Source organism: Ignatzschineria sp. PL_is040 (assembly GCF_055813795.1).
Genome location: NZ_JBVPGU010000002.1, coordinates 230,686 through 287,032, shown reverse-complemented (window position 1 = coordinate 287,032; position 56,347 = coordinate 230,686). Strand labels below are relative to the sequence as shown.

63 protein-coding genes (2 of these 63 running past the window's edge) are annotated in these 56,347 nt (G+C 41.3%); 48 read left to right on the top strand and 15 right to left on the bottom strand.

Features of this window, described 5'->3' with window-relative positions:
• The 7 genes from AC0SAP_RS04955 to AC0SAP_RS04925 all read left to right on the top strand — a co-directional run.
• Positions 1-613 carry the end of a VENN motif pre-toxin domain-containing protein gene (locus AC0SAP_RS04955; RefSeq protein ID WP_473383200.1) on the top strand. The gene continues 839 nt to the left of window position 1, outside the view, so the window shows 613 of its 1,452 coding nt (coding positions 840-1,452); its start codon lies off the left edge, out of view; the stop codon is at positions 611-613.
• 4 nt (positions 614-617) lie between these two features.
• Positions 618-1,049 (top strand): hypothetical protein, encoded by a 432-nt coding sequence (locus AC0SAP_RS04950; protein WP_286483459.1) that lies wholly within the window; start codon positions 618-620, stop codon positions 1,047-1,049.
• A gap of 24 nt (positions 1,050-1,073) precedes the next feature.
• Positions 1,074-2,354, top strand: a complete 1,281-nt coding sequence (locus AC0SAP_RS04945; RefSeq protein ID WP_473383245.1) for a hemagglutinin repeat-containing protein — start codon at positions 1,074-1,076, stop codon at positions 2,352-2,354.
• A gap of 253 nt (positions 2,355-2,607) precedes the next feature.
• Positions 2,608-3,000, top strand: coding sequence for a cupin domain-containing protein (locus AC0SAP_RS04940; RefSeq protein WP_473383197.1), 393 nt, complete (start codon positions 2,608-2,610; stop codon positions 2,998-3,000).
• Between the two features lie 48 nt (positions 3,001-3,048).
• A complete protein-coding gene (gene mqo, locus AC0SAP_RS04935; RefSeq protein WP_286481369.1) occupies positions 3,049-4,545 on the top strand; it encodes a malate dehydrogenase (quinone) in 1,497 nt (498 codons plus the stop codon).
• A 54-nt stretch (positions 4,546-4,599) separates the two neighbouring features.
• Positions 4,600-5,523: an AEC family transporter gene (locus AC0SAP_RS04930; protein ID WP_286481368.1), complete on the top strand. Its 924-nt coding sequence runs from the start codon at positions 4,600-4,602 to the stop codon at positions 5,521-5,523.
• 405 nt (positions 5,524-5,928) lie between these two features.
• On the top strand, positions 5,929-6,168 hold the full coding sequence (locus AC0SAP_RS04925) for an RNA-binding S4 domain-containing protein (RefSeq protein ID WP_473383195.1): 240 nt from the start codon (positions 5,929-5,931) through the stop codon (positions 6,166-6,168).
• A gap of 129 nt (positions 6,169-6,297) precedes the next feature.
• On the opposite strand, the gene AC0SAP_RS04920 is transcribed toward AC0SAP_RS04925, so the two are convergent.
• The 5 genes from AC0SAP_RS04920 to AC0SAP_RS04900 all read right to left on the bottom strand — a co-directional run bounded on the left by AC0SAP_RS04920 (position 6,298) and on the right by AC0SAP_RS04900 (position 12,015).
• Positions 6,298-7,683, bottom strand: coding sequence for an esterase-like activity of phytase family protein (locus AC0SAP_RS04920; protein WP_473383194.1), 1,386 nt, complete (start codon positions 7,681-7,683; stop codon positions 6,298-6,300).
• Between the two features lie 188 nt (positions 7,684-7,871).
• Positions 7,872-8,447: a HugZ family pyridoxamine 5'-phosphate oxidase gene (locus tag AC0SAP_RS04915; protein ID WP_473383243.1), complete on the bottom strand. Its 576-nt coding sequence runs from the start codon at positions 8,445-8,447 to the stop codon at positions 7,872-7,874.
• Positions 8,448-8,791: 344 nt separating this feature from the next.
• A complete protein-coding gene (locus AC0SAP_RS04910) occupies positions 8,792-9,367 on the bottom strand; it encodes a LemA family protein (RefSeq protein ID WP_473383192.1) in 576 nt (191 codons plus the stop codon).
• Between the two features lie 141 nt (positions 9,368-9,508).
• Positions 9,509-10,507, bottom strand: a complete 999-nt coding sequence (locus tag AC0SAP_RS04905; protein WP_473383190.1) for a hypothetical protein — start codon at positions 10,505-10,507, stop codon at positions 9,509-9,511.
• 26 nt (positions 10,508-10,533) lie between these two features.
• On the bottom strand, positions 10,534-12,015 hold the full coding sequence (locus AC0SAP_RS04900; protein WP_473383188.1) for a DUF4139 domain-containing protein: 1,482 nt from the start codon (positions 12,013-12,015) through the stop codon (positions 10,534-10,536).
• Between the two features lie 472 nt (positions 12,016-12,487).
• Here AC0SAP_RS04900 and rplM point away from each other — a divergent pair, with 472 nt between their 5' ends.
• From rplM to pcnB, 3 genes are all read left to right on the top strand, one after another.
• Positions 12,488-12,916, top strand: a complete 429-nt coding sequence (gene rplM, locus AC0SAP_RS04895) for a 50S ribosomal protein L13 (protein ID WP_094566687.1) — start codon at positions 12,488-12,490, stop codon at positions 12,914-12,916.
• A 22-nt stretch (positions 12,917-12,938) separates the two neighbouring features.
• Entirely contained in the window at positions 12,939-13,331 is a 393-nt protein-coding gene (rpsI, locus tag AC0SAP_RS04890) for a 30S ribosomal protein S9 (RefSeq protein ID WP_286481361.1), read from the top strand.
• 92 nt (positions 13,332-13,423) lie between these two features.
• Positions 13,424-14,806: a polynucleotide adenylyltransferase PcnB gene (gene pcnB, locus AC0SAP_RS04885; protein WP_473383187.1), complete on the top strand. Its 1,383-nt coding sequence runs from the start codon at positions 13,424-13,426 to the stop codon at positions 14,804-14,806.
• Between the two features lie 357 nt (positions 14,807-15,163).
• On the opposite strand, the gene AC0SAP_RS04880 is transcribed toward pcnB, so the two are convergent.
• Positions 15,164-15,856, bottom strand: coding sequence for a peptidoglycan DD-metalloendopeptidase family protein (locus tag AC0SAP_RS04880; RefSeq protein ID WP_094566691.1), 693 nt, complete (start codon positions 15,854-15,856; stop codon positions 15,164-15,166).
• Between the two features lie 141 nt (positions 15,857-15,997).
• A complete protein-coding gene (locus AC0SAP_RS04875; protein ID WP_473383185.1) occupies positions 15,998-18,325 on the bottom strand; it encodes an NADP-dependent malic enzyme in 2,328 nt (775 codons plus the stop codon).
• A gap of 636 nt (positions 18,326-18,961) precedes the next feature.
• On the opposite strand from AC0SAP_RS04875, the gene rpoH reads away from it, so the two are divergent.
• The 6 genes from rpoH (at position 18,962) to AC0SAP_RS04845 (ending at position 24,882) form a co-directional block, all read left to right on the top strand.
• Positions 18,962-19,840 carry an RNA polymerase sigma factor RpoH gene (rpoH, locus tag AC0SAP_RS04870; protein ID WP_286481358.1) on the top strand — a complete coding sequence of 293 codons (879 nt, stop codon included), beginning with the start codon at positions 18,962-18,964 and terminating at the stop codon, positions 19,838-19,840.
• 70 nt (positions 19,841-19,910) lie between these two features.
• Positions 19,911-20,480 (top strand): D-sedoheptulose-7-phosphate isomerase, encoded by a 570-nt coding sequence (locus tag AC0SAP_RS04865; protein ID WP_094566694.1) that lies wholly within the window; start codon positions 19,911-19,913, stop codon positions 20,478-20,480.
• A 179-nt stretch (positions 20,481-20,659) separates the two neighbouring features.
• Positions 20,660-21,259: a BON domain-containing protein gene (locus tag AC0SAP_RS04860; protein ID WP_286481357.1), complete on the top strand. Its 600-nt coding sequence runs from the start codon at positions 20,660-20,662 to the stop codon at positions 21,257-21,259.
• Positions 21,260-21,458: 199 nt separating this feature from the next.
• The gene (gene gorA, locus AC0SAP_RS04855) at positions 21,459-22,814 is read left to right on the top strand and encodes a glutathione-disulfide reductase (protein WP_286481356.1); all 1,356 of its coding nucleotides are present in this window, start codon (positions 21,459-21,461) and stop codon (positions 22,812-22,814) included.
• 36 nt (positions 22,815-22,850) lie between these two features.
• Positions 22,851-24,320, top strand: a complete 1,470-nt coding sequence (locus AC0SAP_RS04850) for an inorganic phosphate transporter (protein WP_109236040.1) — start codon at positions 22,851-22,853, stop codon at positions 24,318-24,320.
• 1 nt (position 24,321) lies between these two features.
• Positions 24,322-24,882, top strand: coding sequence for an L-threonylcarbamoyladenylate synthase (locus AC0SAP_RS04845; RefSeq protein ID WP_473383183.1), 561 nt, complete (start codon positions 24,322-24,324; stop codon positions 24,880-24,882).
• Between the two features lie 214 nt (positions 24,883-25,096).
• On the opposite strand, the gene rpsT is transcribed toward AC0SAP_RS04845, so the two are convergent.
• The 5 genes from rpsT to AC0SAP_RS04820 all read right to left on the bottom strand — a co-directional run bounded on the left by rpsT (position 25,097) and on the right by AC0SAP_RS04820 (position 29,565).
• Positions 25,097-25,363, bottom strand: coding sequence for a 30S ribosomal protein S20 (gene rpsT / locus AC0SAP_RS04840; RefSeq protein WP_094566699.1), 267 nt, complete (start codon positions 25,361-25,363; stop codon positions 25,097-25,099).
• Positions 25,364-25,555: 192 nt separating this feature from the next.
• Positions 25,556-26,335 carry a MetQ/NlpA family ABC transporter substrate-binding protein gene (locus tag AC0SAP_RS04835; RefSeq protein ID WP_473383182.1) on the bottom strand — a complete coding sequence of 260 codons (780 nt, stop codon included), beginning with the start codon at positions 26,333-26,335 and terminating at the stop codon, positions 25,556-25,558.
• A 330-nt stretch (positions 26,336-26,665) separates the two neighbouring features.
• Positions 26,666-27,559 (bottom strand): diaminopimelate dehydrogenase, encoded by an 894-nt coding sequence (locus tag AC0SAP_RS04830; protein WP_473383181.1) that lies wholly within the window; start codon positions 27,557-27,559, stop codon positions 26,666-26,668.
• 267 nt (positions 27,560-27,826) lie between these two features.
• A complete protein-coding gene (locus tag AC0SAP_RS04825) occupies positions 27,827-28,504 on the bottom strand; it encodes a methionine ABC transporter permease (RefSeq protein ID WP_286481352.1) in 678 nt (225 codons plus the stop codon).
• Positions 28,504-29,565: a methionine ABC transporter ATP-binding protein gene (locus AC0SAP_RS04820; RefSeq protein WP_109236036.1), complete on the bottom strand. Its 1,062-nt coding sequence runs from the start codon at positions 29,563-29,565 to the stop codon at positions 28,504-28,506. Before AC0SAP_RS04820 ends, AC0SAP_RS04825 begins: the two co-directional genes overlap by 1 nt.
• A 755-nt stretch (positions 29,566-30,320) precedes the next feature.
• Between AC0SAP_RS04820 and aceE the strand changes: the two genes are divergently transcribed.
• From aceE to lpdA, 3 genes are all read left to right on the top strand, one after another.
• Complete coding sequence (gene aceE, locus AC0SAP_RS04815; RefSeq protein WP_094566704.1) at positions 30,321-32,990, top strand: pyruvate dehydrogenase (acetyl-transferring), homodimeric type; 2,670 nt, start codon at positions 30,321-30,323, stop codon at positions 32,988-32,990.
• Positions 32,991-33,121: 131 nt separating this feature from the next.
• Positions 33,122-34,819 carry a dihydrolipoyllysine-residue acetyltransferase gene (aceF, locus tag AC0SAP_RS04810; RefSeq protein WP_473383242.1) on the top strand — a complete coding sequence of 566 codons (1,698 nt, stop codon included), beginning with the start codon at positions 33,122-33,124 and terminating at the stop codon, positions 34,817-34,819.
• A 9-nt stretch (positions 34,820-34,828) separates the two neighbouring features.
• Entirely contained in the window at positions 34,829-36,589 is a 1,761-nt protein-coding gene (lpdA, locus tag AC0SAP_RS04805; RefSeq protein ID WP_473383179.1) for a dihydrolipoyl dehydrogenase, read from the top strand.
• Positions 36,590-36,913: 324 nt separating this feature from the next.
• Here lpdA and cgtA read toward each other — a convergent pair whose 3' ends face one another.
• From cgtA to rplU, 3 genes are all read right to left on the bottom strand, one after another.
• On the bottom strand, positions 36,914-38,041 hold the full coding sequence (gene cgtA, locus AC0SAP_RS04800) for an Obg family GTPase CgtA (protein WP_473383178.1): 1,128 nt from the start codon (positions 38,039-38,041) through the stop codon (positions 36,914-36,916).
• A gap of 95 nt (positions 38,042-38,136) precedes the next feature.
• The gene (gene rpmA / locus AC0SAP_RS04795) at positions 38,137-38,397 is read right to left on the bottom strand and encodes a 50S ribosomal protein L27 (RefSeq protein ID WP_094566708.1); all 261 of its coding nucleotides are present in this window, start codon (positions 38,395-38,397) and stop codon (positions 38,137-38,139) included.
• A gap of 25 nt (positions 38,398-38,422) precedes the next feature.
• The gene (rplU, locus tag AC0SAP_RS04790) at positions 38,423-38,737 is read right to left on the bottom strand and encodes a 50S ribosomal protein L21 (protein ID WP_094566709.1); all 315 of its coding nucleotides are present in this window, start codon (positions 38,735-38,737) and stop codon (positions 38,423-38,425) included.
• A gap of 508 nt (positions 38,738-39,245) precedes the next feature.
• Here rplU and AC0SAP_RS04785 point away from each other — a divergent pair.
• The 29 genes from AC0SAP_RS04785 to rplO form a co-directional block, all read left to right on the top strand.
• Entirely contained in the window at positions 39,246-39,395 is a 150-nt protein-coding gene (locus AC0SAP_RS04785) for a hypothetical protein (protein WP_286481347.1), read from the top strand.
• Complete coding sequence (locus tag AC0SAP_RS04780; RefSeq protein ID WP_286481346.1) at positions 39,385-40,380, top strand: hypothetical protein; 996 nt, start codon at positions 39,385-39,387, stop codon at positions 40,378-40,380. Before AC0SAP_RS04785 ends, AC0SAP_RS04780 begins: the two co-directional genes overlap by 11 nt.
• 1 nt (position 40,381) lies before the next feature.
• Positions 40,382-41,500, top strand: coding sequence for a hypothetical protein (locus tag AC0SAP_RS04775; protein ID WP_286481345.1), 1,119 nt, complete (start codon positions 40,382-40,384; stop codon positions 41,498-41,500).
• Between the two features lie 518 nt (positions 41,501-42,018).
• On the top strand, positions 42,019-42,816 hold the full coding sequence (gene fdhD / locus AC0SAP_RS04770) for a formate dehydrogenase accessory sulfurtransferase FdhD (RefSeq protein WP_286481344.1): 798 nt from the start codon (positions 42,019-42,021) through the stop codon (positions 42,814-42,816).
• Between the two features lie 101 nt (positions 42,817-42,917).
• On the top strand, positions 42,918-43,292 hold the full coding sequence (rpsL, locus tag AC0SAP_RS04765; RefSeq protein WP_026879366.1) for a 30S ribosomal protein S12: 375 nt from the start codon (positions 42,918-42,920) through the stop codon (positions 43,290-43,292).
• A 53-nt stretch (positions 43,293-43,345) separates the two neighbouring features.
• Positions 43,346-43,816, top strand: coding sequence for a 30S ribosomal protein S7 (rpsG, locus tag AC0SAP_RS04760; protein WP_094566713.1), 471 nt, complete (start codon positions 43,346-43,348; stop codon positions 43,814-43,816).
• Between the two features lie 105 nt (positions 43,817-43,921).
• Positions 43,922-46,021, top strand: a complete 2,100-nt coding sequence (fusA, locus tag AC0SAP_RS04755) for an elongation factor G (RefSeq protein WP_286481343.1) — start codon at positions 43,922-43,924, stop codon at positions 46,019-46,021.
• A 97-nt stretch (positions 46,022-46,118) separates the two neighbouring features.
• Positions 46,119-47,309 (top strand): elongation factor Tu, encoded by a 1,191-nt coding sequence (gene tuf, locus AC0SAP_RS04750; protein ID WP_286481342.1) that lies wholly within the window; start codon positions 46,119-46,121, stop codon positions 47,307-47,309.
• Between the two features lie 56 nt (positions 47,310-47,365).
• On the top strand, positions 47,366-47,677 hold the full coding sequence (rpsJ, locus tag AC0SAP_RS04745; protein WP_094566716.1) for a 30S ribosomal protein S10: 312 nt from the start codon (positions 47,366-47,368) through the stop codon (positions 47,675-47,677).
• A 71-nt stretch (positions 47,678-47,748) separates the two neighbouring features.
• Positions 47,749-48,396: a 50S ribosomal protein L3 gene (gene rplC / locus AC0SAP_RS04740; protein ID WP_094566717.1), complete on the top strand. Its 648-nt coding sequence runs from the start codon at positions 47,749-47,751 to the stop codon at positions 48,394-48,396.
• Entirely contained in the window at positions 48,396-49,004 is a 609-nt protein-coding gene (gene rplD, locus AC0SAP_RS04735) for a 50S ribosomal protein L4 (protein ID WP_094566718.1), read from the top strand. Before rplC ends, rplD begins: the two co-directional genes overlap by 1 nt.
• On the top strand, positions 49,001-49,309 hold the full coding sequence (gene rplW / locus AC0SAP_RS04730; RefSeq protein WP_094566719.1) for a 50S ribosomal protein L23: 309 nt from the start codon (positions 49,001-49,003) through the stop codon (positions 49,307-49,309). Before rplD ends, rplW begins: the two co-directional genes overlap by 4 nt.
• Positions 49,309-50,133 carry a 50S ribosomal protein L2 gene (gene rplB, locus AC0SAP_RS04725; protein WP_109200823.1) on the top strand — a complete coding sequence of 275 codons (825 nt, stop codon included), beginning with the start codon at positions 49,309-49,311 and terminating at the stop codon, positions 50,131-50,133. The genes rplW and rplB overlap by 1 nt, the downstream gene beginning before the upstream one ends.
• Positions 50,134-50,156: 23 nt before the next feature.
• Complete coding sequence (gene rpsS / locus AC0SAP_RS04720; protein WP_094566721.1) at positions 50,157-50,429, top strand: 30S ribosomal protein S19; 273 nt, start codon at positions 50,157-50,159, stop codon at positions 50,427-50,429.
• Positions 50,430-50,443: 14 nt separating this feature from the next.
• Positions 50,444-50,776: a 50S ribosomal protein L22 gene (gene rplV, locus AC0SAP_RS04715; RefSeq protein WP_286481336.1), complete on the top strand. Its 333-nt coding sequence runs from the start codon at positions 50,444-50,446 to the stop codon at positions 50,774-50,776.
• Positions 50,777-50,792: 16 nt separating this feature from the next.
• Positions 50,793-51,485 (top strand): 30S ribosomal protein S3, encoded by a 693-nt coding sequence (gene rpsC / locus AC0SAP_RS04710; RefSeq protein ID WP_094566723.1) that lies wholly within the window; start codon positions 50,793-50,795, stop codon positions 51,483-51,485.
• Positions 51,486-51,487: 2 nt separating this feature from the next.
• Entirely contained in the window at positions 51,488-51,901 is a 414-nt protein-coding gene (gene rplP, locus AC0SAP_RS04705; protein ID WP_286481335.1) for a 50S ribosomal protein L16, read from the top strand.
• Between the two features lie 13 nt (positions 51,902-51,914).
• Positions 51,915-52,124, top strand: a complete 210-nt coding sequence (gene rpmC, locus AC0SAP_RS04700; protein WP_109236028.1) for a 50S ribosomal protein L29 — start codon at positions 51,915-51,917, stop codon at positions 52,122-52,124.
• Complete coding sequence (gene rpsQ / locus AC0SAP_RS04695) at positions 52,124-52,393, top strand: 30S ribosomal protein S17 (protein WP_109200820.1); 270 nt, start codon at positions 52,124-52,126, stop codon at positions 52,391-52,393. Before rpmC ends, rpsQ begins: the two co-directional genes overlap by 1 nt.
• 2 nt (positions 52,394-52,395) lie before the next feature.
• On the top strand, positions 52,396-52,764 hold the full coding sequence (rplN, locus tag AC0SAP_RS04690) for a 50S ribosomal protein L14 (protein WP_094566726.1): 369 nt from the start codon (positions 52,396-52,398) through the stop codon (positions 52,762-52,764).
• A gap of 18 nt (positions 52,765-52,782) precedes the next feature.
• Positions 52,783-53,118, top strand: coding sequence for a 50S ribosomal protein L24 (gene rplX, locus AC0SAP_RS04685; protein WP_109236027.1), 336 nt, complete (start codon positions 52,783-52,785; stop codon positions 53,116-53,118).
• Positions 53,119-53,223: 105 nt separating this feature from the next.
• Positions 53,224-53,766, top strand: coding sequence for a 50S ribosomal protein L5 (gene rplE / locus AC0SAP_RS04680; RefSeq protein WP_286481377.1), 543 nt, complete (start codon positions 53,224-53,226; stop codon positions 53,764-53,766).
• Positions 53,767-53,783: 17 nt separating this feature from the next.
• A complete protein-coding gene (rpsN, locus tag AC0SAP_RS04675; protein WP_109236026.1) occupies positions 53,784-54,089 on the top strand; it encodes a 30S ribosomal protein S14 in 306 nt (101 codons plus the stop codon).
• Positions 54,090-54,101: 12 nt separating this feature from the next.
• Positions 54,102-54,500 carry a 30S ribosomal protein S8 gene (rpsH, locus tag AC0SAP_RS04670; RefSeq protein ID WP_094566730.1) on the top strand — a complete coding sequence of 133 codons (399 nt, stop codon included), beginning with the start codon at positions 54,102-54,104 and terminating at the stop codon, positions 54,498-54,500.
• Between the two features lie 13 nt (positions 54,501-54,513).
• The gene (gene rplF / locus AC0SAP_RS04665) at positions 54,514-55,050 is read left to right on the top strand and encodes a 50S ribosomal protein L6 (RefSeq protein ID WP_094566731.1); all 537 of its coding nucleotides are present in this window, start codon (positions 54,514-54,516) and stop codon (positions 55,048-55,050) included.
• A gap of 9 nt (positions 55,051-55,059) precedes the next feature.
• Positions 55,060-55,413, top strand: coding sequence for a 50S ribosomal protein L18 (gene rplR / locus AC0SAP_RS04660; RefSeq protein ID WP_094566732.1), 354 nt, complete (start codon positions 55,060-55,062; stop codon positions 55,411-55,413).
• Positions 55,414-55,429: 16 nt separating this feature from the next.
• Complete coding sequence (rpsE, locus tag AC0SAP_RS04655; protein WP_109236024.1) at positions 55,430-55,948, top strand: 30S ribosomal protein S5; 519 nt, start codon at positions 55,430-55,432, stop codon at positions 55,946-55,948.
• Positions 55,949-55,951: 3 nt separating this feature from the next.
• The gene (gene rpmD / locus AC0SAP_RS04650; RefSeq protein WP_094566734.1) at positions 55,952-56,131 is read left to right on the top strand and encodes a 50S ribosomal protein L30; all 180 of its coding nucleotides are present in this window, start codon (positions 55,952-55,954) and stop codon (positions 56,129-56,131) included.
• Between the two features lie 18 nt (positions 56,132-56,149).
• A protein-coding gene (gene rplO, locus AC0SAP_RS04645) for a 50S ribosomal protein L15 (RefSeq protein WP_094566735.1) crosses the window boundary here: on the top strand, positions 56,150-56,347 show its start. 237 nt of this gene lie beyond the right edge of the window; the window shows 198 of its 435 coding nt (coding positions 1-198); its start codon is at positions 56,150-56,152; its stop codon lies beyond the right edge, outside the window.

The window sequence follows — 56,347 nt, the reverse complement described above, 5'->3', positions numbered from 1 at the left end:
CGCTGGCGATTGGATTAACCGAGGTGATAAGGTTGTCTTATCAGATGATGGTCAAACGTGGGATGTTTATACAGAGGATGGATATTTTTTATCTTCTCTCGATATAAACGGGACGAAGAGTCGCTATATAACAGGTCTGAAAAAAGGGAGTAAATTAGTATTTAATCCTGCAACCTCTGAAGATTTTGGAAATACTTTAGTGACAATTCCGCCTAAAGTGGATAATCCCCAAGAAGGATATATAAGACCTGAAGTTAATATTCCCAATCATACTGGGGATATGAGCGGATCAGGTAAAGTAGACACTGGCGTGATTGTTGGTGGAGGAAGTCAGGCTGTTGATCTTAATGATCTGGGCGGGAATATTCTTGAGAGTGAGAAATTAACGAACAAAGAAAGAGCTGAAGCTGCTAATGGTTTGGGATATAAGCAAAGAATACCACCACAAAAATTACCGTTTAATTCTCATGGGCAGCCTGGTTATTGGAATGGGAAAAATTATATAACTCCCGATATTGATGGGCATAACGTAACAAATGGTTGGAAAGTTTTTGACAGAAGGGGTAAGAGAATCGGAACCTATGATGCAGATTTAAATTTTATTAAGGATTAATAGTATGTTTGATATAAAAATAGAAGATGAGAAGAAAATTTTATACGAAGAGGAAGGTTTTTTTGGGGAAATTATAATAAATTCTTTTAGGGAGTCTTTTTTCTTGCCAACTTCCTATTGGACAGTAGAGCAATATAAAGAATCTTGGAAAAGAGCGATAGATTTAGGGGTGTTAAATAATAACCCTACTGTTCTTGCTGTTTCTATGAGAGACCCTGAATTTATGAACTTTATTTTTACGTGGGTACTTTATCCGGAGAATAGTAGGGTATTTATTCAAAATACTATTTTATTTAAAGAGGAAATTAAGGATTTTCAGGTTGAGAATATTAATAGTTATATTGGAACTCGAGAGACTATAAATGAGGATGGAGATAAAATTTCAGAGTGGGAGGCCTCTAAAGAAGATGTTTTGAAATTTAGAGATAGACTATAAAGTTTGATTAATTTATAGATTTAGATATCCAAAAATAAAGCTGAAATAACGAAGGATCTATTTATTGGTGCAGGCGAAGATTCCAACATCACGATCGAAGGCTCTTATGTTGGTGGCGGAAAATCTACGAATCTCACTGCTGATAATGATATTAATATTCTTGCTGGTGAAAATAAATCTACAGAAGATAGTAGAAACAGCAGCTCAGGCTGGAATGCCGGCGTTGTGGCTTCGATCGGGAAAGAGACAGGTTTTGGTGTCACAGCCGGCGCGAATAAAGGCAAGGGAAAAAGTGAAGGGAACGAGACCTACTATACTAATAGCGTTGTAGGTACAGATACCGGAAAAACGACCATTGTTAGTGGTGGCAATACCAATATTATTGGCGGTGAAGTCTATGGAAAAGGCGTCGAGCTCGATGTCGGCGGAGACCTCACAATTGCTAGCGTCCAAGATCGCTCCGATTATCATAGTGATCAGAAAGATGCTTCGATTCAAGGCACTTGGATGTTTGGAACAGGCGGATCTGTCTCAGGCAGTTTTAATCAATCCAAAATCGATGCCAATCATCAATCGGTTGCAGATCAGAGCGGCATTTTTGCCGGCGATGATGGTTTCCAAGTGAAAGTGGATGGCAATACGTATCTTTCAGGCGGTGTTGTTGTGGCTAATGAAAAAGCAAAGTTAGAAGGTCTTAACAGCTTTGAAACCGGCACTATCACCTCAAACGATCTTGTGAATCAATCAGAATATGATGGTGAAGGTTTTGGCATTAGCGGTGGTTATGGTTATCAAAATGATGGGCCAAACAATCCGAAAGGAACCAATCCAACACAGACAGAAACGGTCACTCTTCCGGATGGCTCGCATAGCATTAATAAAAATGTGGGTTACGGTAAGGATAAAGAGTCTGAATCGAGCGTCACACAATCGGGAATTGGTACCGGCAACATTAAAGTGACGGATAACGAGAAGCAAAAAGAACTCACAGGACAAACTGCCGAAGAAGCAGCAAAAGGGATTGAGAGCAATCTCACCACAGAAACCGTGGCTGATAATAGCAGTGCTTTAGAGAATATCTTTGATAAAGAGAAAGTCCAAGCAGAGATCGATCTACAAGTTAAAGTCCGTCAGCAGTTTGACCGAACGCGTCAAACTTTGATATTCATAGCAAAATTTTCTGCTACATCAAGCCTAAACCTAGGCAGGTTTTTAGTGGGGATTATAAAAACTTCGTTAAAGAGAGCGATCTATATCAGAAGATGTTCAAATAAAGATATATTAAATAATGTTATGTTTCTGTAAATTGTTATAAAAAAGAAATATAATATTGTTATAGATAGAGATAAGAGATTAAAATTTCTTAGATAAGATCATTCGTTAAATTTTTGAATCTAGAAACGATTTGATTTTGATTTTAAATAGAGAACTCTAGTGTTAGTAATTTAAGGTTTAATTTAAGGTTTAATTTAAGGTTTAATTTAAGATTTAATTTAAGATTTAATTTAAGGTTTTATATTTTTAAGCTTTTAATTGTCTTTTTTAAAGGAGATAGCAGATGATCCGTTGTGTACGTATGTGGACAGGTGAAGATGGGAATTCCCATTTTGAAGAGGGAACATTGGTGATGAAAGAGGGGGAACGCGGTGATTTTATTGGGCTTCCTATTGCGGTGAATCAACTCTCATTTCGTGAAACAACCTCAGGTGGATCATTTGATTGGCATAAAGATCCTGTTCCTCGCTTTGTGATTACCCTCTCAGGAACATTAGAGTTTGAGATGGCTTCAGGAGAGACATTTCAGATTAAACCCGGCGATATTCTATTAGCACAAGATAATACCGGTACCGGTCATAAGTGGCGTTTAGTGGATGATGAACCATGGCGTCGTGCTTATGTTGTCTATGATGAAAAGAGTGATTTAACTTTTAAACCATTAAGTAATCAATAAGAGAAGTAATCAATAAGAGAAGTAATCAATAAGATAAGGAGTCGATTGATGAAGAAAAATGTGAGTGAGAAGACAGATATTGTCTTAATTGGTGCCGGGATTATGAGTGCAACTTTAGGGACTTTTCTTAAAGAACTTGATCCTGCGCTCAATATTACGCTCTTTGAACGCCTTGATGATTGTGCCAAAGAGAGCTCCTACTCATGGAACAATGCAGGTACAGGTCATGCTGCAAACTGTGAGATGAATTACACACCACAACGAGCAGATGGGACTGTCGATATCAGTGAAGCGTTAGAGGTAAATACCGAATTTGATATTTCGCGTCAATTTTGGAGCTATCTTGTCAATAAAGGCAAGATTAAAGATCCTGGTGAATTTATCCACTCATGTCCTCATATGAGTTTTGTGCAAGGTGCTGAAAGTGTCAAATATCTTAAGCAACGTTTCGATGAGATGTCTGCACATCACTGCTATCACGGGATGGAATACTCCGATGATTTTGATCAGATTGCAAAGTGGACCCCTCTCATTACAGAAGGAAGAGATCGTAATCAGCCGATCGCAATGACACGGATGATCACCGGTGCCGATGTCGATTATGGTGCATTAACACATATTCTTATCTCCGAGCTTGAGCAACAATCGGGATTTACATTGCATTACAAGCATGAAGTTAAAGATCTAAAACGTGATAGTAATGGCGAGTGGTTGGTGACGGTTAAAGATCTCGATACCCATGAGAAGCGCGTGATCTCTGCGAAGTTTGTCTTTATTGGTGCTGGCGGCCGTGCTATTGAGTTACTACAAAAATCAGAGATTCCAGAAGGGAAAGGTTATGGTGGTTTTCCTGTTGGGGGAATTTGGCTTCGTTGTGATGTACCGGATGTGGTCGAACAACATCATGCAAAGGTCTATAGTAAAGCGGCGAAAGGGTCGCCACCGATGTCTGTTCCACACCTTGATACGCGCATTATTGGTGGAAAAAAATCGTTGTTATTTGGTCCTTATGCCGGTTTTTCCACAAAATTCCTCAAACATGGCTCCTATGCGGATCTCTTTAAATCTGTTCGTCCGGGTAATATTCTGCCGATGCTTGATGTTGCAAAGGATAATATGGGCTTGGTGGAGTATCTTATCGGACAAGTGTTACAGACCCATCACCATCAGTTCGGTGAGCTTCAGGCATTCTATCCCTTAGCAAAACCGCATGATTGGGTTGAGGTCATTGCCGGACAACGTGTTCAGATCATTAAACCAGATAAACCAGAGAAAGAGGGAATCTTACAATTTGGTACTGAGCTTGTGAGTAGTGAGGATGAGAGCTTAGTTGCACTTTTAGGTGCTTCCCCCGGAGCATCAACCGCAGCTTTTATTGCACTCAATGTTCTTAAGAAGTGCTTTAGTCAGCAATTAGCAGATGGTTGGCAGAAGAAGCTTGAAGAGATCATTCCAACCTTTGGTATCGATCTAAAAGTAGATGCTGATGCCTGTCGTGAGACACGTCAAAGAACAGCAAAAATCCTCAATTTAGAGTTTATTTAATGCTTGTCTTGCCATCAATCTAAAAATTATCAATAGAGATAAAGGTTCAAGACCATGATATTACATACAATATTAGCGGCTCTCGGGCCGATTGTTTTGGGTTTATTAGTCGGCTGGGGTTCGGGTAAGACTGGATTTGTGAAACGAGAGTATACTCAAGCTTTTGCAGACTTTGTTGTAAAGATTGCCCTTCCATTTGCCCTCTTTTTAGCGGCGATTCAATCCTCTCCAAAGGTTTTGTTGGATGTGGATTATATGCTCGCTTTAGCGGTGGGATTAGTGGTGACTTATGTTGTGGGCTTTGCTGCCGGGAAGCTTTTTTTTAAACATAACAAAAAAGATGCCGCAATGCAGGCACTCTGCGTCTCCTTTCCTGATATGGCGTACTGTGGGCCACCGGTTCTTCTTGCGACCGTTGGATCATCGGGTCTGATTGCAATGGTGATGGGAAATTTGATCTATACGGTCTTTATTATTCCTTTCACATTGATGATGATCAGTACAAATAGTAATAAAGGGGGCATGTTGAAGAGTATTTGGCATGCTGTATCACAACCGCTTGTTTTCCTTCCTATTTTAGGGGCAATATTAGCGATTATGGGAGTTAAACTTCCGGAAATTGCACAAAATTCCGTTAATGAACTTGGTAAAACATCGGGTGGGGTAGCGCTCTTCTTCTTAGGCTTATTGATCTCCGGTATCAAGTTGCGTGCTAATGTGGAGATTATCTTCAACGTCTTTGTGAAAAACTTTGTTCAAGGGGCATTGATTTTAGGAACAGGGTTACTTCTCGGCTTAGAGGGGGAGTTATTAAAATCAGCTTTCTTAATCGGTGTATTGCCCACAGCAACAGCAGTACCGGCATTAGCGGTGGGAAATCAGGCGTATCAAGATACTTCTGCCGGGACGGTATTATTGAGTACGTTAATGGCATTAGTCTCTATTATCATTGGTGTAACCATTGTCGATCTTATTTAAAGAATCTGAAAAGCATCTGATTTTTCTGAGATTGCGCCATATCCATGTTTATTAGTTGAGTGAGCGATATCAGCTCATTAGTAAAACCCCAATATCATTTGAGATTGGGGTTTTATTTTGGATGATACCTAAATGGTACATGGATGGTATGGGGATAGTAGAGGGATTATGTATTGAGAGGAATGGCGGATAGTGAGATCTCTATATGGGATTGATAAGATGTTAATAGACGTTTAATAGACGTTTAATAGATGTTCAATGTGTGACTAATAAGCTCTGATTATGATGATTAATAGTGCTGACGCCTATTAAGGTATAAAATAGAGCGGAGCCGATGTTGGTATCGCCCCATATCGATTGTAGGTACATATCGATTGTATATTAGAAAGGAATAGAGAAAAGATTATGAGCAACATTGTAAAAGAAGTTTTTTATTTAGAGGGACATCCCCATATTACCCTCAATAATCTTCTGAAAATGACAGGAGTTGCCGAAACTGGTGGTCGGGCAAAATTGATGGTCAGTGATGGATTAGTAAGTGTCAACGGAGAGCTCGAACTGCGTAAGACAGCAAAAATATTGGCCGATAGTTGCGTCACGGGAGAAGGTTTTGAGATTACCGTTCTTGCTGGGGATGGGGTTTAATTCGACGTGTTCAACACAATGAATAATTTGGATAAATGATCCGAATAAATAATTTAGATGGGTGAATCAACTAGATTAAAGGAGAAGAGGAGCCATTATACAAGGCTCCTCTTTATCATTTTATACAGATTATAGATTTGATGATTTTGTTTTTAAGGGCGCATCTAATAGTGCTTTAACATTAAGAATAATAAGCTCATTATCATCAGCGGTATTAGGAAGGCGACTGCTTGAAAATGGCAGATTATTATCATTTCCTACAATAATCTCTTCATCATTGACGATATCTACATTTTCAATTGTGAAGAAAGGGAAAACAAAGTGTCCATTACTGAGCGGTTTGCGCGAGAGATTATTCGGATCTTCGATCTCTAATAGATCGATATAACCTATTTTATCGACATCTTTATTTTGGTTATCTTTATTGAGTGCGATTTTATAGATACGTTTAAATTGCGGGAGATTCTCTTCTGGAAAACAGTTTGCTCTCACATCATTTTTACAAACGAACTCTATAACGCCCTCCCCATTATCCCGTTCAATAACAAGCGCATATTGATCGTCAATCATATTAAAATCACCGATTGATAAACCGGGTTTTTCGAGGGGGTAATACCAATAATTGCCACTCCATTCCTCTTTTACGACATCAAATTCTAAAATAATCAGATTATTACCATCGCTATCGACAAGAGCACCTTCTAAGAGAGGATAGAGTTTAGAGCCATCACGGCTCACTGCCATCCCCTCAAATCCTTTTGAGCGTAGAACTTCAAAATTAAGTTTTTGTTCGGGATTACCTGGAGTTGTTAAGCTGTAGTGATCTGGTGATCGTAATCGTTCTCCTTGAAAATAAGTCTCATAGAGCGCGACTATACGACCATCTGTTGTTGCTTGGATGAGATAGGGACCAAATTCATCACCTATCCAGAGATAACCGCCGGCAAATTGAAAGCTCTCTGGATCAAGGTCTGCTCCAGTTAGATAGCGCTTTTCGGTTGCTTCATTTTGAATACGGAAAGGAATTTTCTTATCTGGGTCATGTAAAAAGATAGTTTTTAATCGTTTAAACTCATTATTATCAAAATCAATATCATATTGGTTGAGGTAGAGCATAAAGTCGGGGGAGTTTTTGGCACTACCAGCTCCATTATCAGTTAATAGCCAATATGAGCCATCAGCCATTTTTTTGATTCCAGAATGACCTTGTATCGGTTGGCCTTTAAAGGGGAGTGAGACTCCCGTTGGGCGACCCATCGATTTTCCCTCAATTGAACCGACCACATCATTACGAAGATTTTGTGTGAACTTACCACTGATTTGAAGATCATTAGGTGCATCGTTAGGTGCAGGAATCATACTCTCTGCGGGAATATAGGCGTGAGCGGTTAAAGTTGCCGGATATTTTTCACTTGCGAAAGAAGGAGCAGTTGTTGAGACAAGAAGTGACAGTAGAAGTGCGGCGATAGGTTTAATGTATGTTGAAGAGGGATATGTTGAAGAGGAAATTGTCATGAGAGACCCCTTTTTAAGTAGGTTGATAACAGGTTGAGTCTCTATCCTACAAACCCTTTTTAACAGGATAATTACAGAGAGTTGTTATTTATTACGCAACTCTCTCTTTATTTAATAGGATTATCATATTCCCCTTTTGTAGGAGATTTGATAAGCCATATCAGCCTTATTTGTAATGAGATATAAATCTATGCTGCTCGCAATTTCTTCACCATCTCTACAAGATATTGACGCACATCTAGTGCTGATGTCGCCTCTTGTTCGAAGGTGAAGCGGAAAAATGCCTCATCATGCGCCACAGTAAATCCATATTGATCCACTTCTACCATGCGGACAAGATCAGGTTTCGTTACAGTAGTTTGCGTATTGAGATAGAGTAGAAGGGCATCATGGTGATCGGCATTCATATGATCGATCATCTCCGATTCAGATTTTTCATCAAAGATTGTCGGTGCAAGAATAGTGTCGTAGTCAACCCAATGAATCTCTCCAAATCCATTGATGTAGCGCGCTTTTTTAGGTTTTAAGAGATAGAACTGGAAGTTGTGAACTTTATGGTAACGACTACTTTCAGGATAGAAGCGCTCATAGCGCTTGGCAATTGCCGGGACCTCTTCTTCAGTCGCGGCTTTGACATCACCAAGAATGGTTAATCTCCAGCCTTTTTGAATATTATCTTGATCATCATTATGGAGTGTTAGAGAGGCTTTGGGATTCTCCTTAACATTCTTAGTATGTTGGGCGATATCTGCAATGAGGAGAATAATTTTGTCAATGACTCTTATAAGACATATTAATGTCGACTGAATAGAATAGAGTTATAGGGGTGATGCTCTTTTCGCTATTAACGCTGCTATTAGACTGTTATTACAATATTTTTGGGTGTAGAGCTATCTCTTGTAGGAAGAGATTAAAATTTTGCATCATTTTTGGGTGAGTAATAAATACGCAGTGTGAAAGGTGATTTGCGGTAAAGGTGTTGTGAATCTCTACTCAAGAGATCCATGAAGAGCGCAGTGAAGAGAGCAGTGAGGAGAGCAGTAAAAAAGGCCTCATTGAGGCCTACAGTATTATCACGGGGTTTTATACGGAGAATCTTGCTCCCTTCTTACTTAAAAGGCGGTCGATACTCAAAGTCGCTACTCGCTTGATGATCATCAAAGATGGGAAGCGGTGATTTTTTAGTAAAGAGTTGATTGATAAAGAGATTAGGAAAGAGTTCGATAGTGGTATTGAAGGTCTCAACATTTGCATTAAAAATACGGATGCTTGCAGCTACATTTTTTTCAAGTTCACTAAGTTCTTGCATAAATTGCTGATAAACTTCAGAGGCTTTGAGAGAGGGGTAATTTTCGGCCACCATATTGAGCTGAGAGAAGAGCATTTTTGATTCATTGTTAATCTCTCGTAGCTGCTCTACGCTACTATTTTCGGGGGCAATATTTTTAAGAGATGAGCGCAGTACAGTAATATTTTGTAAGAGATCTGCTTCATGAATTTTATACTCTTCGACCATTCGCTCTAATGTTGGAAGGAGTCTGTTTTTTTGCATCTGTTGAGTGATCACATCGGCCCAAGCTCGCTGTGTGGCATTGTAGTAGGCGATAATACGGTTATGAATCGTAATGATATAGATAATCAGTAAGAGGGGGATAAGGAGCGTAATAATAAGTGGGATCGACATCAATTATTTTCCTGAAATAGTGGGTTAAGGTTGTTCGTAAGCTCTATTTTTAAGACCTATTTGTAAGACCTGTTTGTAAGTTCTTTCTATTTGGACTGTTTAGTTAAGATCATTTTGCACAGCTTCGATGAGGAGATGGCTCTATTTTAGCTGAGAGAGAAGATTTTTTATCAGAGGAATGATCTTTTGGAGCTGAGGGAGTTCTCGTTTCTCTTGTAGTTCGGCAATAAAAGCATCAAGATGCTGAAGATCATAATTTTGTTGCGCGTGCATGAGATCTCTATTATCGAAAGCGATCAGTAACTGTTGATTGAGTTCTATATTCATATTCTTAAACTCCTCACTCTGTATCAGTAGTTGCTCTACAATTGTCGGCGTCAATATCTTCGCAGCAAAGTGTTGCTCTGAGGTATAGAGTGAAAAACGCTTGCGGAAGGCTAAAGAGGCCGGCAGATAGTCGCTCTTTCTCTCTTTTAAGTAGCGATCTGCGGTTATTTGTAGTAAAGGGCGCTCGTTGTCTTTCAAAAATTTGGGATCAAGTAATAAGCCATATCGATGGTAGTGGTGGTAGATTTTGCGGTTTTTGGGTTTTCCATCACTCCCTTTCTCCTCAACGATCTCTTCATCCACATAATGAAAGTGAAAGTAGTAGAAGGGGATCGAGGTTAATCCAATATCGATAGATCCCTTTAAGAGCTCTGGAATTTCCCGGCGATAATTGCCCCGATCGAACTCTCTAAATCGTTGTAGTAGATCGCTTACCGGCAAGACGTTAGGATCGATAGGGGTGATCTGATTATCAAAGAGGAGATCGCGGTAGAAGATCTTTTCCGAGAGCTGTTTAGGTAGCTTTTCTCGTCGATAGAAGCGAACAGCAAGGATGATCGCAATAAAGAGCGCAAGCATTAAAAGAAAGAGGAAAAAACCTTCCCCTTTCTCCTGATAGAGAAAAAATCCTGTAATAAAGAGCAGAAGATCCGCGCCAAAGTAGAAGAGGTAATCTCGCCGATCAAATTGAAGCGGCGTGATCTCTCGCATCGATTCAGCTATCTTGAGTAGCTCTTGAGCGGATTGAGCCTGATCGATCTTTTCCGAAGCTTGGGTGATCTTCTGCCATAGTAGACGATTGTGTTGTATCACCTGGAATATTTAGCCCCACTAATCTTTTAACGTTTTTCAGCTGTAGTAGGGGTGAAAATGGTGTAGCGAACACGATAGTTAATCTTCTTCTCTCTCTCCGCAGGAAGAGAGATATTCCAGATAGCACTCTCATTTTTTAGAACTGCCGGCGGTTGCTGAGCCACAATCTCCCAATTGATTCCTTCTCCGGGGTAGAAGTTCTCCGTCAACTCAACATTGACCGCTTCACTTTTGCGATTATTGATTGTGAGCTGATAACTTACCTCCCACTCATCAGGATTAATAATATGGTATTGCTGTTGCTCTCTGGTGAGGGTGACATCAAAAGCAGATCCCATATTGAGTGATATCTCTTCGCCTGATGCGCTATTTGCGAGCGCATCTTCCCCAAGGAAAGTGGGTGTTTCGCCCTCCATTTGGTAGAGGCGAATGGTGCCAGAGGGTAGCGCAAATCCAAGTTGATCTTCCTTCTTATTATTAAAGTAGAGGGTGATTGCCGCATTTTGTGGTGATGATTGAGCTGCAAGACGCTGGCTAGGACTTACATTATTAAAATGGTAAACCTTCTGGTAAGGGATTTTTTCTGCTGTAAAGAGAGCAACTTGACTCTGCTCTTGTTGTTGGAGGTTAAATGTTCCAGGTAGAGAGAAGCGTTGATAATCGCTGATACTTTCAGGGGCAATATGATCTCTCTGTGGCGCCGCAGCGGCTTTGACCATAAAGCTTTCTCGATAGAGTGGTGCGCGATTGAGGAGGTTGAGATTCCCGGCAATGAGTGAGATTTCGCTACTGTTAAAATCGATACCGCTCTGATTGTTAATGGTTGCCCATCCCTCTAAGCGAAACAACTTCTCCTTCTCATCAAGTTGTGCAATATAATCGCTACTCCAACTCACTCCTCGTGTGAGGTAATTGAGATTTGCTCGGTAAGGGGTGATCGTTTTAGGTAGATTCTCTAAGAGAAGAGAGAGTACCGGAGTGCGATTTAAACCTTTAGGAATCTCTTTAAAGGCGAGTCTTGCATCTGCTGGAAGGCCTGATTCGATGCGATCTTCATACTGAAGAAGGAGACCCCCATTGTTAGAGAGAATAATCGCTTTTTCTCGGCGTTCTTTAGGTGATTGCCAGATCACTTCAACTTCTTTGCCAATAGAGTAATCGATCAATGTTGTCGGGGAGAGTAGATTGCGATTGAGCTTCTTCTCTATTACGAGCGGAAGCACCTCTTTCTCTTCTGATGAGGTTGATTCATCTTGGCGCGGATTAAATTTTAAAAGTAATGATTCTACAATTGCTTCTGGGGCAATATTGGGGAGAAGAAGTACCGGTTCTTTTTCAGATAATTGAAAGGTGCGATTTTCTGAGACTAGCGCAATCCCTTCTTGGTAGATCGTCAGTTGTCGATCGATAAGATTCTGCTCTGAAGCTGATTCAGTAGCTAAAGAGAGAGGGCCGATCGGCAATAATAGGGTGAGAATCGTAGCTTGAAAGAGGGGGGATCGTTTCATTATCGAGATTCCTTTCTGTCCATTATTTTATTTAAGGGCTTTTATTTAGGGGCGTGCTACATAGATAGTGCTACAGATAATTATAGCGATTAATGGTTATTGGTAATAGATCTATAATAATAGACCTATAGTAATAGATCTATAATAGATTTATAGTTAATCCTTCTGTTGCTCTATTCTATTTGCCATATTCTATTTTCTATTTCTGTCATATTGCTATTTCTATAATAGCAATAGCATCTATGGTCGGCCCCATTATTTATGGGGAGTTTAATAAGTTAGGAATAAGTGCTATTAAGCTTGATATTTCGATAGGGATTTCGTAAAATGCCGAGATCGTTTACCAGCGACCCCTAACGTTGATTTAGAGTCAGTATCGTGAGAGTAATCTCTCGCCGGTATTCTCGTTACCGGCGGTATGCATGCTGGTTTTAAATTTTTTTGTTAGTGATTATTTATTTTGGAGTTTTCGATGAAAACATTTAGTGCAAAGCCTGCTGAAGTAACCCGTGAATGGTTTTTAATTGATGCAGAAGGAAAAACCCTCGGCCGTTTAGCGAGCGAAGTTGCAACACGCTTACGTGGTAAGCATAAGCCTGAGTTCACACCTCACGTTGATACCGGTGATTACATTGTTATCGTAAACGCAGAGAAAGTTCGTGTAACAGGTAACAAGCTTCAACAAAAAATTTATTATAAACATACCGGTTATGTTGGTCATTTAAGAGAGACTACTCTTGAAAAGATGTTGCAAACTAAACCTGCAAATGTGATCGAATTTGCGGTCAAAGGCATGCTCCCTAAAAATGCATTAGGAAGAGAAATGCTTCGTAAATTAAAAGTATATGCAGGTCCTGAGCATGCTCATGCAGCACAGCAACCAAAAGTTTTAGACATCTAATTTAAAGAAGAGAGAATTAATTATGGCAGCTAACCAAAATTACGGTACTGGAAGACGTAAAAGATCACAAGCTAGAGTGTTTTTACGTAAAGGTACAGGCAGTATTATTGTTAACGACAAATCACTCGATGATTACTTCCCACGCGAAGTATCACGCATGGTGGTTCGTCAACCGCTTGAGCTTTTAGAAGTTAGCGATCAATTTGATGTGATCGTAACTGTAAAAGGTGGTGGTTTGAGTGGTCAAGCTGGGGCGATCCGTCACGGCTTAACACGTGCACTTGTTGAGTATGATGAGGCGAATCGTGCGCCGTTACGTAAAGCAGGTTTCGTAACTCGTGACCCACGTAGCGTTGAGCGTAAGAAAATCGGTCTTCGTTCAGCACGTCGTGCAACTCAGTTCTCAAAACGTTAATAGTTATCGATATTTTGAGTATGATAAAAAATATCAAAGCCTTTCTTTCGAAAGGCTTTTCTTTTTGGAGAAAAGGTTCAATGAACCCTCACATGAGTCCTCATATATACCATACGAAAGATCATCCTATTAGAAATCGGCAGATCTCTAAAAACTCTTTACAGGTGATCAATCGGCTCAATAGCGCTGGCTTCAATGCCTATCTTGTCGGTGGTGGTGTGCGTGATCTTCTCTTGGGTTTATCCCCTAAAGATTTTGATATTGTGACAGATGCACATCCAAGTGAGATTCGTCGAGTATTCCGTAATAGTCGTATTATTGGACGTCGTTTTCGTCTGGTGCATGTTGTCTTTGGTCGGGAGATCATTGAGGTCGCTACTTTCCGCTCTAATGAAGCGAATGATCAATCGAAACATTATCAGACGAATCAGGAAGGGTTTGTAACACGAGATAATATCTACGGCACGATTGATGAAGATGCGCTTCGGCGAGACTTCACCATCAATGCGCTCTATTATGATGTTCGTAATCAGACCATTATCGATTATTGTAATGGATATCAAGATCTAAAGAACAGACGTTTATCATTGATCGGTGACCCGACAGAGCGATTCTTAGAGGATCCGGTCCGTATCTTGCGTGCGATTCGCTTTGAAGCAAAATTGGGATTAACGATCGATCCGGAACTGCTCCCCTTTATTGCAGAGCATCGTCATCTTCTTGCAACCGTTTCGCCAGCGAGAATGTATGATGAGGTTTTAAAACTCTTTTTAACAGGGCATGGTGAGCATTCTTACCATAGTATGATTACGCATGAGCTTTTCGAGATCCTCTTTCCATTAACCTATAATGCGTTAGAGCGAGAAGGATTTCCGGATCAGCATCTCCTCTTAAGATCGTTACAAAATTCAGATGAGCGTGCAGCTGCGGGATTAACGAGTTCTCCCTATTTTGTCTATGCCTCTCTGTTGTGGGCACCTTTTGTTGCAATTTATGAAAAAGAGATTGCAAAAGGTAAACGAAATAGTGATGCCTCTTCTAGCGCTATTGATGAAGTCTTTAAAGTACAGCATCAAATTACCGTCATTCCTCGTTATGTTCGTGAGTTTATTGAAGAGTTATGGGTCTTTCAATTCCGCTTACAAGCAAGAGTGATTCGTCAACCGAAACGTTTGATGGAACATCCCCGTTTTAAAGCTGCATATGATTTCTTACTTTTGCGTGCAGATGCGCAAGAGAGCGATGACGTGATTGAAAAGGCTCAATATTGGGAGGCGCAGTTTAAGGATTACGAACAGACACTTCTTGCAAAAGAGCGGGAAGCGGCAAGAGAAGAGCGTCGAGAAGGTAAACGTGCTGTAGCAGCTGAGATCAAAAATCATCAGCAGAATGATGATGCTTCGAATGAGCCTAAAAAGCGTCGGCGCCGTCCCCGAAGAAGAAATCGGAGTAAAGAATCGCCGGCAAAATCATAAGATAATGATGGGGAAATAAATCAATAACCCCTCAAGATGGTTGAGAACTATCTAGAACACTCTCTTAAGTTGATCGAAAGATCGGCATCGATAGTGTTTTAGGTAGTTTTTTTATGGGGTAAATATTTTGATATTGGATCTATTGATAATAGAAATGAATATATGTGATGAAACAATTTATTGAGTGATTTTTTTGGGGTGGGTAAATAGTGCTTTATTAGTCTATCAATAGCTATTTTGCTTGTTCGGGCATTGTATGGATTATTCTCTTGAGAGTGCAATAGGCATTATGTCGATATGTACCCTCGGTGATACTATTATTCATTTAGTTATTCATATAATTATTGATAGGGATGATTATATATAGTTGCTAGGATTAACAGTCTGTCCCTTGGTTCGAATTTCAAAGTAGAGAACGGTTCGCCCATCAAAACTATTCCCCATCGAAGCGATCTGTTGCCCTTTTTTCACCTTCATTCCCTCTTTAACATTGACAGAGGCAAGATATCCATAGGCAGAGTAGGTATCGGCATTATGTTTAATAATGATGAGCTGACCATAGCCTGAATTTCCTGTTCCGGCAAATACCACCTCGCCATTATGTGCTGCACGAACAGGTTGATTGAGTGTGCCGGCAATTTGTATCCCTTTTTGGCCAGGAAGATTGGGGTTATAGCTCTTCGTAATGGGGCCATCAGTCGGTTTTTGCCAACCACTAATACCGGTTGAGACTTTGTCTTTTGGTGCCGCCGGCGCTTTGGGCACAATAACGGTATTATCACGACGCGCAATTGCTTGTGGTGCGCTACTTCCTCTTTTCTCTCTTACTGCTGATCCTGCCTTACCGCTGACACGTAAGACCTGTCCTGTATGAATGAGATTGGGGTTGGAGATATTGTTCAATTTCTGCAGCTGCTGAAGTGACATATTATGTGCCCGCGCAATCTGACTGAGAGAATCGCCGGGACGTACAGTATAACTACCCGATGAGCTACAAGCCTGGATAATGAGGAGTGCTGATAAGATAAATGTTACTCGTTTTAAGCGCATAATATTTACTTTCTATATTAAAAAACCCCAAAAAGAAGAAGATATCTTACCATCATTCCTCTTTGAGGGGTATCTCTATGATCTATTTTATAATCTACTATTGTGTTCGCTCGATTAGTAAAACTGGCAGTGCATTTTTACTTAATTGAGCGGGTCAGTTGCACACATCGCGGTTACATTGACGATGCGACGAGCGGTTGCGATATTGGTCACAACGTGTGCAGGTTTCGAGATTCCTGTCAAAATAGGACCTACAACAATACTATCGGTAATTGTTCGAACAAAGTTATAGGTAATATTGGCAGAATCAATATTGGCAAAGATGAAGAGATTTGCCTGACCTTGTAGCTCTGAGTTCGGGAAATATGCATTACGATAACGCTCCCAAATCGCAAGATCGGGTTGCATCTCTCCTTCCACCTCCAGTTCAGGGGCGCTCTCTTTTAAAAGATGCAGTGTCTCTTGCATTTTTCGTGAGAATTTCGACTCTCTTGAACCGAAGTTTGAGTGAGAGAGTAGCGCCACTTTAGGCACAATACCAAAACGTTCTACTACAGATGCGGCCATTTTGGTAATATCTGCAAGCTCTTGAGCGGTAGGATCTTCATTGACATGAGTATCACAGAAGAAGAGCGGTCCTTTCGGTGACAGGATTAAGCTAATCGCCGCTGGTTGAGATGTCCCTTCTCGAAGGCCAATTGCATCCACAATATGATGAACGTGGCGATGGTATTGACCTAAAACACCACTGATTTGACCATCGATCTCTCCAAGCTCAAGGAGCATTGAAGAGAGTAAGTTCCCTCTTGTCTGCATACGTTGACGAGCAAGTTCCGGCGTAATGCCTTTACGCTTCATCAAGCTGTAATATTGTTCTGAACAGCGATCAAGAAGGGGAGGGTTGCGATAATCGATAATTTGAACATAGTCGCTACCAATATCTTTACTGATACTATCTTCCGGCATTAAGACTTTTGTTGGAAGATTAATTCCTAGTTCTTCAATACGTTGTTGAATCACTTTAGGTTGTCCAATGAGGATAGGGTTCGCTAAGCGATCTTGTTTTACCAGATAGACGGCACGGAGAACACGCTCATCTTCTCCTTCACAGTAAGCGATCGTGCGTGCATTCTCTTTCGCTTGATTGAAGATGGGGCGCATCGCCATATTGGTCTTATTAAAGTGTTGACTTAAACGATGTCGATATTCTTCAAAATCTACGATAGGACGAAGGGCAACGCCTGATTCCATTGCCGCTTTTGCAACCGCAATAGGGAGTTCTACAATAAGGCGAGGGTCGAACGGTTTTGGAATAATATAGTTCCGTGAAAAACGGAGACTCTCTCCAGGATAAGCATGTAGTACCTCATCAGTAGGTTCTTGATGGGTCAGATCTGCGATTGCTTTGACACAAGCCATCTTCATTGCTTCATTGATCTCTGTTGCCCCGCAGTCGAGAGCACCACGGAAGAGATAGGGGAAACAGAGAACATTATTAACCTGATTAGGATAATCGGAGCGACCTGTAGCAATGATTGCATCTTCCCTGACAGCGTGAGCAATCTCTGGGCGAATTTCTGGTTCGGGGTTTGCAAGAGCAAAGATGAGCGGATTAGGTGCCATCTTCTCAACCATCTCAGCCTTAAGAACGCCGGGAGCAGAGAGCCCTAAAAAGACATCCGCCCCTTCAATCACTTCACCTAAAGTCATCTTATCGGTTTGCTGCATAAAGAAGGATTTATACTCATCGAGCGATTCAGGAGAACGATGTTGATTAACAACGCCATCTCGGTCAGCAACGGTGATATTCTCTTTCTTTAAACCAAATTGCATTAAAAGATTTAAGCAAGAGATTGCCGCTGCGCCTGCACCACTACAGATAAGTTTGATCTCTTCAATCTTTTTGTCTGCAAGTTTGAGGGCATTTAATACGCCAGCAGCAGTGATAATGGCTGTTCCATGTTGATCATCATGGAAGACGGGGATATTCATCCGTTTTTTGAGCTCTTGCTCAATATAGAAGCATTCAGGTGCTTTAATATCTTCTAAATTAACGCCGCCAAAGGTGGGCTCAAGGCTTGCTACAATATCGATAAATTTATCGGGATCTAACTCATCTACCTCAATATCGAAGACATCGATATCGGAGAATTTTTTAAAGAGAACCCCTTTTCCTTCCATAACAGGTTTTCCTGCCAATGGGCCAATATTTCCAAGTCCTAATACCGCAGTTCCATTACTGATAACGGCAACAAGATTACCCTTAGAGGTGTAGTCGAGAGCGGTGAGTGGATCTTTCTGAATCTCTTCACAAGCGTAGGCAACGCCAGGGGAGTAAGCAAGAGAGAGATCCTTTGAGTTGACAAGCGGTTTGGTTGCTTCAACTGAGATTTTTCCAGGTCTAGGCTGGGCATGATAGCGAAGCGCTTCAATTCGAAGATCTTCAGTTTTATTATTTGGAGAATCCATTGAGATCTATCCTTTATACTGAATTTTGAGTGAATATTAGATACTAACAAGGATTGATCTTCGAATCTACTAGGCTACTCATAAAAAAGGGGATCGATCTCAATATTTTTTGCATTATAGGGGTAACTTACTGATTTTAATCTATTAAAGCGCTCTTTTTATGCATGAATTCTCGTTGTTTAATCGTGGTGTGAAATGTAGATAGTAGGGTGATTGCGACTCTGTTGAGAATGCTATTGATCGCTCTATCTTGGCTTTACTGCCACGCTACTACCTTACTTTAATATTATTTTAGTATTATTTTTAGTGTTATTTTTATCCTGAGCTTACTTATCTAACTGCTCACTATCATGAGCCTATTAGTATGTCAGTACTGTATCAGTAATGCGTCAGTGATCAGTCAGTTATAGGTCAGTTATAGGTCCATTATTAGTCTATTATAAATCTATTATAAGTCTGCTATAAGTCTGTTATAAGCCTGTTATAAGAATATTAAATAACGATTTTATGGGGACGATGGAGATCCTATTTGCTATAATAGAGGGCGATTTAAATTATGGAAAGTGCTTCTAGATATAGCTTTTAAGTAGTGAATCAACAGAGTATTTCCCGACAATGTTTGTGGAGGGTTTTATAATGCCAAGTGATGATAAACAGTTAGTACTTCGTGCTAATACTTTTCCGTCTGTCGCCGATGGGCTCGATGCCTATATCAGTGCGATTGGCGACATCCCCACTCTAACTGCCGAAGAGGAGCAAGCGCTTGCTTATCGATTAATAGAACATGGTGATCTTAATGCGGCGCAGACATTAGTTCTATCTCATCTTAAATTTGTAGTTCATATTGCCAAAAACTATACCGGCTATGGCCTTCCTTTGGTGGATCTAATCCAAGAGGGAAATGTTGGTTTGATGAAAGCGGTTAAACGGTTTGACCCTTCCTACAATGTGCGTCTTATCTCCTTTGCTGTCTATTGGATTAAGTCGGAGATTCATGAGTTTGTTATTCGTAATTGGCGAATTGTGAAAGTTGCAACTACCAAGGCGCAACGAAAACTCTTTTTTAATCTCCGTTCTTCAAAAGAGTCTCTCGAATGGCTAACTGATGATGAAGCTGCAGATATTGCTAAGGAGCTAAATGTTAGCAAAGCTGAGGTTAAACGGATGGAGATGCGACTCTTCTCGAATGATTTAGCGTTTGACCTGCCGGTAGGAAGTAGTGTTGATGATGGTGATTTTAGTCCCTCAGATTGGCTCTCATCAAATGCGTTAGATCCCTCTCAAACTGTCGAGAAAGAGGATTATCAGACGCACAATAATGAGAAGCTGAATAATGCGATTGAATCTCTCGATCCGCGTAGTAAAGATATTATTCTTCAACGCTGGATGAGAGATGAGGATGAGGAGCGACCTACTTTAACCGAGCTTGCTGATAAATATTCAGTATCGGCAGAGCGTATTAGACAGATTGAGAATCAGGCAATGAGTAAAATCAAAGACCTGTTGACGGTATGATAACGTGCTCAATGTTCGTAAAGGACTCAGATTATTGATCTGGGTCTTTTCTATTATGGAGTGATATAAAATGAGAGCAATTAGAGAGATTAAAGAGAGTATTCAGGTCAAAGAGTTAGCGTTAGAGACAATGCCGGAGATGATCGAATCGACGGGTGAATTGATGCTTGATGCGCTCAAAGCCGGCAAAAAGGTTCTAATTTGTGGTAATGGGGGATCAGCTGCTGATGCACAACATTTTGCGGCAGAATTGATTAATCGTTTTGAGGTTGAACGCGCTCCTTTGCCGGCGATTGCCTTAACCACCGATAGTTCAAATTTAACCTCCATTGCCAATGACTATAGTTATGATGAGGTTTTTGCTAAGCAGGTGATGGCGCTTGGACAAGCTGGCGATATTTTGATTGCGATTAGCACGAGTGGTAATTCAAAGAGCATTAACCGTGCCGTAGAGGAAGCGCTTAAGAAAGGGATGATTGTATTGGGATTGACGGGGGAGAAAGGGGGAGAGATGGCAATGATCGAAAGTCCTAATCTTCATCTTGTTAAAGCACCGAGCCCAAGAACAGCAAGAGTTCAAGAGGTTCATATTCTTGTGATTCATATTTGGTGTGGAATGATCGATGCCGCTTATCGCTAAGCATTCCTCCAAACGGTTAAGAGGATGAGAGTAATAGTTTTAAGTATGGTTTGAAGGTGTAATTTTTCAATTGAGTCAATCTTTAGGAAGCTAATTTCAAGAGGACAGGGCGAAAAGTTACAGCTGAAAATTAAAAATTTAATTGATTAAAGATGGTATAAGTCATAGGAGAGAAGCGGATGTTAAGACGATTCCTATTATTGAGTAGTTTTGTAATGTTGCTTTCAGCATGTGTTCCGGCATTTATCGTCGGTGGTGTTGGCGCAACAGCTGCAGGTGTTAATGATCGCCGAACCGCTGGGCAGATCGTAGAAGATAATGCGATCACAGTGAAGGTGCAAAATATGATCAGTCAACTTCCTGAACGAGGTCTTGCGCATATTAGTATCCTCAGTTATAACGGCACTGTCCTTATTTTAGGAGAGGTCCCTAACCATCAATTAGGTTTAGAGGTGGAAGAGGCGGTACGTAAAACTGAACATGTTAAGAGCGTTCATAATGAGCTGATTGTGGCGCCGGAAGCATCTCTTGCAAGTATTGCAGCAGACTCTATGTTGACTGCTAAAGTTAAGACGGCGCTGGCAACAGATATTAAGCTGAAAGGTTTTAATGCCGGAAATGTTAAGGTGATGACTTCAAGACGAAAGGTCTATTTAATGGGGATCGTAAATGAGGCAGAAGCTCGTGAAGCGATCGAGATTACTCGTCATGTTGCCGGCGTTGAAGAGGTTGTTCCTTTCTTTGATATCGTGAATCGACAGTTCTACAATATTAATTAAGAATTTTATATATTAAGATAGTTGTGCTAGGCGGGCTATTTTTAAAGTTAACTGCCTGGCTATGAGATAGTTTCAGAATCGATACTTTTAATAAGTTTTTAAACCATATTTTAAGTATGAGTTTCAATTAGATGTTTGAAGTAGCTATTTAGAATAGATATTTGAAATAGATATTTCGAGATGAAAAGGAATAGTAAAGATGACTAAAAAATATGATGCAATTGTAATTGGTGGTGGCTCTGGTGGACTCTCCTATGCAGAAAGAGCCGCAAGCTACGGAGTTAAATGTCTCTTAATTGAAAAAGATAAGTTAGGTGGAACCTGTGTGAATGTCGGTTGTGTTCCTAAAAAAGTGATGTGGAATGCGGCGAATATTGCCCATATGTTTGATGATGCTAAAGGCTACGGTTTTACTTTTGGTGAACCTCAATTCTCTTGGAGCCACTTAAAAGAGAAGCGTGATCAATATATTAAAAATATTGTTACTTGGTATAACAACAGTTATATGCCAGATGCCGGCGTTGATGTAATTCATGGCGCGGCTAAATTTGTTGATAACAAGACAGTCGAAGTGAATGGTGAACATTTTACGGCAGATAAAATTGTAATCTCAACAGGTGGTTATCCATTAGTCCCTGAAACAGAAGGGGCAGAGTATGGGATTACTTCAGATCAATTTTTTGATCTTGAAGAGGCACCTAAGCGTGTTGTTGTTGTAGGTGCCGGCTATATTGCGGTGGAATTAGCACAGCTTCTTTCAGCGTTAGGTAGTAAGGTGGATCTCCTCTGTCGTGGTGAGATGGTTTTACGTCACTTTGATAGCTATGTTACAGAGCATCTTAAAGAGGTTTTAGAGGGTGATGAGAATCTAACGCTCCATACACACTCCAATGTACAACGTGTTGAAAAGAGAGAAGATGGCTCTTTAGTGGTTATCACAGAGAAGGAATCGATCGAGACAGATCTTCTTGTCTGGGCAATTGGTCGTGGTTACAACACCCATAATATTGGGCTTGAAAATACAGATCTTAAGGTTAATGAAGATGGCACGATCAGTGTCAATCAGTATCAAGAGAGTGAAGTGCCGGGGATCTATGTGTTAGGGGATATCATTGGTGGAAAATTCCAATTAACACCGGTTGCGATTGCCGCAGGACGTCGTCTTGCTGATAGGTTGCATAATGGGATGGAAGGTCGCCATCTTGAGTATAAAGATATTCCGAGTATCGTCTTCTCTCATCCACCAATCGGTACAACGGGTTTAACAGAGAAAGAGGCCGCAGCTGAGTATGGTGAAGATGCTGTAAAATGTTATACCGCCTCTTTTACCTCTATGTACTCCAACTTCAGTACAAAACCTGTGAAGACCGCGATGAAGATGGTCACTGTTGGAGAGGATGAGAAGATCGTAGGAATTCATCTCATTGGTCCAACCGTTGATGAGATGTTGCAAGGCTTCGCTGTTGCAGTGAAGATGGGTGCACATAAGCGAGATTTCGATGATACCGTTGCACTTCATCCAACAGCTGCCGAAGAATTGGTGACGATGCGTTAACAGCTTATATTCAGTCTAAATAAGAGTAGAAACAGAATGTTAGAATTTTTTCAGAGTATCGATATTATTGTGCTATTAACGCTCGTCCTCTCTGTAGGATTAGTTTTAGCTTTTGAGTTTGTGAATGGATTTCATGATACGGCAAACGCCGTAGCGACAGTGATCTATACTAAGTCACTTAAACCTCGCTTAGCGGTCTTTTTATCCGGGATATTTAACTTTTTAGGGGTTCTGTTGGGAGGTTTAGGCGTCGCTTACGCTATTGTTAACCTTCTGCCGATGGATCTCTTAGCAAATGCCAATTCAACGAAGGGGCTGGTGATGGTTGTCTCTCTTTTAGTTGCGGCGCTCATCTGGAACCTGGGGACTTGGTATTTTGGAATCCCTGCATCAAGCTCACATACTCTCATCGGCTCTATTTTAGGGGTGGGATTAGCCAATGCGCTTTTAACAGATCACTCATTAGTCGATGGTGTTAACTGGGATAAAGCAGTTGGTGTCTTTGAATCGCTCCTCTTCTCCCCTTTTATTGGGGCAGGGCTAGCGGGTCTACTTCTGTTACTACTCTTACGTTTTCTGCCTAAAAGCTATATTCATAAAACACCTTATCAACGCCATGTGTTAGATAAGAAGAAGAAACCGCCTTTTTGGCCTCGCTTCTGGTTAGTCACCTCAGCGATGGGAATGAGTTATGCTCATGGTCAGAATGATGGTCAGAAAGGGATTGGTCTTGTGATGTTGGTACTCTTTAGTGTTGTGCCGGCACAATTTGTGCTTAATCTTAATTCGAGTGTATTTGAGATTGAGCAGACACGTGTCGCAGCTCAACAGATGGTCAGTTACTATGATGCCAATCAAGAGGTGTTAGATAGGCTCTATCCTAAGAGTGACCATGCATTAAGTGATGGCCTCTTTAGTTGTGAATATAGTGAGATGAAGCAACATTCTGAAAAATTGATTTCACTGCTTAATGGTATCGATACCTATGATCGTTTAACAACAGATGAACGTTGGGCGGTACGCAATGAGGTTATGTGTCTTGCGAGTATTGCAAAGACATTAGAGTCTCAGGATCAATTGCCAGAAGCTTATCGAAAATCTTATAAAGCGATTGGAAAAGATTTAACTAAGACGACAGAATATGCACCTTTTTGGGTGATTGTAGCAGTTGCCGTTGCACTTGGTATGGGGACGATGATCGGCTGGAAGCGCGTTGTTGATACTGTTGGTGGAAAGATCGGTAAAAAAGATATGACCTACGCACAGGGGATGAGTGCACAGATCGTTTCAGGTATTGCGATTGCTTCCGCGAGTCACTTTGGCTTTCCTGTGTCAACAACCCATATATTATCGAGCTCTGTTGCCGGAACCATGATTGCTAATAAATCGGGCTTGCAGAAATCGACCGTTAAAAATATTCTTTTAGCTTGGATCTTAACGTTACCTGTTTCAACAGGACTTGCGTTTGGACTCTATTTCCTCGGAACATGGTTATTTGTGAGCTAAAATGAAATTATTATCATATCAAGAAGCTGCTGATGCACTGCTGCGTGGTGAAGTGATTGCCTATCCTACCGAGGGGGTATATGGCTTTGCTGCAGATGCGATGAATAGAGTAGCGGTAGAAAAATTGTTGCAGATGAAAGAGCGTTCAGTCTCTAAAGGGTTTATTGTGATGGGTGCGTCACTGGCCCATCTTTCCCTTTTGATTGAGCCGTTAAATGATGGAGAAGCGCAACGTCTTTTAGAAGAGTTAAGAGGGGGATATCGTTATACCTGGATAGTGCCAGCAAAAGAGAGTTGCCCCCACTATCTGCGCGGGGAGTTCCCAACATTGGCGATTCGAGTAACGAATCATCCTGATGCACTTGCGCTATGTGAAAAGATGCCGGTAGGAGTTGTTTCAACGAGTGCTAATCTTCATAAAGAAGCACCCTTAGAGAGTGCAGAGGAGATCTATCAGCTCTTTGGGGATCAGATTGCAGGGGTAATGGAGGGCGAGGTGGGTTCACTCTCCTCTCCGACGCGAATTGTTCATTTAAAGAGTGGAGAGATTATTCGCCCTTAATTTGATGGTTGATAGCTGTTTCATCAATCGCCGTTTTTAACGGTGGTAAACAAAAAAACCTGCATCGAAATGCAGGTTTTTTTATTGATCTTTTTAGTCTTATTGAATCTTATCGGGTTTTAATCTAAGAAGAGGGAGGTAATTAACGCAATAGCTTTAATTGCTTTAAACCTCTTTAGACCTCTATTTATAATCTTAAATTTAACTCTTAAGATTAAGCTGCAAGCGCTTTGATTTGTGCGTTAAGACGGCTAAGAAGACGTGATACTTTGTTCTTGTGAATAAGACCACGTTTTACAGAGCGATCAAGTGCGCTTTGCGCTTTACCAAAAGCTTTAACTGCTTCTTCGCGGTTATTTGCTTTGATAGCATTGATCGTTTTTTTCACGTAAGTTCTAGTCATTGAACGGTATGATGCGTTAGCTGCGTTGTGCTTTTCAGCTTGACGAACGCGTTTTCTTGCTTGTGCTGTATTTGCCAAGGTTTTACTCCACTTTAAAAATTTAGAATTTATAACATATTATTGCGCCGAATATCGACGCAATCAAATTTGTAATAATCACATATGATTAACTTTTTTCTCTCTTTTGTCAATCAAATGTCGTGAAAGTTTCAGCATTATCCCTGCGGTTAGCCTCACCGCTTGTTATTCAATCGGCGATTGAAAGAGAGATTAGAATGCTGGAACAATACTTCCTTGATACTTCTCATTGATAAAGTCGCGAACTTCATCGGTGGTGATGACCTCAATTAATGCTTTGATGCGAGGATCATCGCTATTTTCAGGTAAAATTGCAATGATATTGGCATAAGGAGATTCAGCGCCTTCAATAAAGAGGGAATCTTTAATCGGATTTAAACCTGCTTCTAATGCAAAGTTAGTATTAATGAGTGCAAGATCTACCTCATCGAGGGTTCTTGCGAGCATGGGCGCTTCAAGTTCTACAAATTGAAGTTTGTGGGGATTCTCTTTGATATCGAAGACCGTTGAAAGAATGTTGTCAGGATTCATGAGGGTAATGATTCCTTCATTATGGAGTAGAAGTAACGCTCGTCCACCATTTGCAGGATCGTTTGGAATGCTCACCTTCGCTCCCTCTTTTAGGTCACCTTTCTCTTTAATCTTCTGTGAGTAGGCAGCAATAGGCTCAACATGGATCGCTGGATCTAACGCAATGATATTGAGTTGGTGATTTTTATTGAACTCTTCTAAATAGGGGAAGTGTTGGAAGAAGTTTGCATCCGCTTCTTTCTCATCGACCATTAAGTTAGGAAGGACATAATCGGTGACAACAACGATGTCGAGATCGATCTCTTTCTTCGCTAATTGTGGCTCAATAAACTCTAAAATCTCTGCATGGGGAACAGGTGTTGCTACAACCTTAAGTTTTTCTGCTGAAAAGCCAATAAATGGTGTTAATGAGAGTGCTGTGACAAGTGCTAATTTACGCATAATGAATTTTCCTTTTATCAAAAATGGGGAATCGAGCCCCGACTTAATAGGTATATCGATCTTTAAGATTGAAATCAACCCTTTTAATGGAATTTTTATGGGATTTTAATGGAGAGTTTCTCGTGATGTTATTGTCAATCAGCAGTAAATTTAGACAGTGGTTTGAAATAGTGAATTTAAGGAGAACGTTTAAAGAGGATATTGAGGATATTGAAGCGATTTTCATTGCGATAAAAAGAGAGCGGTACCTGATTTCGATACCGCTCTATTTACGCTTACTATATTCTTATTATGTCCTATTACGATGTCCTATTATGTTTTCATCTACCTCTATACTAGTGCGGCGATAAGTTCATCTCGGTCGCCGGGAAGAAGATCGATCATAGGGATCTCAATCATTGTATAAGCGCCGGGTTGTTGTCTAGTTGCTGCACGGGCAGATGAGACCAAGATCTGTGCTGTGAGTGCAGGATTATTGATGCGCATATCAAACTCAAAGATCTGATTATCAGTTGTACCTGAGACGCCTTTACGAGTAATTTTAACGCCATGCCCAGCATCTTTCAGTTGATCGATATCATCGACTTGAGTGATAACCGTATCATCATGTTTAAAATAATCATCATTGAGGATTGTTGATTTGACATGATTGAAATCATGCCCCTCTTCTACTTCAATATAGACCATGCGACGATGCTGTCCCGTTCCGATTGGAATTGTGACTGAGAGAGCATCTTTCACGCCAGGAATTGCTTTGACAGCGGTAGAGTGTCCCATGCTCATCCCAGGCCCAAAGTTGGTGTAAGTGACACCTTTAGGTGCTGCGGCAAGAAGAAGAGCGCGAATTACCGAATCTGAACCAGGATCCCATCCTGCAGAGATAATTGCGCTACGATTGTGAGCTTTTGCAATCTTATCAAGTTCATTGCGCACAGTGGCAATATCGCTATGAATATCGAAACTATCGACAGTGTGAATCCCTTTTTTAAGATACTCTGCAGCATAAGCTTGGGTTTGGCGGCTAGGCACACAGAGAATGGCAACATCGACAGCTTCAAGTTGATCGATATCGGTGACAATAGGGTAGCTCACACCCGGGATTTCCCGTTTTTCTCGGCGAACAATGCCGGCAATAGAGAAGTCTGGTGCTGCCTCTAGAGCATTAAGAACATAACGGCCAATATTGCCAAAGCCAACGATAGCTGCATTTATTTTGCGTGTCATATAGTCTCCTAGTTAATTGAGTGATCAGTAATTGATATTGCCTAGAGATCGGATAAAGATATTCAGTGATAAGAGAATGTGATAAGAGAATCATAAGAGAATCATAAGAGAGAAGCTCTCTTCTCCTCATTACAAAATCTACTACAGTGATATTTTTACTTCGATTGCTCTATAAGTTGCAATGTTTTTGTCAATAATTTCGTCAATATTTTAATCGATAGCTCTCTCGATATTTTGATAGTTTTTTAGAGGCGCTGTAACACTCCTCTATTTGCGAGTATAGTGACGTACGAGCCAATCCCCAACCCATTGCATAATCTGTACGATAATGATCAGCACAATCACAATGAGATACATCAATTCCGACATATTGCGGTGGAAGCCGTAACGAACAGCAATATCTCCTAGTCCTCCGGCACCTACGGTTCCTGCCATAGCGGTATAAGAGAGTATTAAGATACCTGTAATGGTAATGCCGGCAATGAGGCTAGGTCTCGCTTCGGGGAGGAGTACCTTCATAATGATAGTTCGAAGAGGTGTTCCCATACTTTGAGCTGCTTCAATTACGCCGCGATCTACTTCTCTAAAAGAGGTTTCTGCCAATCGTGCGAAGAAGGGGGCAGAGCCGATCACTAGAGGAAAGATAGCCCCCTTTATCCCCATCTTTGTTCCCATCAATTTGAAGGTTAATGGTAGCAATACTACGATTAAGATCAGAAAGGGGATCGATCTTAAGGTATTGGTGAGAAAGGAGAAGAGGCGATAAAATTTTGGTGCTGAGAGAAGTTGCGTGGGGGAGGTAAGATAGAGCGCAACACCCCAAGGCAATCCAATTAATATTGTAAAAAACCATGTAAAACCTAACATGATCAATGTGACTAAGGTGTTATCCCAAATGATATTCCAATATTGGGTATTGTTAAGTGCATTGATAAATTCCGTCATTACTGAATCTGCTCCTCGTTATGACTTGTTAGATTGATAGATGGTTTGTGAAAGAGAGGCTTTGTTGTAATTCCCTCACTATTAAAGAGGGTGATCGCCGCGCTTCTTTCTGCCGGTGATCCACTTAAAACAACGGTTAATTGCCCATAGGGGATATCTCGAATATAACTGATTGATCCAGATAGAATAGAGAGATCGATATTGCTGCGCTTGATAATGCGACTCAGATGAGGCTCAAATGCTTCAGTGCCAAGGTAGGTGAGCTGATAGAGGGAATCTTGTTGCTGCGGATAACGGCTGATATATTTCTTAAGCTCATTCTGCTCGGTTTTATCAATAATAAAATCTTGGGTAACAATCGATTGTGGATGTAAAAAGACCTTCTCAACATCGCCCGATTCAACTATCTGACTATCGTGAATAACGGCTACCTTATGGCAGATTGAGCGAATAACCTCCATCTCATGGGTGATTATCACAATTGTTAAGCCTAACTCACGATTGATATCGACTAATAGTTCTAAAATTGATTGCGTTGTTTGGGGGTCAAGTGCTGATGTCGCTTCGTCACAGAGTAGCACTTTAGGTTTATTGGCGATAGCTCTAGCGATACCGACCCGTTGTTTTTGTCCTCCAGAGAGTTGAGCAGGATATTTATCTCGATGCTCTTCGATCCCTACTAAAGTGAGTAACTCCGATACGCGCTTTTCAATATTCGCCTCACTCATACCTTCTAGGCGAAGTGGAAAAGCGATATTGTTATAGACAGTCTGACTTGAGAGCAGATTAAAATGTTGAAAGATCATGCCGATCTTTCTTCTCGCAAGCATCAGCTCCCGATTAGAGAGTTTTGTAAGATCGATATTATCAATCATAACGGAACCACTATCGGGCTTTTCTAATAGATTGATACAGCGAATTAATGTGCTTTTCCCGGCGCCAGAGTGACCGATGATGCCGTAAATAGAACCTTCTTCAATCGTGAGATTGATATTGTTGAGGGCGATTTTCGGTCCCTCTTTTGTGGTATAAGATTTGATGAGATTTTCGATTTTTATCATTGATTTTTACGACTTATATTTCAATTTCTATTGTAATGGGGATATTGGAGCTCAATCGCTCTATAAATTCCTATTAGAGTATCAAAAAGAAGGCGCAAGCGGGAGCTGTTTTCACCTTTATTCTTCGATAATGTTGGGATGTTTTTTAGTAATTGCTCGATGATTTTTTAAGATATTTTGATCTCTTCTTGTGATGTCTGGTGGATCTTCCTACTGATAGATCCCCTATTGATGGTGCTCTATTATTTTCGAATGACCTTCGTATGATCTATTAAATGCTTTGGGGTAGAGATTGAAAATGGAGAGATCTCTTTAAAATGAAAAAGTTAGCACAGAGCGAAGAGGTCAGTTAGGTGATTGTAGAAGGAGATCGAGCAACAGGAATAAAGGTTTGCCTATAGCCCAAATGTTCTTTTGGTGGACTATTGGGGAGAAAAATATGCGTAAATTTCACTAAATATCCGCTATACTGTTGGTTAAAGTATTATTTTATTAGCCTCAAAAGATTGATCTCTCGTAGGTTCTCTCTTTTGAAGGTTCTATTCAATTGTGTAAGGCCCTATTCTCTCCCTTATTTTCTCAACAAATATGGTAGCAAGAGTGATGAAATGGAGTGGTTGAGGGGTGGGCTTTAAAAAGTAAGTAGAGGTAGTTGGTAGCACTCTTCATGCCTGATGAGGCTATTTTATCGCTATTTTCACAAAATAAGCAGGACTGCATTGCAGGGGGCTTATCAAAAAAAGAGGATTATTTTTATGGTAGACCAAAAGTTGTTGAGTGATATTGACCCATTAGAGACCAAAGACTGGGTTGATTCAATCGAGAGTGTCCTTGAAACAGAAGGGGAAGAGCGTGCACACTTTCTTATTGAGAAGGTGATTGAACGGGCACATCGTGATGGTGTGAAGATCCCGTTTACAGGTACAACCGAGTATATCAATACAATCCCTGCGGATAAGCAGCCCCGTTATCCAGGAAACTCAGAGTTAGAACATACTATCCGTTCCTATATCCGTTGGAATGCGATGGCGATGATCGTTCGATCAAATGCGATTGACTCTAGTCTTGGTGGACATATTGCGAGCTATGCTTCATTAGCAACGATGTGGGAAGTTGGTTTTAACCACTTCTGGAAAGGGAATACCGATACACAAGATGGCGATCTTATCTTCTTCCAAGGACACTCGAGTCCTGGGATCTATGCACGTGCTTTTATTGAAGGACGTATTACAGAAGAACAGATGGATAATTTCCGCCGTGAAGTGGACAATAAAGGGCTCTCCTCTTATCCACACCCCTGGTTGATGAAAGATTTTTGGCAATTCCCAACAGTTTCGATGGGATTAGGTCCTATTCAAGCGATCTATCAAGCGCGCTTCTTAAAGTATCTTCATTCACGTGGACTTGCGAATACAGAAGGACGTAAAGTCTGGTGCTTCTGTGGAGATGGTGAGATGGATGAACCAGAATCATTAGGCGCAATCTCTCTTGCTGGTCGTGAAAAACTCGATAACCTTATCTTCGTTATTAACTGTAATTTACAGCGTCTTGATGGACCTGTTCGTGGTAACGGTAAGATTATTCAGGAGCTAGAGTCAGGTTTCCGCGGTAATAATTGGAATGTGATTAAGCTTATTTGGGGGAATGGTTGGGATTCTCTTTTAGCACAAGATCATGATGGTATTTTGCGTAAACGAATGATGGAGTGCGTTGATGGAGATTACCAAACTTATAAATCTCGCGATGGTGCTTATGTTCGTGAGCATTTCTTCAATAGCCCAGAGCTTAAAGCGATGGTTGCGCATATGTCGGATAATGACGTTTGGCGCCTCAATCGTGGTGGTCATGATGAGAATAAAGTCTATGCAGCATATGATGCGGCAGTGAAGACGGAAGGAAAACCAACAGTTATCTTGGTAAAAACTATCAAGGGTTACGGGATGGGGCAAGATGGGGAGGCACAAAACGTTGCGCATCAGCAAAAATCGATTAGCCTTGAATCCCTTCGCCGATTCCGTGACCGCTTTGAGGTGCCTATCTCAGATGAAGATCTTGAAGCGCTCAACTTTATTCGTCCTCCTGAAGGAAGTCCAGAGCTTGAGTATCTCCATGAGCGTCGTCGTGCATTAGGGGGATATGTTCCTTCTCGTCGCGTTCAAGCAAAAGAGAAGCTAACGGTTCCTAAGCTCGATGCATTTAAGGCGCAATTAGAGGCAACTGCAGAAGGTCGTGAAATCTCAACAACAATGAGTTTTGTTCGTATTCTTAATACGATTGTGAAAGATAAAGTGATCGGTAAACGCGTTGTTCCTATTTTAGTGGATGAGTCGCGCACCTTCGGTATGGAAGGGATGTTCCGTCAATTGGGGATCTGGTCACAAGCAGGGCAGCAATATACGCCACAAGATGCCGGTCAATTGATGTTCTATAAAGAGACGAAAGATGGGCAGATTCTACAAGAAGGGATTAATGAGGCAGGGGGTGTGAGTTCATGGATTGCCGCTGGTACCTCATACTCAAACTCTAATGTTGAGATGATTCCTTTCTTCGTCTGTTACTCTATGTTCCAGATGCAGCGTACTTTTGACCTCATTTGGGCTGCGGCAGATCAGCGGACACGTGGCTTCCTGATGGGAGGAACAGCGGGCCGTACGACACTCAATGGTGAAGGGCTTCAGCATGAAGATGGTCATAGCCATATTTTAGCAAGCTTGATTCCTAACTGTATCTCTTATGATCCGGCACTGCAGTTTGAGTTAGCGGTTATCGTTCAAGATGGTCTGCGTCGTATGGTGGAAGAGCAGGAAGATGTCTTCTACTACATTACGATCATGAATGAAAATTATGCACATCCTGCAATTCCTGAAGGTGTTGAAGAGGATATTCTTCGTGGGATGTATCTCCTAAAAGCAGGAGAGAAGAGTGATGCACCAAAAGTTCGCCTCTTAGGTGCAGGTACAATCTTGCAAGAGGTGATGCAAGCGGCAACGCTTCTTAAAGAGGATTGGGGCGTGGAGAGTGATCTCTATAGCTGCCCAAGCTTTACTGAGCTTGCGCGTGATTTCCATGAGTGTGAGCGACAAGCTCTCTTCCATCCTGAAAAAGAGGCGCCGGAATCATTTGTGGGCAAAATGTTAAATCATTCTGATGCCCCTGTCATTGTCTCTACTGACTATGTCCGTATGTATGCAGAGCAGATTAGACCGGCGGTTAAAGCTCCTTACCGTGTTTTAGGTACGGATGGTTTTGGTCGCTCAGATACAAGAGCGCAATTACGTAAGTTCTTTGAGGTTGATCGCTACTACATTACTATTGCGGCGCTCAAAGAGCTTGCAGATGCAGGAACGATTGCACGATCAGTCGTAACAGAAGCAATTAAGAAATATAACATTGATGTTAATAAGCCAAATCCACTTTGGGTATAAGGTTTTAAGCGCCCCTCTATTAGGAGTGGCGCTTCCTTATTCTAGGGTGTGTAGAACTCATGAGATGAGTTGTTAGATAGATAATTGAATAGATTATTAAATGGGTTATTGACAGATATAGAAGGATAAGAATTATGGCGAATATTGATTTAAGAGTTCCAGATATTGGGAATTCTGATGCCGTCGATGTCATTGAGATTAATGTTAAGGTGGGCGATATTGTTGCGGTTGATGATACGCTCGTAACATTGGAATCAGATAAAGCATCGATGGATGTGCCTGCTGAAGCGGCAGGAAAAGTTACAGAGATTTTGGTTGCAGTGGGCGATCAAGTTCAAACAGGAGATGTGATTGCGCGTGTTGAAGCCGTGGATCAAGCTCAAAAAAGTTCTACTACTAATGAAGCGCAATCATCAGAGAAAGTAGTTGAAGCAACACCATCAGCATCGAAAGTCTCTAAAACAGAGGCAGTGACAAAGGTTGCGGAGAATTCATCAGCAACAGGCGAGATTGCGGAAATTACGATTCCGGCTGTTGGTAATTCTGATGAGCTAGATGTGATCGATATCGCTGTTAATGTAGGGGATCATGTTAAGCTTGATGAGACACTCGTAACATTAGAGTCAGATAAAGCATCAATGGATGTACCCGCTGATAAAGAGGGGGTCATTACTGAGATTGCATTGTCCGTGGGCGATAAAGTTAAAGAGGGTGATCTTGTCGTTAAGATTCAGACAGGCGGGGCAGTAGCCGCTACAGCGCAAACTTCTGCATCGGCACAAGTAGATGCGCCGGCAAAAGAGGTGCAGCAAGATGTTGTTAAATCATCCTCTGAGAGTTTAAAAGCCCCTCATAAAGGGGATCAACTTCCTACTGCACCGGTACAAAATGCTGCAGAGCTCGATTTTAGTGGTGCGCATGCAACCCCTTCTGTGCGCGCATTTGCCCGTGAATTAGGTGCAGACCTTAATCAGGTTAAAGGGTCAGGGCGTAATAATCGTATTTTGCGTGAAGATGTATTGCAATATGTGAAAGGTGTTCTTAGTGGAAGTGTTGCGACATCGACAGCTAAAGCTGCGGCGGTCAATGGTGGTGGTCTAGATCTCCTTCCATGGCCTAAAGTCGACTTTTCTAAGTTTGGAGAGGTGGAAGAGAGAGAGCTTTCCCGTATTCAGAAGATTTCTGGGGCAAATCTTGCGCGTAACTGGGCGATGATTCCTCATGTGGCTCAGTTTGATGAAGCAGATATCACTGAACTAGAAGCTTTACGAAAGCAGCTTAATAAAGAGTATGAGCGTGAAGGGGTTCGTGTCACTATCTTGGCATTCCTCTTTAAGGCTGTGGTAAAAGCGTTGCAGAAATTCCCTGAGTTCAATAGCTCATTAGAAGGGGATAAACTCATTCTTAAAAAATATTACCATATCGGTTTTGCAGCTGATACACCTAATGGGCTTGTCGTTCCTGTTATTCGGGATTGTGATAAGAAAGGGGTATTAGAAATTGCTACTGAGATGCGTGAGCTTGCGGGTCTCGCGAGAGAAGGAAAATTGCGCGGAGATCAGATGACCGGTGGTTGCTTTACTATCTCCTCTTTAGGTGGAATTGGTGGAACAAACTTTATTCCTATTATCAATGCACCAGAAGTTGCGATTTTAGGGATTGCGAAGAATCAGGTGAAACCTGTCTGGAATGGAAAAGAATTTGAGCCTCGTTTAATGATTCCTCTATCACTTTCATACGATCATCGTGTGATTGATGGGGCATTGGGCGCGCGTTTTATCGTCTATCTCAATGAGCTTTTAACTGATATGCGTCGTATGGTGATCTAGGAGAGAGATATGATTATTGATTTAAAACTCCCTGATATTGGTAATTTTGATAGCGTTGATGTTATCGATATTAGTGTCAATATTGGGGATCATGTTGAGGTTGATGATACGCTCTTAACCTTAGAATCTGATAAAGCTTCGATGGATGTACCTGCCGAAAAAGCGGGTATTATCACAGAGATATTGGTCAATGTTGGAGATAGTGTGAAAGAGGGTGATCTCTTTGCACGCTTAGAGGTGGCAGATGCGGACCTATCGAGCGCTTCAGCAGTGAAAGAGAAGATTGTTGACAGTGAGGCATCAACGGGTGCCGAACAGGAAGAGAAGGCTGCTCTTGTTGATTCATCCGTTATTGACGCTGATTGCGACCTGGTTGTTATTGGTGGCGGACCTGGGGGATATTCAGCTGCTTTTAGAGCCGCAGACCTTGGTCTTAAAGTTGTTTTAGTAGAGCGTTATCCGACAATCGGTGGCGTTTGTCTCAATGTGGGATGCATTCCATCTAAGGCACTTTTGCATGTCGTTGATGTTATGGAGACGGCTAAATCATTTGCCGATATCGGTGTAACGTTTGCTGAGCCTGAGGTTGATATCGATAAGTTGAGAGGCTTTAAAGAGTCTGTTATCGGGAAATTGACAAGTGGATTAGCAGGTATGGCTAAGATGCGCAAAGTCGAGATTGTTCAAGGCTTTGCAACTTTCAAAAATGATCGCTGTTTAACAGTAGCACTAGATGATGGCGCAGAGCGAGAAATTCGTTTCAATAAAGCGATTATTGCGGCTGGGTCCTCAGCTGTTAAGCTTCCTTTCTTGCCAGAAGATCCTCGCATCATCGATTCAACGGGAGCGCTTGAGTTAGAAGATATTCCTCAAAAGCTTCTCGTTATTGGTGGTGGAATTATTGGTCTAGAGATGGCTACCGTCTATTCAACGCTTGGTAGTGAAATTACTATTGCAGAATTTGCCGATGGTTTAGTGCCGGGGGCGGATCGTGATTTAGTGAAGGTCTTTGAAAAATATAATAAAGATCGATTCCATAAAGTGATGCTTAAGACCGCTGTTACAGGTGCAGTTGCAAAAGATGAGGGGATTGAGGTGACTTTTGAAGGGGAGAATGCCCCGGAGACACCTCTTCTCTTTGATAAGGTTCTGGTTGCGGTAGGGCGTAAGCCAAATGGTTTAACGCTTCATGCAGAGAGAGCAGGGGTGAATGTTGATGAGCGTGGCTTTATCTCTGTCGATAGACAGATGCGCACCAATGTTTCTCATATCTTTGCGATTGGTGATATTGTTGGTCAACCAATGCTGGCACATAAAGCAGTTCATGAAGGCCATGTTGCGGCGGAAGTCTGTGTCGGTGAGAAGCGCTTCTTTGATGCAAAATTTGTACCTTCCGTTGCTTATACTGATCCAGAGATTGCTTGGGCGGGGTTAACCGAGACAGAAGCGAAAGCGAAAGGAATTCCTTACGAAGTCTCTGTCTTCCCATGGGCGGCAAGTGGTAAAGCGATTGCAAATGGTCGTGATGAAGGCTTTACAAAGCTTCTCTATGATCCTGAAAGTAAGATTATTTTAGGGGGTGCTGTAGTTGGGATTCACGCCGGTGATCTTATTGGTGAAGTCTGCTTAGCCGTTGAGATGGGTGCCGATAGTATCGATATTGGACATACTATTCATCCACATCCAACATTGATTGAATCGGTAGGGATGGCTGCTGAAAATATTTTAGGCGCATGTACCGATCTGCCACCGATAAAAAAGCGTAAATAGTTCATTATGAATTATAGATAATCGTGATAGCTTTCTTGATATTTAAATGGTATTTAAGTGGTATTTAATTGATCTTGCAATAATCGATCTTTCAGTAATGTTTAGATAGTATTGAAGATGCTATTTAAAAGCATAGAATGTGAAAAGAGAGCAAAAAGAGAGCCCCGAGATATAAAATCTTGGGGCTCTTTTTTATGGATGGTGAAAAGTGTGAGGGCGGAAATTATACAGCCTTACCGATTTTGGGTTCTGCTGTTAGTTACCGCTCAGCTTTCGTTCTAATTCTAATTCTAATTCTCGGTCGAATTGAATCGGGATTAAGATCTATTTCTCTTCATTCATCATGGCGTAATACTCTTCTTCTGTCAGAAGCTTCTCTTTTTCTCGCTTAATCGCTTTTTGTGCCGCCTCATCATAGCGCTCCTCTTCAGGTGCACGTTCTTTATCGATCTCATGCATGATGTCATAACACATTTCGCGCGTATGTAGTTTTGTCATTGCTGAAACTGCAAAGTGTGGGGCAGAACGATCCCAATTGACCGCATTTAAAAACTCTTCGATCGCATTTTCACGATCTTCCTCGGGAATAAGATCAATCTTATTTAAGACTAGCCAGCGAGGCTTTTGGTAGAGCTCTTCACTGTAATTTTTTAACTCTTCTAAGATTGTAAAGTAATCTGCAACCGGATCTTGGGAGTCGCTAGATGCCGAAAGATCAATCAGGTGGAGGAGGATGGAGGTGCGGCTAAGATGCTTGAGGAACTGTATTCCCAATCCAACCCCTTCAGAAGCTCCGGCAATAAGGCCAGGAATGTCAGCAACGACAAAACTGTGAAGTGGGTCAATATCAACTACGCCTAAGCTCGGTGCTAGAGTGGTAAAAGGATAATCCGCAACTTTAGGGCGAGCGCCAGAGATTGCACGGATTAATGTCGATTTTCCGGCATTAGGGAGTCCTAGTAGGCCAACATCTGCCATCACCTTCAGTTCTAAGCGTAGCTCTCTCTCATCACCCTCAGTTCCAGGTTTGGATTGTCTAGGTGCTCTATTGGTGGATGTCTTGTAACGAGTATTCCCTAAGCCATGATATCCGCCTTGTGCAACTTTTACGATTTGACCATCTTCTGTTAAGTCAGCGATAAATTCGTTGGTAACATTATCAAAGACCTGGGTACCTAGAGGAACATCAAGATAGAGATCTTCCCCATCCTTTCCTGTTCTGTTAGCGCCAGCGCCATCTTCTCCACGCTCTGCACGATAGGTGCGAGTGTAGCGATAGGTCATTAGTGTATTCAGTGCTTTAGTTGCACGAAGGTAGACGCTTCCGCCATCCCCGCCATCTCCACCATCAGGGCCACCGAAGGGGATAAATTTTTCGCGTCGAAAGCTAACACAACCATTGCCACCATTGCCGGCGATAACAACAATTTTTGCTTCATCAATAAATTTCATTGAATTACCTCAATTTATAATGTGAGGACATAAAAAAAGCTCCACGGTAGATAGTGTGGAGCTTTCATGACTATTTCGTTTAGTAGCGAAATGAATTAAGCAACTGGCTCGATGCTTACATATTTACGCTTGCCTAAACCTTTTGTTTCAAATGTAACGTGACCGTCAGCTTTTGCAAATAGTGTGTGATCTTTGCCAACACCGACATTTAATCCTGCATGAAAACGTGTTCCACGTTGACGAACAATGATTGAACCAGCGGTTACAAGCTCACCACCAAAACGCTTTACTCCAAGACGTTTACTTTCTGAGTCACGACCGTTACGGCTCGAACCTACACCTTTCTTCTGTGCCATAGTTTAAGTACCTCTATCTAGTTAATTAAGCGCTGATGCCAGTGATTTTGATTTCTGTAAAATGCTGGCGATGACCCGCATGATGACGGTAGTGCTTACGACGGCGGAATTTAATTACGTCGATCTTACGAGTACGACCTTGCTTTCTAACTTCTGCTGTCACTTTAGCGCCCGCAACCACTGGGGTACCTACAGTTACATTACCATCTGCACTAACAAGAAGAACATCATTTAACTCGATGTTAGAACCTTCTTCTGCACCTTCGATTTTTTCAATACGGAGGATTTGACCTTCCGCGACGCGATATTGTTTACCGCCCGTTCTAATTACTGCATACATAATTGCTGAATGCTCCGCATAAATTAATTTACATAAAATATTCGATCAAACCAGCCATTTGAGAGGGGACTACAAAACGGTCGGGTTTAAGAGGGGTAATATTAAAACTTATCTAATAAATAGTCAAGCTTTGTACAAGCTTAACAGAAAGAATATACCCATATTCTCTAGAACTTCTGATCCCACTCTCAGTTGGAGTTTGCTACATTTTATAGGGTTTTAAAAGATCTTGCTATCCCATTTCCCACTACAACTTATTAGTTTAAGTGTTATAGCATTTTTCGCTACTTTCAATCTTGCTTTCAAGCTTGTTTTAATCTGATTGATACTTCTTGATAGTTTGTAGTAGTGCCTAGGGTGCCATTAAGCAAGAGGCAAATAGCGCCTTAAAATATCGTAATTTCTTCTTTAATCATAGAGGTTTCTTCTTTTTTAATTAAGTTTTTATAAAAGAGGATATTTTAAGGAGATGGGACAGGTATAAAAAATCTAGAGAAGGGGGTAATAGATGCAAGAAGCTTTAGTAGGGATGATCTTATTTCTACTGATAACTTATGGCTTTTTACAGCTACTGCGACAAGAGCTAAAAGTTGCGGTACAGATAGAGCAGAAAGTGGTAAGTTTTTCGTTAAGAGAGGAGCAGCTAGATGTCTATTAGGAGTCGAGGTACTAGTTCTATTGTCAGAGATATTGATGGGGATGAGGGCTCTTTAGGGGTAATGTTTCCTGCGGAGAAGGGAGTAACGTTACTCTCATTTGTTGTTGGTTTGGCTTTGGCGGGAACGTTACTTGTTATGGCTGTATTAACTTTTCAGCAGGTGTTTCACGTGCAACAGCAGATTGAGGCGCAAATTTCAGTATTGGATGCGCTGATGGAGGTAGAGGATTTTTATCGAAAGGAGTTGGGGCGATTACAATTTGCCCCTTATTGCCCTTCATTATTGCCCCCTTTTCAGGAGCTTTTTTTAGGGAATGGTATGACGCGAGAGTATCGAGATAGAATGGCGATGGGAGTTGTTATTTCAAAGCGGAAGGCGGGTAGTGATCCCATCGTCGATCTTTTAAAGCTAAAGGGGCACGGTAGTGGAACCTATCTTCCAAAGCCACCTAAAAATATTTCGCGCTTATTAAATGGTGCTGATCTTCTCTATATTAATGGGTTAATTCCTAGTGATCTGCGACTAGACGGAAGGTATGTTGTGGGAGAGTATGATTCAGATCTCATCGGGCTGCGAAAGGGGAAGTTTTATATTACTGATTGTCAGAGTGCCTTATTGCTAGAGGCGGAACGAGATGGAGGGATGTTTTATATTACGACAGAAGATTATCGGCGTGTGAAAGAGCTGTTTGATCCTACTCAAGTGCAGATATATCTCTATAAGGAGTATCTTATCTATCTACAGATAAGGGATGATATTAGTCAGTTGGTAGTGGATTATATGGATGGGCAGGCATTTTTGAGGATCCCTTTTATTGCTGATATGCGTTTTAATTTAAGAGCGAATGGCCTCAATATTAAATTAGTTGCCACTGTTCCTTCTCATCGTCGAAAACGAGCTGTTATAGTTGAAGATGAGGGGTATCACCGTACATTTCTTAATAGTGAGGCGATTAGATTAAGGTCTTTAGAGGTGCGCTGGTAGGATGAGGCGAGAACGAGGTTCGATACTTCTCACTTTAATGGTGGTTTTTCTACTCTGCGGACTCTATCTATCATCGGGTGTTGTCGCGCTTAGTTTAAAGATTTTTCAGCTTCAGCGGTGGCATAGATCGCTCGAAGAGCGGGAGCGGACTATTTCTCTTTTTCTGCAAGAGAGGGCGCGGATCGATTGGAGTGAAGGTAGGGCTACTCTTTCGACGAAGGGGTGTCATCTATTTAATCAGCGGGAGTTACGGCAACGGGAAGGTTTTTCTGTAAAGAAAGTGGGTGATAACTGTTATCCGGCGAGTGATCGAACTATTTATCAACTCTCTTTTGGTGGGGAAGTGAGTGGTCATAACCGGGTGTTGTATCAGTATCAGTTTGTATCTAAGAATAAGATGCCGGTTATAGAGCCAATGTTAAATGTTGAGTATGGAGAGGATCGATGGATTCTTAGAGTTCGATATCAAGGTGAAGTCTTGATCTTTCAGGTTATGAAGAACGTTTTGAGGGAAAGTGGTGTTGACCTAGATGAGGGAGATCTTGCTACCTTTGGTCTGGTCCCGATGGTTAAAGATCACAATCAAACCTTGGATCTCCTCTTTGCGTTACAAGATGGAAAATATTTATGGAAGCTAAAAAGGGCGGGGGTACCGAAGCTTTTGCACCAATTTCGTAATGGGGAGAGGGTATTGGCATCGCTATTTAATCCTATAGAGGGCAATCTCTACTTGTTAGTAGTTAATGATCGTCACTCTTTAGCCGAATCATTAACACTTTATCTATTGGATGTTGGTACAGATCATCTTGCTTATAGGGTGTTGCAAGAGGATCTGCTTTTGAGCTATCGAGGCATAGCAGAAAAGGGAAATTTTAAGGTGGAGAAAATTGACGGTCGTTCTCTTGTAATGCGAGGAGAGATGCGGGAACGTTTAGGCTCTGGCGTGGATGAGTTTCTTTTTGCTATCGACTGGAGTGGTGATGCGCTTTGGGGGAGAGATTATTTCTGGAGAAGATCAGCGATCGAGTGCGGATTTCAGCAGGAAGTATATGAACCGATTCCTGGATGGCAGATTGGATGTCAACGGCAAGCGTCGACTAAACTACTCTATCTCTATTAATGCTACCCTCATCCCTTTTATCCACGACATCATTTTTGTTTGATAGATATATTTGGGCTCTTATTTTAGGACAAGACAGACTTATCGATATCTCTATATGGAGCTATATAGAAATATATGAGTTAGGGGGAGAAGCCCACAAGTGTTCTATAAAAACTTTCTACTATCGATAGAAGCTATCGATAGAAGCTATTAATGAAGGTTATTGGTGAAAGTTATTGATAAAAGTTATTATTAAAAGAATCTGGTATCTTAGTAATTCAGCTATCTTTAGATAAGATAACTATTCTTCAGTAAATTCTATGTTTCTGGATGGAATTGATTGAGGCCTGAGATGCATTGTTAATGCGATAGGTCGGAACATTGCGGATCAGTAATTAATATTATTAGCTATTGGTATTTAATAGTGCTTGTATTATTCGTGTTACTCGGATGTTTTGGTTGATATCTGCAGAATCTATTATCTGTAGAGGTGTGCCTTTCAATATAGGTGAAGGTTTATTTGATAGGGAAGTGAAATGAGTCAAGAGAGTGATAAGCGAGCTTTTTTTGAAACAGTGACAGTAAAGAAGTATCAAGAGGGTCGCTGGAAAGAGGAGCAAGATGATGTGTTGGTGGAGGTGCCGGTGGCTCTCACATACAATGGCTATCCCCATGTAGTCGTTATGTCAACACCGAGAGATATTATTGACTTTGTGTATGGCTTTTCGCTGACAGAGGGTATTATTAGCTCTATACAAGATGTCCGTTCGATCTCTATCGATCCAAGAGAGAATGGTATTGAAGTGAGAATTGAGATTACACCACTTAGCTTTAGTCGCATGGAAGGGCGGAAGCGGCAGATGAGTGCTAGAACGGGATGTGGGATTTGTGGTCTAGATTCACTATCAGCAGTGGTGAGAGATCAGGCGAAGATCGATTTTGATTTTAAGCTTGATGAGGCGGCGGTTGATAAGGCTTTAAGGGGTTCTAATGCTTTGCAGGTGATGAATCAGCGCACCGGTGGGGCTCATGCCGCTTTTTTTGTTAATCGAAGTGGTGAGATTTTATTCGCTAGAGAGGATGTTGGTCGGCATGTTGCTTTAGATAAGCTCGTAGGCGCTCTTTTACAAGGTGATTATGATTGTAAAGAGGGGTTTATTTTAACAACCTCTCGAGCAAGTTTTGAGATGGTGCAAAAGACAGTCGCTGCACAAGTTGGTATGTTGGTAACTATGTCTGCACCAACTTCTATGGCAATTAAACTTGCAAAAAGGATGGGGCTAAAGTTAGCGGCTTTTACGCGGGTCGATAAAATTAATCTCTATCAAGGTTGACAGAAATAGCTATAAATTATACTATTTCGTATCCTCTAGGTTAACTAGGGGATCTTATGTTATTTTTGTAACTCATGTTATTTAGCAAGGATTTAGATTTAATGGTAACAGTTAATCAGTTGATCCGCCGTCCGCGCGGAACGAAAGCTGATAAATCTGACGTTCCTGCACTTGAGGGTTCTCCTCAACGTCGTGGAGTATGTACAAGGGTTTATACAGCAACGCCTAAGAAACCTAACTCTGCTATGCGTAAAGTATGTCGTGTTCGTTTAACTAACGGATATGAAGTCTCTAGCTACATCGGTGGTGAAGGGCATAACTTACAAGAGCATAGTGTTGTTTTAGTTCGTGGTGGAAGAGTTAAAGACCTTCCAGGGGTTCGTTATCACGTAGTTCGTGGTGCATTGGACTCACAAGGTGTTGATAAACGCCGTAAAGGTCGTTCAAAATATGGTGCTAAGAAGCCTAAAGCATAATCGCTTAGCTTAATTTAGTTTCTGTTGGATTTAGTATTTATTGAGAGTATCTCATGTCAAGAAGAAGAGAAGTCCCAAAACGCGAGATTTTGCCTGATGCAATCTATGGCGATGTAATGCTTGCGAAGTTTATTAATATGGTGATGGTTTCTGGTAAGAAATCAATTGCTGAGCGTATTGTTTACGGTGCATTAGACATCGTTAAAGAAAAAGGTCACGAGAACCCAGTTGAAGCTTTAGAGCAAGCTTTAGATAATGTTCGACCAAAAGTTGAAGTTAAATCAAGACGTGTAGGTGGTGCAACTTATCAGGTGCCAGTAGAAGTTCGTGCGTCAAGACGTGATGCATTAGCGATGCGCTGGATGGTTGATGCAGCAAGAAAACGTTCTGAGAAGTCAATGACGCGTCGCATGGGTTCAGAGATTTTAGATGCCCTCGAGAACCGTGGTGCGGCAGTAAGAAAGAGAGAAGACATGCACCGCATGGCAGAAGCGAACAAGGCTTTCTCGCATTTCCGTTGGTAAAAGAATTACAGAATTTGTTCATGCAATTGCGGTGCTCATATATTTTGGGACACCGCATTTATTGTTTAAAGAAATTAAGATTTAATTTTAAAAGAAGGATTTATTATGGCTCGAACTATGCCTATTGACCGATACCGTAATATTGGTATCAGTGCTCACATTGACGCAGGTAAAACTACCACATCTGAGCGTATCCTCTTCTATACTGGTAAAAATCACCGTATTGGGGAGACTCACGATGGTACTGCAACGATGGACTGGATGGCTCAAGAGCAAGAGCGCGGAATCACAATCACATCTGCGGCAACCACTTGTTCATGGAAAGGGATGAAGCAACAATTCCCTGAGCATCGTATTAACCTTATCGATACACCGGGACACGTTGACTTTACAATTGAAGTTGAGCGTTCAATGCGTGTTCTTGATGGTGCGGTAATGGTGTACTGTTCAGTAGGTGGTGTTCAGCCGCAATCTGAGACAGTATGGCGTCAAGCGAACAAATACGCAGTACCTAGAATTGCATTTGTTAACAAGATGGACCGTACAGGTGCTGACTTCTTCCGTGTTGTTGATCAGATGAAAGAGCGTCTTCGTGCAAATGCTGTTCCAATTCAAATTCCAATTGGTGCAGAAGATAACTTCGAAGGTGTGATTGATCTTGTAACAATGACAGCAATCTACTGGAATGAAGAAGATATGGGGATGACGTTTGAAGAGCGTGAGATCCCAGCAGAGCTTCTTGCTGATGCAGAAAACTATCGTTCACAAATGGTGGAAGCTGCTGCAGAGTCAAGCGAAGAGTTGATGGACAAGTACCTTGAAGAAGGTGAACTATCTGAAGAAGATATTCGCCAAGGTTTACGTGCTCGTACATTGGCGTCTGAGTTAGTACCTGTTTGCTGTGGTACAGCATTTAAGAATAAAGGTGTTCAGGCATTACTTGATGATGTTATCTACTATCTTCCATCACCAACAGAAGTAAAACCAATCGCTGGTGTGCTTCCTGATGGTGAGCCTGGAGTTCGTAAATCATCTGACGATGAGCCCTTCTCATCACTTGCGTTTAAACTTGCAAATGACCCATTCGTAGGAAACTTAACTTTCGTTCGTGTTTACTCGGGTGTTGTTAAGTCAGGCGATCACGTCTATAACCCTGTAAAAGGTAAGCGTGAGCGTGTTGGCCGTCTACTTGCAATGCACTCTAACTCTCGTGAAGAGATTGATGAGGCAAGAGCAGGTGATATTATCGCAATGGTTGGTCTTAAAGATGTTACTACTGGTGATACGCTTTGTGACCAGAAAGATCAAATTACACTTGAGCGTATGGAATTCCCTGAGCCTGTAATTTTTGTTGCGATTGAGCCAAAAACAAAAGCTGACCAAGAAAAAATGGGTATGGCGCTTTCACGTTTAGCACAAGAAGATCCATCTTTCCGCGTAAGAACTGATGAAGAGTCAGGTCAAACAATTATCGGTGGTATGGGTGAGCTTCACTTAGATATCATTGTTGACCGTTTGAAGCGTGAGTTTAAAGTTGAGTGTGGTGTAGGTGCGCCTCAAGTTGCTTATCGTGAAACAATTACAAAAGCAGTTGAAGCTGAAGGGAAGTTTGTACGACAATCTGGTGGACGTGGTCAGTTCGGTCATGTATGGTTGCGTATTGAGCCTCAAGAGCTTGGTAAGGGTTATGAGTTCGTTGATGAGATTGTTGGTGGTGTAGTTCCAAGAGAATATATCCCAGCGGTTGATCGCGGTATTCAAGAGCAGATGGCAAACGGTGTTATCGCGGGCTATCCAATCGAAGATGTTAAAGTTACACTGTATGATGGTTCATACCATGATGTTGACTCAAGTGAAATGGCGTTTAAGATTGCAGGATCTATGGGCTTTAAGAACGGTGTTCAAAAGGCAGGGCCTGTATTACTTGAGCCAATCATGAAAGTTGAAGTAGAAACACCTGAAGAGTACATGGGTGATGTTATGGGTGACCTTAACCGTCGTCGTGGTAATCTTCAAGGAATTGATGATGCGTTTGGATCTAAACTTATCAGAGCTGAAGTTCCATTATCTGAGATGTTTGGTTACGCAACAGCGCTTCGCTCATCAACACAAGGTCGTGCAACATACTCTATGGAGTTCTTGAAGTATAACCAAGCGCCAAATAGTGTCGCTGATGAAATTATCAATGCGAATAAGGTAGACTAATAGAGTCTAATTAAAATAAATAATTTGCAATCTAATAGACAAGCTCTATAATGTAGAGCTTGTTTTTAGCTCTTTAAAAAATTGGGGTATTAATAGTATGTCAAAGGAAACTTTTAGTCGTAATAAACCGCACGTAAACGTCGGTACAATTGGTCACGTTGACCACGGTAAAACAACTTTAACCGCGGCTTTAACTAAAGTGGGTAACGAATCTGTAGGTGCAAACGTACGTGCATATGATCAGATCGATAACGCACCAGAAGAGAGAGAACGTGGTATCACGATTTCAACTTCTCACGTTGAGTATGAGTCTGAAAATCGTCATTATGCGCACGTTGACTGTCCTGGACACGCCGACTATGTGAAAAATATGATCACTGGTGCAGCGCAGATGGATGGAGCTATCTTAGTATGTTCAGCAGCAGATGGTCCTATGCCACAAACTCGTGAGCATATCCTTTTATCACGTCAAGTAGGTGTTCCATATATTCTTGTTTTCTTAAACAAAGCAGACATGGTTGATGATGCCGAGTTAATCGAGCTTGTAGAGATGGAAGTTCGTGAACTTCTCGATGCATACGATTTTCCAGGTGATGATACCCCAGTTATCGTTGGTTCAGCGCTTAAAGCAATTGAGGGTGATGAATCAGAAATTGGTGTTCCAGCAATTAAAAAGCTTCTTGCAGCTTTAGATGAGTGGATTCCTGAGCCTGTACGTGAGATCGATAAGCCATTCCTTATGCCTATCGAAGATGTGTTCTCAATTTCAGGTCGTGGTACTGTAGTAACAGGCCGTATCGAGTCAGGTATCGTTAAGACTGGTGAAGAGTTAGAAATCGTCGGTATTCGCCCAACTCAAAAAACAACATGTACTGGTGTAGAGATGTTCCGTAAGCTTCTTGATCAAGGTCAAGCAGGTGATAACGTGGGTGTTCTTCTTCGTGGTACTAAGCGTGAAGATGTTGAGCGTGGTCAAGTACTAGCAAAACCAGGATCTATTAAACCTCATACTAAATTTGAAGCAGAAGTTTACGTTCTCTCAAAAGAAGAGGGTGGACGTCATACACCATTCTTTAAAGGTTACCGCCCACAATTCTATTTCCGTACTACGGACGTAACAGGTGCAGTAGAGCTTCCTGAAGGTGTAGAGATGGTTATGCCTGGAGATAACATCAAGATGGTTGTTGAGTTGATCAACCCAATTGCGATGGATGAAGGTTTACGCTTTGCGATCCGTGAAGGTGGTCGTACAGTTGGTGCTGGTGTTGTAGCGAAAGTTATTGCATAATTAATGTTTTTTCCTAGATCTCGTTTGGGGGTCTAGGATTTTTAAATGAGAGTAGTATGGATAATCAAAGAATTAGAATTCGCCTTAAAGCATTTGACTATCGTTTAATTGATCAGTCTGCAAAAGAAATTGTTGAAACAGCTAAGCGCACAGGTGCGCAGGTTAAAGGTCCAATTCCTTTACCTATTAAGCGTGAAGTATTTACAGTATTGACATCACCGCACGTTAACAAAGATGCGCGTGATCAGTATGAGTTAAGAACTCATAAGCGTCTTATGGACATTGTTAATCCAACAGATAAAACAGTTGATGCATTAATGAAACTGGATTTAGCTGCTGGTGTGGATGTACAAATTCGTTTAGACTAGTACGGGTTTGTTCGCGATGAAGGTCGCCAACCTTCCTCTCGTTTTTATCATTTATTAATTGAGGTTATAAAATGGCAGTAGGATTAATCGGAAAAAAACTCGGGATGAGTAGAGTTTTTGGTGAAGATGGTCGCTCTCTTGCAGTGACTGTTGTGCAAATCGAAAACAATGAAATTGCCCAAATCAAAACAGCAGATACTGATGGTTATACAGCGGTACAAGTAGCGCATGGTCCACAGTATTCAAGCAAAAAGAAAAAATCATTAGATGGACACTTTGCAAAAGCAGAGATCGCATCAGCACGTTCACTTTGGGAATTTCGTGTCGACACTACAGACGCATATGAAGTTGCACAAAAGTTAACTGTGGAGTTGTTTGAAGCAGGACAAAAAGTCGATGTTTCAGGCGTTACGCAAGGTAAAGGTTTTGCCGGTACAATTAAACGTCATAACTTTGCTGGTCAACGTAATACGCACGGTAACTCATTGTCGCATCGTGTTCCAGGATCAATTGGTCAATGTCAAGATCCAGGTCGTGTTTTCAAAGGTAAGAAAATGGCGGGACACATGGGTGCAGTTCGTAGAACAGCTCAAAATCTTGAGATCGTTGGAGTAGATACTGAGCGCAACTTACTTCTCATTAAAGGTGCTGTCCCAGGACCTAAGGGGTCAGATGTTGTTGTGTCTCCTGCAATCAAAGTGAAAAGAGGTAAGGCGTAATGGAAATTCAAGTAATCGGCGGATCTCCAGTTGAATTAGATGCCACGCAGTTTGGTCGTGACTTTAACGAAGCGTTAGTGCATCAAGTTGTAACAGCATATCAAGCAGGTGGTAGAGCAGGTACTCGTGCTCAAAAAACACGTGCTGAAGTAGCAGGTTCTACAGCGAAGCCATGGAGACAAAAAGGAACTGGTCGTGCACGTGTTGGTAGTAAGCGTAACCCTATCTGGAGAGGTGGTGGTGTAACGTTTGCAGCTAAGCCACAAAACTGGAGCCAGAAAGTAAACAAGAAAATGTACAAAGCAGCGATGCTTAACATTCTTTCTGAATTGATCAGAAGTGAGCGTTTAGTAGTTGTTGAAGATTTCACAATGGAAGCGCCAAAGACTAAAGCATTTATCGCTAAGTTAGAAAGCTTGAATGTACATAATGAAAGCGTATTAGTGGTTACTGAAGCTGTTGACTTCCCGCTCTACTTAAGTGCTAGAAACGTGCCAAACGTTCTCGTGCTTGATGTTGAAGCGATTGATCCAGTTAGCCTCGTACAGTTTAATAAAGTTGTAATGACTAAACAGGCGCTTGTTTCAGTTAAGGAGTTATTAGCATGATTTTAGATGTTAAAGAAAGATTAATGAAAGTGATCATTGCTCCTCATGCGTCTGAAAAAACAGCGCGCCAAGAAGAGCTTAATCGTGAAGTAACTTTCCGCGTATTGAAAGACGCCAATAAGAAAGAGATTGCTGACGCAGTAGAGCTCTTATTTGGACGTAAAGTAGAGAAGGTTACTGTGCTTAACCAAAAAGGTAAGCGTAAATCATTTGGCCGTCATATGGGTGTAAAGCAAGATTGGAAAAAAGCTTACGTAACACTTGCAGACGGGGAAGATGAAATTGATTTTTTAGGTGATATGTAATGAGTATAAAAAAAGCTAAACCAACTTCACCAGGTCGTCGCTCACTAATTCAGGTTGTAACGCCAGGCCTTCATAAAGGTAAACCATATGCTCCATTAGTAGAAGGTCAGCATAGAACCGGCGGCCGTAATAATGATGGACGTATTACTTCACGTCATCGTGGTGGTGGTCATAAACAACATTATCGTTTAATTGACTTTAAACGTAATAAAGAGAATATTCCGGCAAAAGTTGAGAGAATTGAGTACGATCCAAACCGTACAGCGCATATTGCACTTCTTTGCTATGTAGATGGTGAGCGTCGTTACATTATCGCTCCTGCAAAAGTAGAGGTAGGTGACGTATTATTTGCTGGCCCAAATGCGCCTATCAAAGCAGGTAACTCTCTACCACTTCGCAATATTCCAATTGGTACGACAGTACACTGTGTTGAGATGAAGCCTGGTAAAGGCGCTCAATTAGCACGTTCAGCAGGTGCTTCAGTACAACTTATCGCTAAAGAGGGTGAGTACTCTACATTACGTTTACGTTCAGGTGAAATCCGTAAGGTTCTCTCTGACTGTAAAGCGACTGTTGGTGTTGTAAGTAATGGTGAGCATAGCCTTCGTGTGTTAGGTAAAGCTGGTGCAAGTCGCTGGGCTGGTGTTAGACCACAAACTCGTGGTGCTGCGATGAACCCAGTAGATCACCCTCACGGTGGTGGTGAAGGTCGTACTAAGGGTGGTAGACATCCTGTGACACCTTGGGGTCAACCTACTAAAGGTTACAAGACACGTACTAACAAGCGTACAAGCAAGTACATTGTTCGTCGTCGTACTAAATAATTAAATCGAATAAAGGGTAAAATATGCCACGTTCTATAAAGAAAGGTCCATTTATCGATCATCATCTACAAAAGAAAGTAGATGAAGCAGTAGCGTCAAATAATCGTCGTCCAATTAAGACCTGGTCGCGTCGCTCAATGATCCTGCCAGAAATGATTGGACTTACAATTGCCGTACACAATGGAAAAATTCATGTGCCGATTTTAATCACTGAAAACATGATTGGTCATAAGTTAGGTGAATTTGCTGTCACTCGTACTTATCGCGGTCATGCTGCAGATAAAAAAGCACGTTAATAAGGAGATAAAACATGGAAAGTAGAGCAGTACATCGCCATGCGCGAATTTCTCCTCAGAAAGCGCGCTTAGTTGCAGATCAGGTCCGTGGATTACCAGTTGATCGTGCACTTACTTTGTTACAATTTAGCGACAAAAAAGCTGCAGATCTTATTCTTAAAGTATTAGTTTCTTCAATGGAAAATGCTGAGAATAACTTCGGTGCGGATATCGACAACCTCTATGTGAAAACTATTATGGTTGACGAAGGTCCTATTCTTAAGAGAATGCGCCCACGTGCAAAAGGTCGTGGAGACCGTATTCTTAAGAAGACAAGTCACATCACAGTAATCGTTGCTGAAGCTTAATTAGGAGTAAGTCAAAATGGGTCAAAAAGTAAATCCAACCGGTATACGCTTAGGGATCTCAAAAGACTGGAATTCGCGTTGGTACGCGGATTCTAAGACTTTCCCTGAGTTTATTGAATCTGACTTTAAGGTTAGAGAATTTTTAAGAAAGAAATTAGCAGGTGCTGCTGTTTCTAAGATTCATATCAGCCGTCCATCAAAATCAGCACAAGTTGTTATTCATACAGCTCGTCCTGGTGTTGTTATTGGAAAAAAAGGTGAAGATATTGAAATCTTACGTAAAGAGCTTTCGGAAATCATGGGTTGTCCAGTACATGTATCAATCCAGGAAGTAAGAAAGCCTGAGTTAGATGCGTATTTAGTTGCAGAAGGAATTGCTCAGCAATTAGAGCGTCGCGTAATGTTCAGAAGAGCTATGCGTCGTGCAGTAACTAACACTATGCGTTTAGGTGCTGAAGGTATTCGTGTTAACGTATCAGGTCGTTTAAATGGTGCGGAAATTGCTCGTGCTGAGTGGTATAGAGAGGGTCGTGTTCCTCTCCATACATTCCGTGCAGATATTGATTACGGAACAGCAGAAGCATTAACAACTTATGGTATCTTAGGTGTTAAAGTTTGGATCTACAAAGGTGAAGTATTTGATTACCTTGCTGTAGAACAAGAAGAAGCGGCACCTAAGAAAAGAAACAGAAGAAGGAAAGGTGAGTAATCATGTTGCAACCAAAACGTACTAAATTTAGAAAAATGCGTAAAGGTCGTAACCGTGGAGTTGCGGCAGCAGGTAATAAGGTAGACTTCGGTGAATTTGGCTTAAAGTCTACAGAAAATGGTCGCATCAATGCTCGTGAAATCGAAGCAGCGCGTCGTGCGATTACTCGTTATATCCGTCGTGGTGGTAAAGTTTATATCCGTATTTTCCCCGATGTGCCAATTACTGGTAAGCCATTAGAAGTTCGAATGGGTAGTGGTAAAGGTAACGTTGAGTACTGGGTAGCAAAAGTTCAACCAGGTCGTGTGCTTTTTGAAATTGAAGGTGTCACGGAAACTGTTGCTCGTGAAGCATTTAGACTTGCTTCTGCAAAGCTATCTGTTAAAACAGCGTTTGCTGAACGTACAGTTCTTTAAGAGGTAAAAAGTCATGAGTAAAGTATCTAAAGCAGCTCAATTGAGAGATAAATCGGTTGAAGAATTAAGAAATGAAAAACTTGATTTACAACGCGGTTTGTTCAATCTCCGTATGCAAAAGGCGACTGGTCAGCTATCAAAGTCACATCAGTTCAAAGAGTCTCGTAGACAAATCGCGAGAATTAACACAGTACTTGGTGAAATGAAAGAGGGTGGTAAATAATGACTACTGCTATTGAACAGCAACACGCTCGTACCGTTATTGGTACAGTTGTATCGAATAAGAGTGATAAAACCATTACTGTATATGTAGAAAGATTAGTAAAGCATCCTAAATACAAAAAGTATGTGAAGCGCTCTACTAAATTCTATGCGCACGATGAAGCGAATACATGTAACATCGGTGATATCGTTGAAATAAAACAAGTACGTCCTATTTCTAAGAAAAAAACTTGGGATTTAGTTCGTGTAGTTGAAGAGTCGAGAGGTTAATAATGATTCAGACGCAGACAGTTTTAGACGTAGCTGACAACTCTGGTGCACGTAAAGTAATGTGTATCAAAGTTCTTGGCGGTTCACATCGTCGATATGCTACCGTTGGGGATGTAATCAAAGTTTCTGTTAAAGAGGCTATTCCACGCGGACGTGCTAAAAAAGGTGATGTGTATAATGCAGTAGTAGTAAGAACTCGTAAAGGTGTTCGTCGCCAAGATGGTTCATTAATTAAATTTGATGGTAACGCTGCTGTACTTCTTAATAATAACTTGGATCCGATCGGAACTCGTATCTTTGGCCCAGTGACTCGTGAGTTACGTGGTGAGAAGTTCATGAGAATTATTTCGCTTGCGCCTGAAGTTATCTAGTAAAGAGGATTATTAAATATGTCAAAAATCCGTAAAGGTGATGAAGTTGTAGTAATCGCGGGAAGCAGTAAAGGGCATCGTGGTAGCGTGCTTGAAGTGAAAGATGGACGTGTGAAAGTTGCTGGTGCTAATAAAGTAACTAAGCATGTTAGACCAAACCCACAACTCGGAATTGAGGGCGGTAAGGTAGAGCAAGAATCTTTCATCGATCTCTCTAACGTGATGATTTATAATCCCGAGACGAAAAAACAAGATAAAATCAAGATCGAAGTTACTGAAACTAAAGATGAAAATGGTAAAGTAAAATTCGTTCGTGAAAGAGTTTTTAAATCTACAAATAAAAAAGTTGGCTAGTTTAAATACTTTTGCTATTATAGCCAGCTTATTTTATAAATAATTACTGTGCCAAACAGGATGTATCGCATTAAAAGACATATCCGTTTGGCATTGAGGAATATCATGAAAGCAAGATTAAAACAGTATTATGATGAAGTTGTAGTACCAAAACTTATCGAAGAGTTTGGCTACACTAATCCTATGGAAGTGCCAAAAATCACTAAAATCTCTCTAAATATGGGTGTTGGTGAAGCGGTACTTGATAAGAAAATTATGGATAATGCCGTAGCAGAGTTAACTGCTATTGCAGGACAAAAAGCACAAGTGACCCTTTCAAGAAAATCGGTTGCTGGATTTAAGATTCGTGATGGTTGGCCTGTCGGTTGCCGTGTAACATTACGTCGTACAACTATGTATGAATTTTTAGATCGCTTAATTAATATCTCTTTACCTCGAGTACGTGACTTCCGCGGTGTAAGTGCACGCTCATTTGATGGTGCAGGAAACTATAACTTTGGTATCAAAGAACAGATCGTTTTCCCTGAAATCGAATATGAGAAAGTAGATGCTACACGTGGGATGGACATTAGTATCGCAACAACTGCGAAGACTGACAAAGAAGCAAAAGCTTTATTAAGCGCTTTCAACTTCCCATTTCGTAATTAATTATAAAGCAGGAAATTATGGCTAAAGTATCAATGGTTAATCGTGAAAAGAAGCGTGCTGAGCTTGTTGCTAAGTATGCTGAAAAACGCGAACAGTTAAAAAAGATTATTATTAGTGTCGACGCTACTGCGGAAGAGAAAGAAGCAGCAGTTGTTGCACTTCAAAAATTACCAAGAGATTCTTCTCCATCTAGACGTCGTAGACGTTGTAGTATTACAGGCAGACCTCATGGTGTATACCGTAAGTTCGGTCTTGGAAGAAACAAGTTAAGAGAAATCACTATGCGTGGTGATATTCCTGGCTTAAGAAAAGCTAGCTGGTAGGAGAATTTTATAATGAGTATGCATGATCCAATTTCAGATATGCTAACCCGCATTCGTAATGCGCAAGTTTCTGAAAAAGTAAACGTAGAGATTCCTTTCTCTAACGTAAAAAAATCTATCGCTGATGTGCTTCTTGAAGAAGGTTACATCGCATCAATCGATGTTACTGGTGATAAAGCTTCTAATAAAAAATTAGTGCTTACACTTAAGTATCATCAAGGTAAGGCTGTTATTGAGCGTATTGAGCGTGTAAGTAAGCCGAGCCTCCGTGTATATCGTGATAAAAACAGCTTACCACAAGTTTTAGGTGGCTTAGGTATTGCGATTGTATCAACTTCACAAGGCATGATGACTGACCACAAGGCGAGATCTTTATCGCTCGGTGGGGAAGTGATCTGCGTTGTAGCTTAATTAGGGGGTTAGGATGTCACGTGTAGCTAAACAGAATATTACTGTTCCAGCGGGTGTTGAAATCACAATCTCTGGAAATAATGTAAAAGCAAAAGGTCCTAAGGGTGAAAATAGTCTTCAACTTCACTCATCTGTAGGGATTAAACAAGAAGGTTCGGAATTAGTAATCGTACCTGATTTAGAGCAGAGCAAAGGTAGTTACGCAATTGCAGGAACAATGCGTTCTTTAGTAAGTAACTTAGTTATCGGTGTTTCTGAGGGTTTCGAAAGAAAGCTTATCTTAAATGGTGTTGGATATCGTGCTGCGGCACAAGGTTCAAACCTGAATCTTACACTCGGTTTCTCACATCCAATCGTTCACGCTATGCCAGAAGGTGTTACTTGTGAAACTCCTACACAAACAGAAGTTGTGATTAAGGGTGTTGATAAGCAAGTAGTTGGTCAAGTTGCGGCTAAAATTAGAGCCTATAGACCACCTGAGCCATATAAAGGTAAAGGCGTTCGTTATTCAGATGAAGTTGTTTCATTGAAAGAAGTTAAGAAAAAATAGGTGAGAACGATGAAAAAAAGAGACGCAAGATACAGAAGAAGCCTTAAAGCTCGTATCAAAATGAGAGAGTTGATGGTTGATCGTTTAACCGTACATAGAACTCCTCGTCATATCTATGCACAAGTAATTAGTGGTACAGATAATAAAGTATTAGCTGCGAGTTCAACACTTGTAGCAGATGTTAAATCTCAGATCAAAAATGGTGGTAACGTTGATGCTGCTGCTGTAGTTGGTAAAGATATCGCTGCAAAAGCAAAAGCAGCTGGTGTAACTAATGTTGCATTTGATCGCTCTGGATTTAAATATCATGGCCGCGTTAAAGCTCTAGCAGATGCAGCTAGAGAAGCTGGATTAGAGTTTTAATAGGGAAGGAAATTAAATGACTACAAAAGTTGAAAATCAAAATGCAGCAGTAGCTGCAGATGGTTACCAAGAGAAGCTTGTTACAGTAAACCGTGTATCTAAGACAGTAAAGGGTGGTAGACAATTTGCTTTTGCTGCGCTTACTGTGGTAGGTGATGGTAATGGTAAGGTGGGTTACGGTTATGCGAAGGCGAAAGAAGTGCCTGTTGCAATCAAAAAATCGATTGAGCAAGCTAAGCGTAATATCAAGACAGTTTCTTTAAATGGTGGTACACTGCAATACTCTGTAACAGGTATTCATAATGCGGCTCGTGTCTATATGCAGCCTGCATCTGAAGGTACAGGGGTAATCGCAGGCGGTGCGATGCGTGCAGTGTTCGAAGTAGCTGGTGTAAAAGATGTACTTGCTAAATGTCAAAACTCACGTAACCCTGTAAACGTTGTGCAAGCAACAATTAAAGGTTTAGCTGCAATGCAAACTCCAGAAGAGATTGCTGCAAAACGTGGCAAATCTGTTGAGGAGATAAGAGGGTAAGTCATGACACAGAAAACTGTAAAAGTAACGCTTGTAAAGAGTACTAATAGCCGACTTCAATCACATCGTGATTGTGTAAAAGGTTTAGGTTTACGTCGTCTTCATCATACAGTAGAGGTTGCTGCCACTCCTGAAAATATGGGGATGATTAACAAAGTAGCTTACTTGCTTAAAGTTGAGTAGTTGGGGATAGGTAAACAAATGAAATTAAATACATTAAAACCTGCGTTTGGTAGTAAAACTAACCCAAAACGTGTAGGCCGTGGTTGTGGTTCTGGCTTAGGTAAGACAGCGGGTCGTGGTCATAAAGGTCAACACTCTAGATCAGGTGGCTACCATAAAGTAGGGTTCGAAGGTGGACAACAGCCTTTACAAAGAAGATTACCAAAAGTGGGTTTC

Excerpts from the sequence above, each read along its gene's own strand:
- AC0SAP_RS04950 (WP_286483459.1), top strand. The coding sequence starts at position 618 with ATGTTTGATATAAAAATAGAAGATGAGAAGAAAATTTTATACGAAGAG.
- AC0SAP_RS04940 (WP_473383197.1), top strand. The coding sequence starts at position 2,608 with ATGATCCGTTGTGTACGTATGTGGACAGGTGAAGATGGGAATTCCCAT.
- mqo (WP_286481369.1), top strand. The coding sequence starts at position 3,049 with ATGAAGAAAAATGTGAGTGAGAAGACAGATATTGTCTTAATTGGTGCC.
- AC0SAP_RS04930 (WP_286481368.1), top strand. The coding sequence starts at position 4,600 with ATGATATTACATACAATATTAGCGGCTCTCGGGCCGATTGTTTTGGGT.
- AC0SAP_RS04925 (WP_473383195.1), top strand. The coding sequence starts at position 5,929 with ATGAGCAACATTGTAAAAGAAGTTTTTTATTTAGAGGGACATCCCCAT.
- AC0SAP_RS04920 (WP_473383194.1), bottom strand. The coding sequence starts at position 7,683 with ATGACAATTTCCTCTTCAACATATCCCTCTTCAACATACATTAAACCT.
- AC0SAP_RS04910 (WP_473383192.1), bottom strand. The coding sequence starts at position 9,367 with ATGTCGATCCCACTTATTATTACGCTCCTTATCCCCCTCTTACTGATT.
- AC0SAP_RS04900 (WP_473383188.1), bottom strand. The coding sequence starts at position 12,015 with ATGAAACGATCCCCCCTCTTTCAAGCTACGATTCTCACCCTATTATTG.
- rplM (WP_094566687.1), top strand. The coding sequence starts at position 12,488 with ATGAAAACATTTAGTGCAAAGCCTGCTGAAGTAACCCGTGAATGGTTT.
- rpsI (WP_286481361.1), top strand. The coding sequence starts at position 12,939 with ATGGCAGCTAACCAAAATTACGGTACTGGAAGACGTAAAAGATCACAA.
- pcnB (WP_473383187.1), top strand. The coding sequence starts at position 13,424 with ATGAGTCCTCATATATACCATACGAAAGATCATCCTATTAGAAATCGG.
- AC0SAP_RS04880 (WP_094566691.1), bottom strand. The coding sequence starts at position 15,856 with ATGCGCTTAAAACGAGTAACATTTATCTTATCAGCACTCCTCATTATC.
- AC0SAP_RS04875 (WP_473383185.1), bottom strand. The coding sequence starts at position 18,325 with ATGGATTCTCCAAATAATAAAACTGAAGATCTTCGAATTGAAGCGCTT.
- rpoH (WP_286481358.1), top strand. The coding sequence starts at position 18,962 with ATGCCAAGTGATGATAAACAGTTAGTACTTCGTGCTAATACTTTTCCG.
- AC0SAP_RS04865 (WP_094566694.1), top strand. The coding sequence starts at position 19,911 with ATGAGAGCAATTAGAGAGATTAAAGAGAGTATTCAGGTCAAAGAGTTA.
- AC0SAP_RS04860 (WP_286481357.1), top strand. The coding sequence starts at position 20,660 with ATGTTAAGACGATTCCTATTATTGAGTAGTTTTGTAATGTTGCTTTCA.
- gorA (WP_286481356.1), top strand. The coding sequence starts at position 21,459 with ATGACTAAAAAATATGATGCAATTGTAATTGGTGGTGGCTCTGGTGGA.
- AC0SAP_RS04850 (WP_109236040.1), top strand. The coding sequence starts at position 22,851 with ATGTTAGAATTTTTTCAGAGTATCGATATTATTGTGCTATTAACGCTC.
- AC0SAP_RS04845 (WP_473383183.1), top strand. The coding sequence starts at position 24,322 with ATGAAATTATTATCATATCAAGAAGCTGCTGATGCACTGCTGCGTGGT.
- AC0SAP_RS04835 (WP_473383182.1), bottom strand. The coding sequence starts at position 26,335 with ATGCGTAAATTAGCACTTGTCACAGCACTCTCATTAACACCATTTATT.
- AC0SAP_RS04830 (WP_473383181.1), bottom strand. The coding sequence starts at position 27,559 with ATGACACGCAAAATAAATGCAGCTATCGTTGGCTTTGGCAATATTGGC.
- AC0SAP_RS04825 (WP_286481352.1), bottom strand. The coding sequence starts at position 28,504 with ATGACGGAATTTATCAATGCACTTAACAATACCCAATATTGGAATATC.
- AC0SAP_RS04820 (WP_109236036.1), bottom strand. The coding sequence starts at position 29,565 with ATGATAAAAATCGAAAATCTCATCAAATCTTATACCACAAAAGAGGGA.
- aceE (WP_094566704.1), top strand. The coding sequence starts at position 30,321 with ATGGTAGACCAAAAGTTGTTGAGTGATATTGACCCATTAGAGACCAAA.
- lpdA (WP_473383179.1), top strand. The coding sequence starts at position 34,829 with ATGATTATTGATTTAAAACTCCCTGATATTGGTAATTTTGATAGCGTT.
- cgtA (WP_473383178.1), bottom strand. The coding sequence starts at position 38,041 with ATGAAATTTATTGATGAAGCAAAAATTGTTGTTATCGCCGGCAATGGT.
- rpmA (WP_094566708.1), bottom strand. The coding sequence starts at position 38,397 with ATGGCACAGAAGAAAGGTGTAGGTTCGAGCCGTAACGGTCGTGACTCA.
- rplU (WP_094566709.1), bottom strand. The coding sequence starts at position 38,737 with ATGTATGCAGTAATTAGAACGGGCGGTAAACAATATCGCGTCGCGGAA.
- AC0SAP_RS04785 (WP_286481347.1), top strand. The coding sequence starts at position 39,246 with ATGCAAGAAGCTTTAGTAGGGATGATCTTATTTCTACTGATAACTTAT.
- AC0SAP_RS04780 (WP_286481346.1), top strand. The coding sequence starts at position 39,385 with ATGTCTATTAGGAGTCGAGGTACTAGTTCTATTGTCAGAGATATTGAT.
- AC0SAP_RS04775 (WP_286481345.1), top strand. The coding sequence starts at position 40,382 with ATGAGGCGAGAACGAGGTTCGATACTTCTCACTTTAATGGTGGTTTTT.
- fdhD (WP_286481344.1), top strand. The coding sequence starts at position 42,019 with ATGAGTCAAGAGAGTGATAAGCGAGCTTTTTTTGAAACAGTGACAGTA.
- rpsL (WP_026879366.1), top strand. The coding sequence starts at position 42,918 with ATGGTAACAGTTAATCAGTTGATCCGCCGTCCGCGCGGAACGAAAGCT.
- rpsG (WP_094566713.1), top strand. The coding sequence starts at position 43,346 with ATGTCAAGAAGAAGAGAAGTCCCAAAACGCGAGATTTTGCCTGATGCA.
- fusA (WP_286481343.1), top strand. The coding sequence starts at position 43,922 with ATGGCTCGAACTATGCCTATTGACCGATACCGTAATATTGGTATCAGT.
- tuf (WP_286481342.1), top strand. The coding sequence starts at position 46,119 with ATGTCAAAGGAAACTTTTAGTCGTAATAAACCGCACGTAAACGTCGGT.
- rpsJ (WP_094566716.1), top strand. The coding sequence starts at position 47,366 with ATGGATAATCAAAGAATTAGAATTCGCCTTAAAGCATTTGACTATCGT.
- rplC (WP_094566717.1), top strand. The coding sequence starts at position 47,749 with ATGGCAGTAGGATTAATCGGAAAAAAACTCGGGATGAGTAGAGTTTTT.
- rplD (WP_094566718.1), top strand. The coding sequence starts at position 48,396 with ATGGAAATTCAAGTAATCGGCGGATCTCCAGTTGAATTAGATGCCACG.
- rplW (WP_094566719.1), top strand. The coding sequence starts at position 49,001 with ATGATTTTAGATGTTAAAGAAAGATTAATGAAAGTGATCATTGCTCCT.
- rplB (WP_109200823.1), top strand. The coding sequence starts at position 49,309 with ATGAGTATAAAAAAAGCTAAACCAACTTCACCAGGTCGTCGCTCACTA.
- rpsS (WP_094566721.1), top strand. The coding sequence starts at position 50,157 with ATGCCACGTTCTATAAAGAAAGGTCCATTTATCGATCATCATCTACAA.
- rplV (WP_286481336.1), top strand. The coding sequence starts at position 50,444 with ATGGAAAGTAGAGCAGTACATCGCCATGCGCGAATTTCTCCTCAGAAA.
- rpsC (WP_094566723.1), top strand. The coding sequence starts at position 50,793 with ATGGGTCAAAAAGTAAATCCAACCGGTATACGCTTAGGGATCTCAAAA.
- rplP (WP_286481335.1), top strand. The coding sequence starts at position 51,488 with ATGTTGCAACCAAAACGTACTAAATTTAGAAAAATGCGTAAAGGTCGT.
- rpmC (WP_109236028.1), top strand. The coding sequence starts at position 51,915 with ATGAGTAAAGTATCTAAAGCAGCTCAATTGAGAGATAAATCGGTTGAA.
- rpsQ (WP_109200820.1), top strand. The coding sequence starts at position 52,124 with ATGACTACTGCTATTGAACAGCAACACGCTCGTACCGTTATTGGTACA.
- rplN (WP_094566726.1), top strand. The coding sequence starts at position 52,396 with ATGATTCAGACGCAGACAGTTTTAGACGTAGCTGACAACTCTGGTGCA.
- rplX (WP_109236027.1), top strand. The coding sequence starts at position 52,783 with ATGTCAAAAATCCGTAAAGGTGATGAAGTTGTAGTAATCGCGGGAAGC.
- rplE (WP_286481377.1), top strand. The coding sequence starts at position 53,224 with ATGAAAGCAAGATTAAAACAGTATTATGATGAAGTTGTAGTACCAAAA.
- rpsN (WP_109236026.1), top strand. The coding sequence starts at position 53,784 with ATGGCTAAAGTATCAATGGTTAATCGTGAAAAGAAGCGTGCTGAGCTT.
- rpsH (WP_094566730.1), top strand. The coding sequence starts at position 54,102 with ATGAGTATGCATGATCCAATTTCAGATATGCTAACCCGCATTCGTAAT.
- rplF (WP_094566731.1), top strand. The coding sequence starts at position 54,514 with ATGTCACGTGTAGCTAAACAGAATATTACTGTTCCAGCGGGTGTTGAA.
- rplR (WP_094566732.1), top strand. The coding sequence starts at position 55,060 with ATGAAAAAAAGAGACGCAAGATACAGAAGAAGCCTTAAAGCTCGTATC.
- rpsE (WP_109236024.1), top strand. The coding sequence starts at position 55,430 with ATGACTACAAAAGTTGAAAATCAAAATGCAGCAGTAGCTGCAGATGGT.
- rpmD (WP_094566734.1), top strand. The coding sequence starts at position 55,952 with ATGACACAGAAAACTGTAAAAGTAACGCTTGTAAAGAGTACTAATAGC.